Origin of the sequence: Chthoniobacter flavus Ellin428 (assembly GCF_000173075.1) — a bacterium.
Taxonomy (GTDB): domain Bacteria; phylum Verrucomicrobiota; class Verrucomicrobiia; order Chthoniobacterales; family Chthoniobacteraceae; genus Chthoniobacter; species Chthoniobacter flavus.
Genome location: NZ_ABVL01000011.1, coordinates 172,077 through 215,888, shown reverse-complemented (window position 1 = coordinate 215,888; position 43,812 = coordinate 172,077). Strand labels below are relative to the sequence as shown.

Genomic DNA, 43,812 nt, shown 5'->3' with positions numbered 1-43,812 from the left:
GCCTCCACCCACCCGCCAACCGCGGGACCGTGGGCCTCTGCTTCTGCAGCGCATTGCCTTCGCCACGCGCCTTGCGCCGCTTCTGCATCCAACTGGCAAAGGTCGGATACTTCACTCCGACATGGGCGGCAAACTGCGCCGCCGGTAACCCGCTCCTTTCAAACTCATCCAGCACCGCCTCCCGCCGCTCCGCTGGCGTCCACACACGCCCTCGGGCGTCCTGTTTCAATACTTGATCGGCCTGCTCCATAGATTGCATAGCGTAGCTCCTACCCAATCTACGAAACTACCCCGTTCCGATGGCGCTACGGATAACGCTTACGAAGGATCTCCGTTCCTGTCAATAAATGTCGCCTGACCCCTATTTCTGCTATGTGACCCCTATTTCTGCTATGACCCCATTTTCCACACGACCTTACGGAACGATCTCCGTTCCTGTCAATAAATGGCGCCTGACCCCATTTTCGACCCCATTTTCCCATTTTCCACCCACTGTCAAATTATGTCGCCTGCCCCCATTTTCACCCATTTTCACCTGACCCCATTTTCACCATTCTATTTCCCCCGCAGATTCGTCCTCCTAAGTTAGGTCAATCCCCCTCCTTTCTCTCTCCCATCTCTCCAAAGTTATTTTCGACTCGAAGGCGATCATGTCTTCTCCTTCAATTAATGTTTTTAACACTGCCTTTGACTCATCGGTTCGGAAGGGTATCAGAAAAGCGGCCGCCATTCCACGAACGTCACGACGTGGATCATGCAATAGCTGAGCCAAAGCATTTATACCGTCCTGTCCTTGCCGTATAAGCGTCTTGGCAGCGTTAATGTATTCCAAGGCAAATTGGTTACCCGAAACAGGATCATGCCGCTTGATCGAGTCATTTTGGGCCGCCAACGAATCGGCAAATTTCTCAGTTAGAATTTGTATTTCTTTTTTGTTCACTACCATTGCCCGGTTGAAACGAAGTGTAGAGCGGCTCGACCGAAGTCATAGTTCTGCTGCAATGATTTCGTTCTAAGCCAATCCCTAACCGTCAGGTTGATGCTTCCCGTAATTTGAGGTCTAATCGATGAATAAAGCGCATTCAGATCACTATTCAACTGAGCAGATATAGCTATTACATTATCTGTGTTATGGATGGCTGCTGCTCCAAATCGGCTCTCTTGAGCCTGTTCCACTATATGGTGCCAGACATTTCCTTCCCCAGGGGATCCCAAAGCCGTTTTTAAGGCAGCGAATGACTTGAAGCTCTGGCTCTCTGCCGAAGAAAAAACGTTTCCGCAGCCATTGTGACTTAGAATTTTCGCTTTACCAACGAAATATCGATGTTCCGCCTCGACCTCGATGTTGTAAACGCGATGGATGCCGAGTAGCTGCTCAATAGACGCAACACGAATGGTCCCAGCGTGGGTTTTCAGCATTTCGCCTGCGTTCAATTCACCGGCGCGAACCCACTCATGACGGGTGGCCGAGTACAACCGGTGCATCACTGTCGGCGAAATTGTTTCGTCCGTCCCATCGAAGTGTAGCCGCAGCACATAACCATTCAGGTGTGTCACCATCCCAGTCACCACACGTCCATCACCAGTTTGGATCGTGGGGCACGGCTCGATCGTCTCAACTTGCGCCCATCCAGCAATGCCAAGCTCGGACATCTGGAGCCAGATTCCCTTTCCAACCTCACACCCTTCGGATGACATCCACTCGTTCGATCGTAAAAACGCCATTTCCAATGTGTCTTTGCTCCGATCTGGATTTGGCATCCGCAAACGCACCAAGTGCCACGTGGTTGGGACGACCTCCGTCGAATTTTCCTGTGGCTGCGCATGGTCTGTGGTTACAACGCGATCTCCAAGTTGCACCTTTTCGATCGGTATTTCCCCCCGAGATTCATCAACCAATGTGCCAGGCAGGAAACACCATAAGCGTGAAGCTGCTCCCTCTGCGGCGCCCCCCCCTTCAGCGCCAACAAATCCGCCAATAGCCTCACCGGCGAGAGAGAACGCGCCAGCCAAAAGAGCGCCCCACGCTGCCGCCCTAAGTGCAGCCTTCCAGTCAATGCACCCCCAACCTTTGTCGTACCATTGCTCCGCCATGTTGCCGAGGAAACCCGATATAGCGCCGATCAGCATCGCCGCCAACAAACATTCCCCAAGAAGTGGCGCCAAGAGTAGGCCTGCCAAAACTCCAACGCCAACGCCCAAAAAGAACCCTCCCCAACTCTGCCCTGACGGATCGATGGCGTTCAGCGGATTACCACCAACGTATGCGTAGAGGTTCAATCCGCCATCTTCGCCAATCGGATCGCGGGCCAACCAGCGGGCGGTGGCAGGGTCGTAGAGTCGGGTGGGGGTAAGGTAGAGGCCGCTCAGTTGGTGCAGGTAGTGACCGGTAAAGCCTAAGTTGGTGTCCAGGTCCCCTGCCGTTTTGGTCCGTGTCCCGTAGGGGGTGTAGTCGTAATCCGCTCTGACTGCTCCGGTGGAGTCGGTCATCTCGGAGATGTTTCCGAGATGATCGGTCGCGTAATAGTAGCTGCCGGCACTGGGGCCGTTGGCTACTTGCTCTCCGCCGCCGAAGAAGCGCTTGTTCACCGTTGCCCCAGTAGCGTCACGCTCTTCGCACAAGGTCATGCCGTTCCACAGCAAACGCTTGCTGTCGGTCACCACGCCATTTTCCTTCTCGGTGATTTTCACCCGCTGCCCCTGGCCGTTGTAGCCGAATTCCGTGCGATGCGTTCCGGAATCGATGGCAATCAGGTTGTTGGCCGCATCCCATTCATAGCTCACGTTGTTCGTGCCGTCCGCTTTTGAGGTCAGGTTGCCAACCAGATCGTAGAACAGCGACTGGGTCGGCCACGCCGGAACATTGACCTGGTAGTTCTGCATTCCCAGGTTGCCATTGCCATCCGTCGCCTTGATCTGAAACTGGTTGTTGCCCGGCAGGACCGGCAAGGTCATTTCAAAGGTGTTGTTGCTTTCCAGCGCTACCGACGCGCCGTTGACGGTCACGGCCGCCGCTTTATCCACCGCCCCACGGACCTTGAGCGTCCCGCCTGCGGCGTGAGACCCCAACTGGTTCAGAAGATTCGATGCCTCGCTGGCCGCGTAATTATTATTCTGCTCACTGGTCCGATTATCGGCCGCATCGAAGTGGTAGACATAGCGGTTCAGTTCCGCGCCCGTCACCGTGTCGCTCACGCTGGCATCGCTCAAGCGATCGGCCGCATCGTAACGTGCCACCAGTTGGGTCGTATCCTGGCCACCCTTCTGTTTCGTCCAGTTCTGGATCAGTCCACCGGGGCCAGTATAGGTGTAGCTGCTGGCGGAAAGCACCGTCCCCCCGGATGTCGTGTTCGCTATGCTCTGTAAACGTCGATCGCCGCTATTGTCGAAATAGCCGTAGGCGGTGCGCTGCCCATTGGGCAGATCGGTGTAGGAAACTCGGTTGCTGGCCCCTTCGTAATGATGGGTGAATGTTCCCAACGGATTGGTTACCGTATCGACCCGCCCCAGAGAATCGTAATGGACCGACGACGCCACGCCACCGATGCTTTGTGACGTTGGCTGGCCCATCTCGTTGTAGGTATAGGCGATGGTATCGTTGGTTAACGGTCCATCGACACTCGCTATCTGGCCAGCGCCATTCGTCCCAGCGGGGACATAACTGTAACCCGTCACGCCATCCGAATCAGTCATGCCGGAGAGCCGCGAGTAGTCCGTGTCGTAGGTGTAGCTCACGCCGACACCGGGCCTGCCCAATGGACTGGTCGTGACCACGCTGGCGGTCGAGTTGTCCACGTTATAGATGTATTGGGTTTGTTGCCCCAGCGCATCGGTCACGCTACTCAGTCGACCGGAGAGAGGCTGATAAGCATACGTCTCACTGCTGCCGTCTGGAAACTCTTTGCTGGTTACGCGCCCCTGGGCATCGTGATGCCAGGTCGTCGAATGCTGCATGGGATCGTTGATGGTCTTTAGAGCACCACAAAGACACCAAACATACCCAGTATATTGGTTCGCAGGGTCTTCCACACCGACCAACTGCTTGAGCGCGTTGTGGAAACTGTGCGTCCAACGTCCAAGACGATCCCGAGTCCACTCCGCATCGAGCAAATTATACGTGATCTGCTCGTAGCTGCCGTCCGGATAGGTAGTTCGCGTGGGACGATTGAGATCATCATATTCCATCTGAACGGTGTAGCCATCGCTGTTCGTAATTTGCGAGATACGTCCGTAGCCATCGTGCCCCATCGCCGCACCGACCCCTTCCGGACCGATCAATGTCGTGCCGTAACCATCACCATCATAGTCAAATGTCGTGGTTCGCCCCAACGCGTCCTGCACAGAGGCGATTTGACCGTGGCCGTTATAGGTCATGGTCGTCGTTTGGCCGGCCGTATCGGTCGTCGTCAAAATCTGCCCTTGGGCATTGTAAGTCGCGCTCGAAAGGAGATCGCTGCCGCCGCCGGAGAGCTTCTGTTTGACATCTTTGACGTGGACGCCTGAATCGTCGTAGGTGAAATCGGTTTCGCGTCCCAAGGGATCAATCGCGGATGTCACCTTCCCGTGTTCATTGTACTGAAACTGGGAAAGTTGAGTCGACCCGTCATCGATCACACGGGCGACTACATCCGGGTGCATCATCATCGTGTCGTTGACGAAGCCAGGAGCGGTCTGGCCTTGGTAATGCATCCAAACCCGGTTTTCATACGCTTCCTTTGTCGTCTCGAGTGTCCCCGAGCAAACATTCACATCCTGGGAGTGCAGCCAGTGATACTGCCGAGCCCTGGTGTAGTCGTGCCCCCCATTGGCAAATGCCTCTTTATAGGCCGCCTTGTTCCAATAATAGGTGTCCCGATAGTTGAGATACTGATTGAAGACATTAATTCCTGCCGGCGTATTTGCCGCCGGTTCCGAGAACACCATACCTGGCGCTTGGTGGATGAATTCCGTTCTCTCTTTGTCTCCGTTCGGATCAGTTACCTCGACCCAGCGCGTGGTGCCACTTTCTCCTTCGGCAAAGGTGGTCGTCCCGTAACCCGTAGTCAGGGAATTGATGAAATCGCCAGTCCCATATGTGAATTCGCTGGTCATGCCAACAACGTCCGTGATTTTGGAAAGCTGGCCTTGAGCGTTGTAATCGAAATGGGCCGTCCGACCGAATGGATCTTCTACACTCGTCACCTTCAGTGGGTCGCTCGCATTCTCATAATAAAGTGTCGTGACTTGGCCGATGCCATCGGTTACCGCCCGCAACCGGTGGTCGCTGTCGTAGGTAAAGTCCATTTCGTTCCCCAGTGCATCCACGCGTTTAGTCAAGAACAACCGGCGCGGATACATGATGATGTCCTGCGTCGCGAGGTGATCGTAGGTCTCTACACTTCCGTCGAGATAGGTCTTGATGAAGGTGGTCCTACCCGTCTTCTGCAGAACTGCCATGGTCTCCTGTTGCGGCTGATAATTTGCCGTCTCCACGAAAGGCTGCGGAGGGTAATACGTCTGATCAGAGCCCCATGTCACCTGCGCCATCTGGACCGGACCGTTCGGCGTCTGGATCGTATCCAACGCCAGGTCGGGGTAGATCTCTGCCCCACCTCCCGGCAGATAGATCATCGGCGGGAGTGTCGGGTCAATGTCGCTATATTCGACGTAGGAGAACCAATCGCAGGTCCATTTGTTGCCAAAATTGGAATAGGTAAAGATCGCCGGCTGGTTTGCTTCTCTCTGGCTGTAGCGAACCGTGCACGACACCGGCAATCCTCTGGGCGGAGTATATCCACCGGGGGTATCAACGATGTTCAGACTCACCAGCATCGCGTGCACGTCATAATCCGCCATGCCATGTCCGTTCCCACAGCAACCACCGCGGACTTTGATGTCATTGCAACGCGTACGATTCGGGTCGCTCGCCCCCGTGTTCCCCTTGCCCCACACCTTTTGTCCTTCACTGGCCGAAACCAAATGCCAGCCGTCCGGCAAATTGCCGTTGGCCGGACGCGGCACCAAGAAGTAACCGCTGCCTTCCGCATCGATCGCCCTTTGGCTAACGGAGATCGCGCCGCCAAATGTCGGGTCTTCCACGCGGAAGCGGTTTCCGTTGGCAGCCGTCAACGCCGCGTAATGGCCGACTTTCCAGTGAATGACGGCCGGCACCATGCCCGCCAAACTCGCCCCCGGATCACGCCGTACCATCAGGTAATCCATTCCCAATTGTCCCGCGAGTTCCTGCACACTGGCCAGGTTCATCCCCTGGCGCGTCGACTGTGATTTCAGGATCTTCACATCGAAAGCTAGTTTTTGGTCCTGATGCGCCCGAATCCGATCCAGCGCCATCGGGCCGCAGCGAAACGCATCTGCCGGTCGATTCTCCATCAACCACAGACCTTGACGCGCCCCGGCGATTTTTTCCGTGGCTGATCCGCGGAAGTCGCGGCCTTCGATTTCCTTGAAAAACGGCGTGAGCCACTCGTAACGTCCAAGCCGGCCATTGAGTTCGGCCAATTCTCCGGCTGCCCGATCCATCAAGGCTTTTCCTTTCATGCCCTGCTCTCCCTTGCCGCGATTCCACGCTTCCTGCCAGGCGGTCAATGCCTGCGAGAAATAGCCGAGTTTTCGGCAGTACAGTCCCTTATTCAGCAAGAGTCCCGGTATCCACGGAGAATTTGGCTCGTGGCGGACGAAGGCGTCGATCAACGAGAAATCCTCCACATCCGTCCGCAATCTCCACTGCGCAATCAACCGCGCGACTTTCTGGTTATCGGCTTCCGAAGGCGTCCCTCCGACCGGCACGAGCGGTTCGAGGAAAGCCCCACAATCCGTGACCTCCTTCTCGCTCGGGTTGACGGAAAGCACGGCGTGTTTCTCCGGAGCGGTCGATATGACCGGAAGTGTACGGGTAGGCGGCCGCCCGGGTCCTTGCACCGGTCGCGGCGTGGGTGTTGTGGAATTGGGATTCGCTGGTCCGTCTACCGCGTTGGCGGCCCAAACCACCTCCGGCGTCGTCAGCAACAAAACCGGAATCAGGAAGAGCGCGACAATCCTCATTACACACCAATCATTCCAATTTTGAATAAGAGCAATGCGGCGACCTCTCCAGTGGTCGCGAATGTGAAAACAACGATCCAATCTAAACATAAAACGGGTCTCCTTACCTGTGAAAAGCGTCAGTAACCTGGGCCGGGGTGCTACGGAACTGGCACCGCGCCGATCGGTTCGAAAAGAGTGATTACCGGCGGCGTGGTATCTCCGGGAATGACGGGCAATTGCCATCGCGTCGGGTCGAGTGGGAATGCGTCCAACCCATCCGGCACGCCGTCGCCGTCGGTATCCGCCACAAACGGATTAATGCCCATGGCGAGCTCTTGCGCATTGGTCAATCCATCGCCGTCCAGATCCATGTTTTTCGGATCGTACCCGAGCAGGATGTCGGTCAAATCCGACAACCCGTCTCCGTTGGTATCCCAATTCAATGGATCCGTGCCCAGCGCCAGTTCCTGGGCGTTCGTCAGGCCGTCACCATCCGCGTCCAAGCCAGGAATAAGGTATTTCAGGGCAAAGTATTGCAATACGCTCCGTCGCTCCATCACGCTGAGAGGTCGATTGTAGATGATGATCTCCGCGATATCGCCTGAAAAGTAATTTCCGTGCGCGTTGTCACCGATGGTCGGATTGCTGGGAAACGCCACGGTGTTGCTCGTCGTCTTAAACAATTGGTTCCCATTAATCCAACTTTGCCATAGCCCCGATTGGCTGGTCGCTTCATAGACGTGGTAGTCGAGAATGCTTTGACTCGGCACACCTTCCCACAGGCCACCGGTAGTTCCGAAATCCGACTCGAGCCGGCCGTCCGTATAGGAATACCACGACCATCCATCGGAACCCAAATTCCATAACCCGGTCGCACTGGTGGTGGAAGCAGACCGCAGCACGGCGAATACTTCGCCGGCCGTGGCCCCGCTCATCAAGTTCGGCAACGTCAGGTATTGACTGGACGCGCCATTAAAATGGACTACCGGTTTGCCGTTCAGCGCGTTGGCCACCACGGTGGGGCGATTGGCACTCGTCGTCTGCTGGGCATCGTGGTCGTTGCCGCTGTAGTCTGGGAAAATGGCCAGCGGGCTGCTCAACAGACCGTCCGCCATCAACCAGAGCTTCATGCCACTGGTCGGAAGGGTGTTGACTTGCGGCAAATTGCGATTCAGTACAACTGCCGTCGTCAAGTTACTGGCCCCACTGCCGTTCACCGCCTGCACTGCGTAGGCATAAGTGCTGCCATACACAATCCCGGTGTCAAAATAGGTCGTGCGGTCCGGCACGGTCGCGATCTGAGTCCAGGCGCCGCCGTCCTGTTGCCGCCAGACGGCATAGCTCACAGCCGAATTGTTGACCGCGCCGTTCCATGTAATCAGCGCCGTGGTGGCATTGAGCCCGGCCGCTTGCAATCCCGTCGGCACCGGAGGGATGCTCAACAAAGCATATTTCTGGCAGAAATAAGTAATGATGCCCTGGCGCTCCGAGTCGCTCAACGGACGATTGTAGATGATGATTTCCGCGATATCTCCGGAAAAGTAATTCCCGTGGCCATTGACGCCGATCAGGGGAGCCGTCGTGAACGCGACGGTGTTACTGGTGGTTTCAAATATCGGTGCCCCGTTGATCCAGCTCTGGTAGAGACCGGTCTGGCTCGCAGCCTCGTAAATCTGATACTGCAGAATGCTTTGCGGAGGCACCCCTTCCCACAGGCCGGAAGTAGTTCCGAAATCCCCCTCGATCCGGCCGTCCGTATAGGAATACCACGACCATCCATCGGAGCCCAATTTCCATAACCCGGTCGCACCGGTGGTGGAAGCAGACCGCAGCACGGCAAACACTTCACCGGCCGTAGCCCCGCTCATCAGGTTCGGCAGCGTCAGGTACTGGCTGGATGCACCGCTGAAATGGACCACCGGTTTACCGTTCAACGCATTCGTAACCAGGGTTGGTCGATTCGCCCCTAGCGACTGCACCGCGTCATTTCCATTCCCGCTGTAGTCTGTAAGATCCGCGACCGGACTGCTCAAGGCTCCATCGGCCATGAGCCAGAGTTTCATTCCAGAAACCGAAACGCCGCCTCCTTCCGTCATCGGCATGGATACCCCGGTTTCCGTGGAATAACCGCTCACCCCTCCAATGTCGGTGGCATAGACGTGGTAAAAGTATTCCGCACCGGCCGTCACCGAGTCATCGAGATAAGTACTCGCTCCAGTCGTCGTTCCTACCTGGGCATACGTTCCCGCAGCGCCTTGTTTTCGCTCTACGACATAGGTAACAGTGGCGGTGGCTGATACCCAATCCCAAGTCACCAAATTTTGGGTCGGTGCGATCTGGGTAGCGGCAATTCCCGTCGGAGCCGAAGGAGCCGGGATGACCACATACTTTTGATTCAGATAAGCCAGAACCTGCCCTCTTTCCGCAGTACTCAACGCGCGATTGTAGATGATGATTTCCGCGATATCACCGGAAAAGTAATTCCCGTGGCCATTGACGCCGATCAGGGGAGCCGTCGTGAACGCCACGGTATTGCTCGTGGTCTTGAACAATGGCACTCCATTGATCCAACTCTGGTAGAGACCGGTCTGGCTCGCCGCTTCGTAGACGTGATAAGAAAGAATACTTTGACTCGGAACCCCTTCCCACAGGCCGCCGGTAGTTCCGAAATCCGCCTCGATCCGGCCGTCCGTATAGGAATACCACGACCATCCATCGGAACCCAAATTCCACAACCCGGTCGCACCGGTGGTGGAAGCAGACCGTAGCACGGCGAATACTTCGCCGGCCGTGGCCCCGCTCATCAAGTTCGGCAGCGTCAGGTATTGGCTGGACGCGCCACTGAAATGGACTACCGGTTTTCCATTGAGCGCATTGGCCGTCACCGTCGGTCGGTTGCCGGCAGTGGATTGCGTGGCATTATTCGCATTCCCGCTCTGATCAGCCCAAGCACTCACCCCGCCGGACCCGTCTAGTGTGACACTCGTGTCAGCGGCCAGCCACAGCTTCAAACCCGTCGTCGGCGGAGAGGTTTGCCCCATCGCTGTAAAAGCACCGACCAGGAAAACAAACACCATCACGAAAGCTGTTCTCCACACAACCTTGCTGAGACTCATTCGTTCCATCGTTTTTCTCTTTCGCATATCATCTCTCCTTGGGGTAAGTGCGGTTTACATTCGCGCCGACGGCCCAACAAACTTATTTTGGTGAAATTACTAATTTACATAGAACACCCTACGTAGAGTTACTTGTAGCCTTTAGTTTTCAATTAAAGACGTGGCCGAAGAGAAGGTGGTATAGGGGCGGTCCCATGGCGCGATCACCGGCCGCCACGGAGCGTGGGCGACTACATCACTGTCTACACGCAAACGGCTACAGTTCTATTTCGAATCCCCGAAAGGCCGGCACCCCTCAACGTGACCGGAAAATCGCGCTCGTCAGGCATTCGACGAGCAGCGTGTGCAGGCCGAGATTTTCCTTTTTCACTTTCTCGTGGATGTCGTCGATGACGAAGCTATCGGCCGGCTCCATCAACCGGCCGGTGCTGTAGCTCAGGACTTCGGTGATGAGGTGGCGGATGAAGAGATCTTCGCGGGTTGCGCAGATGACTTTCTTGAAGCCGGCAAAGTCCTCGTAGATTTCGCCGGAGGTAAACTCACCGGAGGCATCGACCTTGGGAGCGGGCACGTCCTTCTGCTTGGGCTTGGGATAGGCGGCGCGCCAGCGCCCGATGGGATCGAAGCTTTCCAGGCTGAAGCCGAGGGGATCGATTCGGTGATGACACTCCGCGCAGACCTTGTCGGCGCGGTGCCGGGCAAGACGTTCGCGAACGGTAGTGGCGCCGGAGACGTCGGCTTCGATGGCCGGCACATCATCCGGCGGCGGCGGCGGATGAATGCCGAGAATATTTTCGCTGACCCACACGCCGCGGGTGACCGGCGATGTCTCCACACCGTTCGCGCTCACGGTCAGCACGCCGGCCATGCCGAGCAGACCTCCGCGATGTTCGTTGCCGTTGAGGCTGACCTTTTTGAAGCCGTCGGCGAGGCGCAGGGTTTTCTGCTCGGGCAGGTCGTAAAGCTTGGCGAGTTTTTTGTCCACGAAGGCGTAGTCGGAATCGAGGAACTCCGCGGCGGAACCATTGTTTTTGAGCAGGTCCCGGAAGAAGAGACGCGCTTCCATCTTCATGGAGGTGGGCAGATCTTCGGCGTAATAAGCGCGGTTCGTCTCGCGAGGCGGCGGCTGGCTGCCGAGGTCGCGGAGATTCAGCCAGCTATCGAGAAAACCATGCACGAAGGCGGTGACGCGTTCATCGGCTAACATACGCTGCACCTGTTTCCTCAATTCGGCCTCCTGGGTCAGCTTGCCAGACCTGGCCGCGGCCAGCAGAGCATCGTCCGGCGGCGCCGCCCACAACGCGTAGGAGAGCCGCGAGGCGAGGTCGTAAGCCTTGAGCGCCTTCGCGGAGGCCTCGGTGGTCTCGCGGAGATAAAGGAAGGAGGGCGAACAAAGGATGAGCTTCAAGGCATCCAACGCGGCCTGCCGGGGAGTCGCTTTTTCTCCCAGCCGCTTTTCATACATGGCCCGGATGGGCTCGCGGTCGGCATCGGTCAGCGGCCGACGATAGGCTTTTTCGGCGAAGGCGAGAAGCTGATCCATCGCGCGATCGGCCTGAAAGCCGTCTTTGCCGAAGACGGCCACTTCCTCCACGCTGCCGCTATGCTCCGTCACCGGCCCTTGAATCTTGATGTCACTGATCCGGATGTGGGGCAGTTCCCCTTCTCGCAGGATGCGGGCGCGGCTGACCGAGGATCCAGTCATCTTCACTTTGAACTCGTTATTGTAACGCTGGTTGATCGTCACCACGGCGGCCCGCGACTCATAGGGCCCGTTCGGAAAGATAAACCGTGGGGTCTGCCCGGCTTCCAGCCAGACGCGAAATTCCAGCGGGGTAAGCTTCTCGTCCGGCACGGTCTTGCTGGCGAGCAAGGGCTCGATGGGCTGCGGATAGTGAATGTGGCCCTTGGTAATATCGCCGGGGACGATGCCGAGAATGAAAGGTTCCGAGAGGTCGATGCCAAAGATCGCCGGATCGTAATGCGTGTCGCGATGCATCGCCTGCGCCACCACTTCGATGTCGTAGAGACCGGAGACGGGCACGCCCTGCAGGAAGTCCTCGATATGGCCGTAACCACCCTGCCGCGTGTCGGTGTTCGGTTGTTCGTAGATGTTCAGGAAACCGTAGTTGAAGACGTCCTTGTGCGGGCCTTGCAGTTCCTCGTACTGGACGAAGTGGCCGTTGAAGTGCCACTGCTGCGGCTTCATGATCGGTTTCCCGAGCCGCGTTTCGACCAGGCGATTGGCCGACTGGAAATATTGATCCAGGAGAAAGCCGGAGGTGACCAACGACTGGCCGATGGTGTCGATGTGCTGGCTGGTCTTCTCCTTGGGAAAATCCGCGGTCAGCCCCAGGGTGTCCACGCGGCGACCGAAGAGCGTGGCCAGCGTGTTTTCATATTCGCGGCTAGTCAGGCGGCGCATCGCCGTGTGCGGGCCGGCACTTTCGATCACGCTCCGGGCTGCCGAGGTGCCCTCTCGTAGCGCGTGCAACACTGCGAGACGCTCCTCCGCCGTCGGTTGGTCGGACTTCTTCGGCGGCATCTCCTTCAGCGCGATCTCGTCGATGAGCTCCCGGGCCGAAATCAGATTCGGGACCGATTTCAGCGGCAACTGAAACGCCTCGAGATTGCGCTTCCCTTTCTTCGTCGTGGAATCGTGGCAATCCAAACAATACTGCTCCAGGAAAGCCCCCACGACCTTGGCCGGCGGCTGAGTTTCCCCGGCCCTGGCAATACCGACGCAGGCCGTCGCGGCAAGGGCGGCGGCCCGACACAACAGACGAATGACCCGCATTACGCGAAGCAACCGTTGCTGCTGCCGAAATGGTCGATCTCCACGCCCATCTTTTGCGCGATGTCCACGAAGAGATTGCACAGCGGCACCTTGTGGCTGACCTCGCGCGACACCTCGCGGAAATCGCCGTGCTTGTAACCGCCACCGGCGAGGATGATCGGCAGGTCGGAATTCTTGTGCGTATTCGCGTCGCCCATGCCGCTGCCAAACAACACGGTGGTGGAGTCGAGCAGCATCCGGTCGCCGTCGTTCATCTTCGAAAGGCGCGTGAGGAACTTGCCCAAGTGCATGATCTGATACGTCTCCAGCGTGATCAGGTTCGCGATGGCCTCGGGGTCGTTCCCGTGATGCGAAAGGGCGTGGTAATCCTTTTTGATGCCCAAGTGTTGCGGCATGAAGTCGCCGCCGATTTCGAGCGTGGCGATCCGGGTGGAGTCCGTCTGCAGAGCGAGCGCAATCAATTCATACATCAGCGGCAGATCCTCGACCGCGTTGTGGTTGGCCGGCTTCTCGAAGGGGGCTTGCGGCTTCGGCTGGCTGGCCCAGCGCTTGCGGAGTTCCAGGCGCTTTTCCACGTCGCGCACGGAGGTCAGATATTCGTCCAGCTTGTCCTTGTCCTCTTTGTTCACCTGGCGGGAAAGACGATTGGCCTGTTCCATGACCGAGTCGAGGATCGATCCCTGAACCTGCTGTTCCTCCGACCGCCGGGCCTGGCGTTCTTTCGAATCGCTGACGAAGAGCTTTTCAAACAACTCCGCAGGGCCGGTGACGGGAGGGACCCGCACGCCGGATTTGGTCCACGCGATCTGGCAGCCGCCGTGGATGCCGCCTTCCGAACCCACCGTCAGCGACGGAAACCGCGTCTGGTAGCCGACTTCATCCGCCAGATACTGGTCAATGGTCACGTTGCCGTCCGGGCGGTTTTGGGCCTCGGAATTCAGCACGCCGGAGAGGAACGAATGCACCGCAAAGTGCCCACCCTTCACGCCGTGATCCAGCCCACGATACACCGTCAGCTGGCTGCGATTTTCGGCCAGCGGATCCAGCAATGTGGTCTTTTCGTAGTCCATCCCCCCGGTCTTGGGGAAAAGCTGTTTCACCTGAAAGCCGAGCAAGTTTCCGATCGCGACAAACCGTCGAGCCTCAGCCCCGGCCCCCTTCACCGATTGGACGGCCGGATTACCCTCCACGGCAGCAGCCATCAGCGACGGCAGTTTCGGCAACGCAAGCGTCGCGCCAATGGATCGAAGAATGAAGCTGCGTCGGTTCATAGAATTAAGGCTCTGAGGGAGAATCACCCGTAGGGGGCTTTCTTTGGGGGAAAATAGGCTTTCTCGGTGTTCTCCCTTTGCTTGTCAAATGCCTGGCTCATCACGATTTCAAGCGGGGGCAGATCCAGGCGCGCCTCTTTGGAAAGCGCCCGGTTCCGGGCAAAATCTCAGATTCTTCTTTTCCGGACACGGCCCGCGGTCCCCTCTCCTGCGAATTCATCCGCGAAAAAGGTCAGCAGTTCGAAGTCGCCGACCTCTCCGCCGTGAACCTTTTCTGCGAAGAAAGGTGGAGGGGTTGGCTAACTATCGCGTGTTGCCTTTCCATTCCCTGGCCCTGATGAATACGGAGAGCATCCCCGAAACATACCTGACAGTGTGCACGGCGAAGTAAAATGACTTTCCTGACCGTTATCATTCGCGGACTATTCCGGCGCCCGGTTCGTACTGGACTCACGATCGTCGGCATCGCTGTGGGCATCGGCGCCGTTGTGGCGTTGGTTGGCATGTCGCGCGGGTTTGAGACGAGCTGGACTTCCGGCATGAAATCGCGCGGAACGGATATCGATGTCAGCAACATGGCGGGCAGTCTCACTCCGCAGCCTTTCAGCGAATCGGTCGTGCCAGGAATTCGGCAACTGCCTCACGTGGCGGAGACGTGCTCGCTGATGGTCGATTTCACCAGCATCGAGAAAGCGGACATGATGATCGTCTCCGCGCGCGAATGGGGTGGCTATACCTGGAAGAATCTCAAGCTCGTCTCCGGCCGTCTGCCGAAGGACGCGCATGAAAAGGTGGTCGTCCTCGGCACCCTCGCCGCGCAGATCCTGGGCAAAAAAGTCGGCGATACGCTCCAGCTCGAAACCGAAGAACTCCCGGTCGTCGGCGTGGTCGATGGCGGGGCCATGGTGGAAAACAACTCGGTCATCCTCTCGCTGCCGCTTTATCAGGAACTCACCGGCAACCAGGGAAAGATCAACGTCCTCAACATCCGCGCGACTCCGGGAACGACCAAAGAAGAGATTTCCGACCTGTGCCAACGCATCCAATCCCTTGTGCCGCAGCTTCACGCCATGCCGGCCGAGGAGGATGTCCGCAGCAGCCAGGCTTACCGCATCATTCACGGCATGAGTTGGGGCACGTCTCTTCTGGCCGTGCTGGTCGGCATCCTCGGTATCATGAACACGATGCTCATGACGGTGTTCGAGCGGACCCAGGAAATCTGCGTGCTCCTCGCCCTCGGCTGGAAGCGCTCGCGCATCATCCGCATGATTTTGTGCGAATCCGCTCTGCTCGGTTTTCTCGGCGGAGCGGGTGGCGTCATCCTTGGCTTCTTTGGCGTCAAACTGCTCGTCACCGCACCGATCATTCGCGGCCTGCTCGAGCCGGACGTGAATGCCGGGCTGCTAGCCGAGGGAGTTGCCATCGCCATCGTCGTCGGTGTCTTCAGCGGCCTCTATCCCGCCTGGCGCAGCTCGCGCCTCCTGCCCGCGCAGGCACTGCACGAATGACTTATCGCGGCGACGGCGCGCTTCCCTCCAGCCCCACTTCGGAAACGAAATCCCGATCGCCAGGCGCACTGAAATGGACGCCGCCCACCCCCCGGCGGGCGGCGTCCGTAGTGTCCAGGCGGGCTTGGGCTCCTATGTACAAAATCCCAAGCCAATCCTGTTTCTGCCGGTGAAGGCAGAAAGTGTTACGCCTTCCGCCGGCGGCGGAAAGCGTTGCAGGCCGAGGGCCATGCCCAGGCTGCCCGCCAGCATCGCCATCGAGTTCGGTTCCGGAATGGCCATGATCGCCACGTCGTTGCCCCCGGTGAGCGAATCGGTCGCGAAGTTCGCCGTGTAGCTGATGGCAAACTCCTGGCCGTCGGTGCCGTAGATCGTGGCAAAGGCCGGCGCGTTCGGATCCGATCCCACCGCGAACTGGTTGGCGAAGGTGCCCACCACATTCGACGCCCCGGTGATCAGGAAGAAGATGTGGCCGTCGAGGTTGAACTGCTGCGTGCTATTGTTGTAGCTCGGGCTGCTATAGGCGAAACCGTTGACCGGCGAGATATCGAGGTTGGCCTCGTTCAGCGTCAACGTGCTGCCCGACATGGCCACGCGGTCGTATTGCAGCGGGCCGGTGGTGTTGCCGCCGGTCGTGCCGTCGTTGGTCCCGCCGATCTCGATGGCGAGATGGGCGACGCCCGCCGTGCTGGCCGTGCCGAGGGTCACCGCGCCAGTCGCATTCAGCTGGCCGACGGTGCTCAGGTCGGCCACACCACCGGTGTTGCCGGGAGCCACGGTGCCGCCACCGAGCGCGTCGCTGGCGGCATTGAGTGCCGCCACTTGCGAGCTGATGTTGGCGCCGCTGGCCAGCGTAGCACCCGAGGCCACCGTCGTGTTGCCCTGGATGGAACCGCTGACCACCAGCGTGCCGGCGCTCACATTCGTGCCACCGCTGTAAGTGTTGGCGCCGCTCATCGTCACCGTGCCGGTGCCGACCTTGTTCACCGTCAGGGCGCCAGCCGTATTCTTTATGGTGCCGCCGAAGGTGCTGGTCTGGTTGTTCGCGCCCACGGACAGCGTTGGCGAAGTCGCCGCCGCGGTGTTGTCGATCGTGCCGGTGCCGCTCAGGCCGTTGATGGTCTGGTTGTGGCCGTTGACGTCGAGCGTGCCGTTTACGGTGACGTTGCCCTTGCCGGCGCCGGACGGGATCGCGTTATCCGCGCCCAGTTTCACCGTGCCCGCAGCGATGTTCGTCGTGCCCGCGTAGGTGTTCGAGCCGGAGCCGAGGGTCAGCATGCCCACGCCCGTCTTGTTGAGCCCGCCGTTGCCGGTCTGGATGGCGCCGTTGATGACGGTGTTGCCGCTGCCGGTGACGGTCAGGTTGGTATTCACACCAGTCACATTGCCGTTGAAGGTCAGGTCGCCCGTGCTGCTGTTCGACCAGGTCTGATCGTTACCGAGCACCACCGGCACGTTGACGGTGTGCGCCGCCGAAGTGCTCGCGTCGGTGACGCCGTTGTTGATCGTCAGCGTGTTCGAACCGGTGCCGTTATTGATCGTCACGTTTGTCGAATCCGCCGTGGTCCCAGCGCCGGTGAAGTTCAAGCTGTTGATCACGAAACTCTGATCAAGCGTGGTGGTAAGGTTCGTCGCCGAGTTGGCGGTGAAGAACACGTCGGAAACGCTGCCCGGGATCTGGTTGGTGTCCGTGCCGGTCGGGCCATTGACCCAGTTGGTCGAGTTACCCACCCCGGTGATCGAGGCCCAGCTACCGTCACCGAGGCCACCCTGCCAGTAAACCGGCGTCGGCGTCGTGACGCTGCCTACGACGAGTTGCAGGCTATTGGCGCCGGTCACCAGCGTATAGCTGCGGCCGCCCCCGATCTGCTGCGCCGTGCTGCCGCCAGCGAAGGTGAAGTCGAAGCCGTTCAGCGTCGAACCATTCGCGTAGTTGAGCAGCGTGTAGGTGCCGTTGGTCAGCGTGCCCGCCGAGAGGTTGTTCAGGCTGACGATCGAGTTGCCGCCCGTGAGGGTCAACGACTGGACCGTGGCGCTATCGACGGTGTTCAAGAAGCCGCTCGGACTCAGGTCGAGTTGCAGGCCGGCCCCGTTGCCCATGCTCAGCGAACCGCCGGTCGTGTTCAGCAAGGTCAGCGTATTGATGCTACCATCGAGCAGGCTGAAGTTGCCGCCCCCGGAGATCGAGAGGGTGCCCGCGCTGGTCGTGCCGATCGTGGTGTTACCGGAGACATTCAAGATCGTGCCGGTGGCAACCGAGATGTCTGTGGCTCCCAACGTCGGGCTGCCGCCGCCGACGAGGTTCAGCGTACCAGCATTGACATTCGTCGCGCCGGTCCAGGTATTGGTGCCCGCAATGTTCAGCGTGCCGGCCGTGGTCTTGTTGACCGCGGCGCCATTGTTGAACTGGCTGACATTCTTCAAGGTGCCGCTGGCCAGCGTCACGTTGGTGATCGTCGCCCCGGCGGCTCCGATGGCGTTGCCGCCCAAGTCCAGGGTGCCGCCGTTCAGGTTCAGGGTGCTGGTCGCCGTGCCCGTGCCCGCGCCTCCCGTGGTAACGCCGGCGCTGCTGCTCATCGTGACGGTGCCCCCAGTGATGTTGAGGGTGCCGACGGCATTAGCCGCACCACCCGACTTGTTGCCGAGGATGATACCGCCCGAGTCGACCGTCAGGCTGCCGCCTTCCACGTTCAAGGTACCGGTGCCGGTCGAGCCAGCAACCGAACTCGTGACCGCTGAACCGACGATCACTTTCGTCGCCGTCACCGTGCCCTGATCGAATTGCAGGGTGCCAGTGCCGGCGCCCGCAGTCGTGCCGTTCGAACCTTCACCAATCTTCAGCGTGGCGAGGTTGGCATTGAAGGCGCCATCGCTGCGGCCGGCGCCCGCATCGAGAAGCATGTTGCCAATAACGGAGGTTCCCGTGCTGACCAATTGCGTGCCGATGTTCAAATCGGCCAGGCTGCTGCCGCCCGCCGAGCCGGCGATGGTCAGGCTTGCACCGGTCAGGCCCGGGGCAAAGGTCACCGTGCCGTTGACCTTGTCCGTGCCAATAAGAATGCCCGTCGTCCCCGCCGTGCCGGCGTTGATCGTATTCGTCTGGCCTAGCTTGAGGGCCGCGCTACTTCCACCGGCGCCGCCCTGGCTGCGACCGACATAGAAGTTGCCAGAGGTGGTAAGCACGTTCGTGTTAGCCAGAAGCATCGTGGCATTGAGTCCCGCCGTCGCATTGCCCTGGCCGACCGCGAAGGTGGTCACCGTCGCGTTGAAGTTGGACAGACCGGAGAAATCCACCACATCGGTCGCCGGCGTGACCGCCGCCGCATCGATCAGGAAGGTGCCCGTGGGATTATTGACCGTCAGGGTTCCAGCGCCCGTGACCGCGAAATTCAAGGTCGCATTCGCCGCCGTCGCCTGGGCGTCGAAGTTACCATTCACCCGAAGGGTCTCGCCCGAGCCGATCAGGATCCTTGCGCCGCCGCTCGCATTCGCGCTCGTTGCCGACAGGTTCCCGATCGTCTGGCTGGCATTGGTGAGGTCCAACGTGGGCGTATTGGCTCCGGTGGCCGTCGTGCCAATCGTGACCGCACCGCTCGTCGGCAGCGCATTGTCTGCGCCGACCGCCAGAGTGCCGGAGACGACCTGAGTCGCACCGTAAGTATTGCCAGTCGTAGCAATCGTCAGCGTGCCCGCGCCCACCTTGGCGAGAGTGAGGTTGTTGCCGGCGAGAACGCCGGTGCTGATCACATTATCCTGGACGGTGGCGGTGTCGGTCGCGCTCGTGCCGCCGACGGACAGGGCTGCCACCGCTCCGGCGTTGGTGATGATGCCGTTGTTATTAAAGGGCTGCAGGATGGCTTCAGCGACACCGTTCAGGTCATACTCGGCCTGGGCGTTGATCGTCACCGGCGTGGTGTTGGGGATGGCGTTGGCGACGCCGTTTTTCAAGATGCCATCCGCCACCACGATGCCGGCGGTGCCAAAGTTATTCGCGTTGCTGGCCAGAACGAGCGAGCCCTTGCCGGCCTTGGTGAAGGCGGTGTCCGGAGACGTGCTGGTGATGGCGCCGCTGATTGTGCCAGTGACCGCCGGGCTGGTGACGGTGATGGTGTGGCCGACCGCGCCGAGATTCATTGCTCCGGATAGCGCGAGGTTATTGGTGGAGGTGACACCGCCGAAGGTGAAGTCGCCACTCACCGTCGTCGGGTTTCCGACCGAGCGGTTGGAATCGCTCAGAACCGTGGTGCCATCACCGATCGTCAATGTGCCGGTGCCGACCGGACCGGTGGTGACCACAGGCAGGGTGCCGGTGGTGCTGGCACCGAAAATCAATGTGCCCTGATCCAGATTGAAACCGGTGGTGAAGGTGTTGGCGCCGCTCAAGGTGAGCGAGCCCGTTCCAGCCTTCGAGATCGGCCCACCCGCGCTGGTGATGACAGCCGTGATGTTCAGGTCGTTCGGCGAGAGGCCGGTGGTAGCGATGACCGGCGCGGCATCCGAGAGGGCCAAAGCGGTGCCGGAGATGACCGGTGTCGTGGCGAAGGAATCGTTGTTCGCGGTGATGGCGTTCGTCGCCGTGAGGGTCAACGAAGTGGATCCCGCCAGAGTCGGGTTGCCGTTGCCGCCCTGGTTATCGAAGCTGACGCTTGCCAGGGAGTTGGTCCCGGTCAGGTTCAGGACACCGCTGCCATTGATCGCGATGTTCGACGTGCTGGCGATCTGGCCGGCGTTGGTGTTCATGTTCACCGTCGCGTTATTGATCGTCAGGTCGCCAGGAATGAGAGCAATCCCCGCGGCGCCCGCGCTGAGGTTCAGCGTGCCCGCCTGCACGTAAGTGCCGCCGGTGTAGTCGTTGCTTCCGACCGCCGCCGGGTTGTTCAAGGTCATCGTCGCGCCCCCGCTCTTCACGAGGTTCATGTTACCGGTGAGCCTCGCGCCAATCGCGGTCGTGCCCTGGTTGACGTAGACGTAGAGGTCCGACCCCGGAGCCGCGGCGGTAAGGGTCGATGTGCTGCTTGTGCCGGCGATCGTAATGGTCTGATTCGCGTTGGTAATGATGCCGACGCCGAGCGTGACACCCACTCCGCTGCCGAGCGTGACGGTCGTAGTCGCGCCGGGCACCAGGCGCCACGAATTGGCGGCCCTGTTGGCAGTAATCGTGCGCGTCGTGCCCGAGCCGCTGTCGCTGATGTTTTGCGTCGCCGTCGTGGCGCCGGTGATATCCGTGCCATCAAAGCCCGGCGTAGTGATGTTCTGCGTCGTCTGGCTCATCACCGAAACGCCGAAGCCCGTGACATAGGTCGCAAAGGTGTTTCCATCGGCCACCGCCCAGCCACCGATCAGGTTATTGGTCAGGTTTTTCGCGGTGAGCGTGGTGGACGCTTGCGCCGTCACGCCAGTGCCGGTGGTGATGGTGAAATGAGTCGCGTCGACGATACCGGTGATGAACTCATTCGCCGGGATGCCCGTGCCGGTGACCGCGGCGCCGACCACCAGTTGGGCGGTGGAAGCGACGGTGATCGTGCGGTTGCTGGCCGTCGTTACCGCACCGGTCATGGCCAGATTCAGCGGGGTCACACCATTGACGCTGTTGAGAATGATGTTGCCGTTGACGCTAAGACCCTGGCCACCGGTGGTGGAAGTGCCGCCGCTATTGTTGGTGGTGAAGCCATTGAAGTTAACCATGCTGTGGTTGCCCGGATCGCGAGTCAGGCTGCCGATGGTAATCTTCGCCGTACTGCCTTCGTTGACTTGCGGCAGGACGTTGATGTTATTGCCGCCGCCCGCGATCGTCAGCGAATTGATTATCGCCGTGGTGTCGATGGAGCCGCCGCCGTTGAGGGTCAAGGTGCCGCCCAGCATCGTCAGTGGTGCGGCCGCCGGAATGCGGGCAATGTTCAGGTTGGCCAGTGAGGACAGCCCCGAGTTGTCCAGGTTCAAGGTGCCGTAATCCAAGGTGATCGCGGAGGTATTGGTCAGCGCACCAGAATCACGCAACTGGAGGGTGCCACCGCGAACGGTGGTCGGGCCGGTGTAGGAATTCGTGTTGGTCAGCAGCGTGGTGTTGCTGCCGATACCGGATCTCGTGAAGGCGATGTTACCGGTGATCTGGCCGGCAAAGGTGGCGGTGGCATTCGAGGGCACCACCGAGGTGAGGGTGACCGTATGCGATCCACTGTTGGTGATGTTGCCGCCCTGACCGGGAATCGGATTGGTGGTGGTCAGCGCAGCAATCGCCTGGCTGTGATCCTTGAGATCAACCAAGGCGCCGACGCCGTTGATGGCCAATGGCGTGAGCGCCGGAGTGGTGGCGCCGGGCACGACGGCGAGGGTGTTGTCCTGGCCGGAATTGAGGTTCAGTGTGCCTCCGTTCACCGTGGTCGTGCTGCTGCTCCCAGTGGTGTAGAAGGCAGGGGCATTCAAGTTGAGCACGCCATCGTCCGCTTTCACCATGCCGACGGTGCCACCGATGCCGAAGTAGCCGTTGATATTCAGCACGCCGCTGCCGACCACGTGAAGATAAGGCGTGATGCCGCCACTCGCGGCCGCCAGGGCGGTGTCGATATCCAACGTGGCGCCGTCGAGCACGAGGAGCGTGGTGGCACCCGAGAGGTTCATGCTCAGGACACCCGTGGGGCCGAAGATGCCGTAGGTGCCGGAATCGAGTCCGGAGCTGATACTCGCGGTGCCGCTGACGGTGAGGCTGTTCACCGTGGTGTTCGCCGCGATGGTCTGGTCGCTGGAGAGGCCGGCGTTCTGGCCAGAGGCCCACGCCGTGACCGAGGTCTGCAGTTCATTGGCAGCGAGCGGACGCCAGAAGCCGCTGAGACTGTCCTTCACGAGATACCCGGTTCCGAGGCCCGTCTGGCTGGCGTCACCGAGGGTGTCCGCGCGGATCTGCATGTTGGTCGTGCCATTGGCTCCGTTCCCCTGGCTGCCGAGCAAGCTCGCATTGGTAATCGTCAAGGTCGCCAGTCCGGCTCCCGCAGTGGGTGAGAGCCCGCGAACGACCAGCGAGCCGGTGCTGTTGCCTCCGCTCAAGGTCGAGATGGTCATGTTGAGCTGGCTGGCCGGATCGGCCGTGAGCGTGAGGGTGCCGCCGCCGTTCTGGATGGCGACGCTGTTGACGGTCTCCTGCGTGTTCGCCCCGCTGTTCCCGAGGAGGACAAAATTACCGCCCTGGATGGCCAGCGTGCCCGCGCCGTTGTTCATCGCCAGGCGGTTGTTCAAGTTCCCGCCGGATTCATTGTCCAACGTGAGCGTGCCGCCGGGGTTGACGGCCACAGTCACGGCCGAGTTCGGAGCGGTCGCCGAAGGCACCGAGGGGAAGGCCGCACCCGCGCCGCTGTAAGTGAGGCCGCCACCATCGACCGTGATCGTGCCGGAAGAGCCTGTCCCGGCGACTTGCGCGGAGGTCAAGGTGAGCGTGCCGGTGCCAATCTTGGTCAGCAAAACCGCATTCGGCGCCGCATCGTTGAAGCGGCTGAAGGACCCGGAGAAGGTCGTATCGGTATTGTCGTAACCGACGGTGAGAGTCGGTGTGCCCGCGCTGCTGAAGACCGTGCCCGAGCCAGTGAGTGAGCCCAGTGTAGTGCTCGAACCGGCGAGGTCGAGGCGGGTATTGGCGTTCAAGGTGAGCGCGGAGAAGCGGGAACCGCCATTCGCGGCGCCGATGCGCACGCCACCGGCATTCACGGTCAACGGACCGGTGAAAATCTGCTGCGCATTCAAGCCGAGCACGCCGTTGCCGAGCTTGGTGATTCCACCGCTGGAATTGATCACGCCTTGCAGCGCCAACCCCGCTTGCAACGGAGCCACGTCGGTCACGCCGTTCACGTTGATGGTGTCGACACTCACGGTGTTGGCGCCGGTGCCAAAATCCACGCGACCAAAGAGGTTGCTGGTCGTGCCGACATTCGAGGAAGTCGCCACGATGCCGGAGTTGCCGATCGTCAGGACGCCCGCCGCGCCGGCATTGGGGCCGCCGTTCGAAGCAAAGATGGAGTAAGTCAGGACACTCGGGTTCCCCGTGCCGCCACTGTTATTGAACACGAGTCCGGCGACGGTGTTGTTGCCGAAGAGATTCAGGACGCCGCCCCCATTAACAGTGACGATGTTACCGGGATCGATGAGTCCCGCCGCGTTGAGCGTGACGGTCGCGTTGCTGATCACCAAGCCGTTGGCCGGATTCGCCGCGAGCGGGATATAACCCGTCGCCGCGACGTTCAGCGTGCCTTGATTGACGAAGGTGCCGCCATCGTAGGTGTTCGTGCCCGCGAGCGTCGCGGTATTGGCCCCGCTCTTCACCAGACTCATCCCGCTGCCCTCGATGACCGAATTGATCGTCGCAACACCGCTGCCCTGCGTGTAGATGAACAGCTCCGGACCGCCGCTGGTGAGGAAGCCTTGATTGACCGCAGTGCCGAAATTCCACGAGGTATTCGTGAAGCTGAGGAGACCGCCCGAGGCGATGGTCAGCGTCTTGCCCGCGGCGAGCGCAACACCCCCCAACGCCACGTTGTCGAACTTCACAGAGTTGATCGTCGTGTCGTCCGAGATCGTCGAGAGCGCGGTGTAGTTGACGCGGATGTTGTCCGTCGGCGTCGCCGAGGCGGAGAGGATTTTCGTGGAATACTGCGCGAAGCCCTGCTGGCCGAGCGCACCCACGCCCACTCCCGGGACATAGCTGGCGAAGTCACTGGTGTTGATGATCGCCCAACCGCCCAGGATATCGTTGGTCAGGACCGCGCCATACGTGTCGGTCGAGACTCCATTGATGGTGGGAATCAAGACGCGCGAACTGCTGCCGATCAAACCGTCCGTGGTCGCGCTGAAGTTCACCGTGCCGCCGCCGACCGAACGGGTGAGGCTGGTCAGGATGAGATCGGAAGAATTGATCCCCGTGCCCCCGATCGCGGAAGTAATGATCGAGTTACCCTCGGTGAGAGTCACAGCGCCCAAAGTTTCCAACGAGGCCGCCGCCGCACGACCCTGGAAGGTGATCGAACCACCACGGAGAGTGATCGGAGCCGCATCGTTGACCCGATCCGTCATGTCGATCGTCCCAGCGTTGTTATCGATCAGCAGCGTGGCGTAATTGATATCGATCGACGGAGTATTGCTCAGGGCGGCATTGTCGCGCAGCACCGTGGTGCCGCCATTGATCACCGTGGAGCCGGTGTAGGTCTGGTTGCTATAGAGCGTCCAGGTGTTTTGGCCGGAGCGGGTCAGCTTCACATTGCCGGTGATCGCGCCGGCGAAGTTACGGGTGGTATTGTCCTCGTTGACCACGAGGTTACCCGTGCCCGTGCTGCTGGTGACGGTTCCACCGGCGCCGGCCACCGCTCCGTCAGTGAAGAGGCTGAGGATTTGCTGGGAATTGCCATTCAGGTCAAGCGTGCCACCGTCGATGGCGACGAAGTTATTCGCCTGGACGGTATTCTTGCCGCCGTTGAGTTTCAGCGTGCCCTGGTTGATCACGAGTTGACCGGACATCGAATTCACGCCCATGCCGGTGAGACCGGTGATGGTGGAAGTCGGCTCACTCAGGGTGAGCGTGCCAGCGCCCGCCTTGACGAAACCGACGGCGCCATTGGCCGTGCCATTGCCGCCGTTGATCACGCTGCTGATGGTGAGGTCGCCGAGTGTCCAGATGTTCAGCGGCGAGAACCCGTTGGTCTGGTTGATGACACCACCGCTGATGGTCGAAGTGCTGCCGGTGCGCACGAGAATGCCGCCGCTGCTGATGCCCGCGAGCACGCCGTTCCCCAAGGTGAGATTGGCACTGGCGTCGATGGTGAAGGAGTTCACGCTCGTTCCGCTGGTCGCGATGTTCGTCGTCACCCCGCCATTGAGCAGGATATTATCGTTGCTCGTAATGGTGTTCGCCGTTTCGTATTCGTTGTCGGCGAGTTTGCGTACGTTGGCAATCGTGCCGGCATTCGTCGTGCCGCCGGAATCACCCGTGGCAAACGAAACACCACTGCCAGTCGCGGTGGTATCCACGAGCGCATAGGGCATGATGCCCTTGTTCTTGGTGCCGGTCGCACCGTTCTGGCCATTGAAGGCAAATCCGTTGGTGCTGCCCGTGTCCTTGATCGTGGCCACGCCGGCACCCGCGGTGTTGCCCAGATTGGTGCCGCGGAAGAGGATCGACGTACCACTCGGCGTGGTGCCGTTGTTTTGCGAATTGGCTGGCACGTTGGAGGAACCGGTGAACAGCAGGTTGGTTCCCGCACCGCTGTCCGTCACGGTGATGACCGTAAGGCCGCGCGCCAGCGTGGGCGCGGCAAAGGTCTCCGTCGTTGCCACCGTCTCGTTGCCGATGAGGTTGAAATTACCTCCGCGGAACGTGACGCCGCGCCCTGTGCCGAGGCGGTTGTTGACGTTGCCACCCGACGCGGTGCGATTGTCCAGGGTTAACGTGCTATCCACGTCCACGGTAACAGCGCCCGTCGAAGCCCCCACCGGTCCAAGCGTGCCCGCGCCGGACAAAACCAGCGTACCCGCGGTCGCATTGATGAGTTGTGTGACGGACAGATTTGGATTGGCGACCGAAATCGTGAGCGTGCCGGAGCCGAGCTTATTGAAGGTGCTACCCGCCGTCAGCCCGGTGGTGTTCACGTTGATATTGCCCGCACCGGTGAAGCTGATCGAATTTCCGCCCGCTGCACTGATGCCACCAGTGATATTCAGCGTGGACCCCGCATCCGCGCCGATGGTGATCGCCACGCCGGAGATCTCGGTGATCAAGCCCGAGTAGGTATTGACACCGGAGACGCTTTCGATCGCGCCGCCGCTATTGATACCCGTGCTGCTGGCCGGGCCGGCAGAGAGCGGATTCGAAATCGTCACGCCGCCGGTCAGTTGCAAGGCAGCGCCGACGCCGCTCCCAATGGTAATGGAGCCGGAACCGAGAGCGTTGTTATTCGAGACCAGGATCGCGCCGGCATTGATCGTGATCGCTCCCGTCCAACCCGGACCGGTCACGTTGTCCGCACTGAGCGCCAGCACGCCGTTGTCGTTCTTGGTCAAGGTATCCGTCGCGGCCGAGAGCGTGAACGGCGTGGTCAGGGTGAGGGTATTCCCCACCGTGACTTCAAAGGCGTTGTTATTCTGGTTGAGGAGGAAATTGCGGGCGGTGGAGAAGGTACCGGTCGCGCGGAAACCGACCCCCGTCGTACCGTCCACATCGAGCGTCACGGAGTTGTTCGCATTACCGAGCGCGCCGTCCGATCCCACGGAGAGAATACCGTTCAGCACGTCGATCGTCGCCCCAACGCCGCCGAAGGTGTTGCCCGAATTGCCCCAGCACCAGCGTGCCGGCGCCCGACTTGGTGATGCCGAAATCGGAGCCGCCATCGGAGACCACGCCGGAGAGCGTCAGTCCCTGCACTACATTCGAACCGGTCGCGACACCGGACGGCGAAATGGGCGGGGCCGGTCAGCGTCGTGGTGCCGGTAAACTCCAGCCCATAACCATTTTGGTTGGTGATGCTGAGAATGTTCCCCGGCATCGTCAGGTTATCCTTTTGCAAGGTCTTGTTGCCGAGCGTTCGGCGCCGAGCCTGAGTGGTTGATGGTGACCGCGGTATCGCCGGTGATGACAAGATCTCCACCGAGCGAAACACTTTCCGGCGTGCCGAAGCCGTTGCCATCGCCGGTGAAGACCAGGCCGCCGGTGGCCTGGATGGTGCCCGCGTAATTGCCGACCACCAGAGTGCCGAGGCCGGACTTATTGATGACATCGTCCGGTTGCGAAGGAGAGGCATCGCCGATGGTCACCGTCATTTGCGGGGCCGTGACCGTCGCATTCCAAATGGCAGGCAGGGTGGTGATGCCATTCAGCGTCAGGTTGTTGGTGCCATTGAAGGTCGCATCGCCGAGGAAGACGACGTTGTTGGCCACGGTGAACGCGCCCGTCGAAACCATGGTGGTATTCGCGCCCATGGTAAGCGTGCCGGTGCCGAGTGGACCGGCGGTCACGACATCGTCCAACGCACTGCCGGTGCTGTTCCCGGCGATGATCAAACCACCGGTGCTTACCGTCACGCCACCGGCGAACGTGCTCTGGCCGCTCAATTGCAACATGCCGTTGCCGTTCTTCACGATGCCACCGTTTTGGATGATCGAATTGATGATCAAACCCGCGCTCCAGGGCGCCACGTCCTGGCCATTGACCAGCGTCGGATTGACCGTGATGGCGAAGCTGTTGTTGCCATTCAGATCGACCGTGCCGGTGGTGATGGTCGACTGGGTGCCAACGTTGCTGGGATTCGAGGTGATGCTACCGGTCAAGGTCAACGTGCCGGTCGCGTTCAGGGTCGGCGCCGAACCACCGTTGTTGTTGAACGTGAGGCTCGTGAGGGTGTTTGCCTGGTTGGCAAGCGTCACCGTGGAGCTGCCATTCATCGTCAACGCCTGCGATGGGATCACGCCGCCAGCCGTCTGACTGAGCGTGGCCTGGCCGATGGTGATGCCGCCGGTGCCCAGCGCGCCGGTCGCGCCGATGACGAGTGTGCCCTGGTTGAGCACCGTGCCGCCGGTGTAGGTGTTGACGCCATTCAACGTCAGCACGCTCACGCCGGTATCACCGGAGGACTTGATGAGTCGCAACGGACCGCCGTTGTCCTCGATGACCGCATCGATCGAAGCCGTCCGATTCGTGCCGCTGTAGTTGGCGTGGGTGAGGTAGAGATCGGTCGCACCGCCGGAACCCGCGGTGATGAAGCCATCGGTAATGCCAACGTTCACGTTATCGGTGTTTTCACCGATGAGCAGACCGCCGCCCTGCAAGTTCAGCGTGTGGCCGCCGAGATCGAGCGTGGTCGCCGCGGTGGGACTCGTGAAAGTCAGCGTGTTAATGGTGACATCGCCGCCCAGGACCGTGGTGCCGGTGGTCCCAAAACGCACGTTATAGCTGGAAGCCAGCGCACCGGTGAAATTCACCGCGTCGCCGGTCGGGAAACCGACGGCATTCAGACCGCCGATGCCGAGGCCGGGCACATAGGAGGCGTATTCTCGATCCACGATCGCCCACGGCCCGATGATGTTATTGGTCAGGCCGCCACCGAGGGTCGCGGTGGAGACACCATTGATCTGGGTAAAGGTGGTTTGCACCCCGTTGATCAGGCCATGCGCGCCCAGGTTATTGAACCGCAGCGTCGCCGCGGAACCCGCGGGACGGATCAGCGCGCCGAAATTCAAGGTCGCCGTGTTGACACCTGTGCCCCCCGCCGTGTTGAAAATGCTGTTGTTACCCTCCACGAGCGTCACATTGCCCATCGTTTCCGAAGACGCCGTTTGGGCCCGGCCCTGGAAGGTGATGTTGCCACCGCGCATGGTGATCGGAGCCGCGTCATTCACCCGGTCGGCGTTAGCGTAGAGTCTCGAGTCGTCGAGCGTCAGAGACCCGTAGTTCAGATCGATCGATGCCGTATTGCTGATCGTGCCGCTGTCCGAGAGGTTAAGCGTGCCCCCGGTGACGAGCGTGCCACCGGTGTAGGTATTGACGTTCAGCAGGTTGAGTGTGCCGCCCGCCTTCGCCAAGTAGATGCTGCCGGTGATCTGTCCTCCAAAGCTGCTGTTCGTATTCGTGGCGAGGGTCGCTCCGGGCACGGACGAGGTGATGATGCCACCGCCCACACCGGCGCCGACCGCCGCATCCTGACTGGCCAGGGTGCCGATGTATTGCGCATTGCCATTGAGATCCACAGTCCCGCCGGAATTCACGACGAGTCCCGCCCCCGGGAGGAGGGTATTGGTGCCCCCGAGAAGATTGAGCGTGCCGGCATTGACCGTCGTATTACCGCTGACGAACTGCTGGCTGTTCAGATTGAGCACGCCCGGCAAGGCCTTCGTCATGCCCGCGGTGCCGGTGAAGGCGCTGGAGACATTCAGGGTTTGCCCGGCAGCGACATGGAGGATCGCCTCCACACCACCCACGGCCACGACAGGAACCGAGAGAGTGGAGCCCGATCCGGTGCCGTTGGCCAGGACGGCGCCGCTGGTCAGGGTCAGCGTCGTCGGAGTCAATCCCGACAAGCCGCCCACATTCACACTGCCGGTGCCGCTGGTGAGAGTCAGCGCGTTGAGCGTCTGATTGCCGGTCAGTGAATTCGCCGTGGTGCTGGTCGCCTTGAAAGTCTGGGTCGAGCCCGCGCTGAGGATGTTCGTCGCCGCCGCGTAACCCGAGAAGGCGGTAAGGCCCGTGGTCGCGTTATAAGTGGCGAACTCGTTTCCATTCACCGTCGCCCGCGGCAGAATGCCTGTGCCGGCCGGGGTCAAGGCTGGCGCTGTCGAGGCGATGATCTTGTTCGTGCTCGTGCCAATCGCCCCGGTGAAATTCACCGTGCCACCCGCCCCGAAAGCCAGGGTGGAGAAAGTAATGGTGCTATTCTGGGTGCCATTCTGGACGACATTGAAAGTGCTGCCACCCGAATTGAAGGTGGTCGTGCCAAACGCTTCCGAGTTGGCGGACGTCGTATTGAGCGTGTAGTTGAACGAACCGCCGGCCATGGTGAGAATACGATCGCCGAGGCGGTTGGTGATCGCGGTGCCGCTGTTGTCCACGTCCAGCGTGGCGCCCTGCTCCACGATGTTACCGAGCGTCGACCCCGTGAAGGTGCCCGCGCCGGAAAGCACGACTGTGCCCGCACGGATCTTGAATAGGTCCCCCGTCAATGTCACCGAGTTCGCATTGGTGATGGTCAGCGTGCCATTGCCAATTTTCTCGATGCGATGCCACGAGGCGCCCACACCGCCCGTCAGCGACGTCCCGCTGATCGTGATATTGCCATCGCCGAGGAAAAACAGCGCGCGGGCCGTGGTGGTGGCCATGCTGATGCCACCGGTGATGTTCAACGTGCCGGAGCTGGAACCGATGCTCGCGTCGGCGCTCAAGGTGATAGCGCCGGAGTAGGTGTTCGTGCCGGAGAAATTTTGCAGCTGGCCCTGGGAATTGACGCCGCCGGTGGTCAGGTTGGTCGCGCTGTTGTTGAGATTGATCGGGTTCGCCACGGTGACCCCGCCGGAGAGCTGCAGGGCAGCGTCGAACACGCCAGTCAACAGCACCTGGGTTGCCCCCGTACCGAGGGCGCCATTGGCCGAAACACGGACCGCGCCGCCGAGGATGGAGAGCTGGCCGGCCCACGTGGGATTGGCCGCGTTGAGGACGAGCACGCCCTGGTCGTTCTTGGCCAGCGAGGCGGATATCCCACCCGAGCCATTGAGATCAAACGCCGTATTCAATTGCAGCGTCTTGCCGCCGACCACTTCGATGGAGCGGACGTTGGCCGTGTTCGCCAGCGAGATGACCCGGCTGGTGGTGATGTCATCCGTGGCGCGGAGGGTCGCCGCGCCGGTACTCGGACTCAGCACCACCTCGTTGGCCGCATTGCCCAATTCGAGATCGCTAGCGACGGAGAGCACGCCCTGGTTGACCTGGATATTCCCGGTGAAGGTGTTGTGGGACGGGACGGGATTGCCCAGGACCAAAGTGCCGTTGCCGCTCTTGGTGAAGCCAGTGCCGGTGAGATTCCCGGTGAGGTAGAGACCCTGCGTCACATTCGAGTTGGTTGCGTTCGCAACGGTAAAAGTCGGGTTGGCGAGCACACCGTCTTGCGAAACCTGCAGCCCGTAGCCGTTATTGTTCGTCACCGTCAGGCCCGTTTCGATATTCGAGACGCTCGCCGGTGCGATGATTTTGTTCTGCGCCTGCGTGTACGGCGCCGTGCCGCCCGCGCGGCCGACGACGACGGTGCCGACGATGCCCGGATCGAAGATGGCATTCCCGAGGCTGATGGTCTCCACAGAACCGGTCCCGTCCCCGTCGTTCAGAAGTTGAATCTGGTTCGGATTGCCGAGAGCGGTGGCATTGAAGTCGCCGGTGTACCCGGTCGAATTGAAGACCAATGTTCCCAAGCCCGTCTTATTGAATGAGGTAATCGTCCCGATGTTCGGGATTTTGCCAAGAAGCGCGACGGTGAGGAATGGGTTGTTGATCTGGACGGTGGGGGTCGGTGTCAGCCACGCGCCGCTGAGGGCGCCATTGAGCGTCAGCGTCCAGGCGGTGTTCGCCGTGCTGTCAAACGTCGGCGTGCCGGCGAAGTTGACATCATTGCCAATCGTGCGGCTCCCATCCACCAGTAGCGTCGTCCCCGCGGCCATGGAAACCGAACCAGCGCCCAGAGGGCCGCTGACAAGTCCGCCTCCGCCTTGGACAGGCGTGCTGTTACCGCTGATCAAAATGCCGCCGTCGCTCACCGTCAGGCCGACGAAAGTGTTCTGGCCGCTGAGCTGCAGGACGCCGGTCCCGGTCTTGTTTATGCTCGTGCCCGGGCCGGTGATGACCGACGTAATGTTTAGCGAAGGACTGATTTTTGTGTAAAGGACCCCGCCCACGGTAGGACCCTGTACGCTAATCGTATTGAGGCCGGCGGGCAGAGCCAGGGTGCCGGCGCTGATCGTGGGCACCGTTAGCGCATCCGCATTGGTGACCGTCAAGGGCGCGGAATTCGTCAGCGTCAGCGTGTTGCCTCCGCCGATATTCACCGTCGGGTTACCGGTGCCGCCATTATTGTCGAAAATGAGGCTATCGAGCGTGTTATTACCGGCGAGGGTCAGCGTGGAACTGCGCCGGATGGTCACGACGTTGCTCGGGTCGATTTGGCCACCGTTGGTATTTTCCACCAGCGTCGCGCCGCCAATGAGGAGGCCGCCCGCCGGGATGACCACCCCGCTGCCGATCAGATTGACGGTGCCCTGGTCGATGACTGTGCCGCCCGTGTAGAGATTATTCGCGGAGAGGTTGAGGACACCGGCGCCGGACTTGACCAGCCGTACCTGGTTACCGAAACCATTGTCCTCAATGACCGAATTAATGATCATGTTACTCACCCCGAGAGTAAATGTCAGGGCGCTGCCGTTCGCCGTGGCATTCTGGCTCAGGGTAAGTCCGGTGGCGCTGTCCACCGAGATCACATAAGTTCCCGCTGGAATGCCGGTGCCCGTGATCGTCATCCCCGGAGCAATGCCCGTCGTGGAGTTCATCGTCACGGAAGGCGAACCCAGAGCGGTGGCGCCGAGCACGAACGCGCCGCCGGTGAAGGTCTGGCTGGTCGCCGTCGCCGTCGCATTTTGACTCACCGTGGCCTGCGTAAGACTATCCACCGACACGATAGTCGTTCCCGCCGGGAGGCCACCATTCGTGATCGTCATGCCGGGCTGAAGTCCCTGGGTGGAACTCATGGTGATCACACTCGTCCCGCTCGTAGTAGCCCCGCCGCCGAAGGTCGGGTTGCCAGTAGCGTTGTTATAAATGACCAGATCGCGTGTGCCGCTGATTTCGTTGCCACCAGCGGTGATCACGCCGCGCCTGGCTGCGGTGCCGATACTGGTGTCGAAGACATTGTTGCTGCGCAGGATACCGCCGAGTTCCAGGTTCAGCACCTCGGAGCCGGTAGCAAAGGCAATGTTATTCGTGAAGTTACCGCTCAATTTCAACAGCGCGCTGGTCGTGTTGGTTGAGACTGTGGTCGTCAGCGGGGCGAGTTCGAGCGTACCCAGGTTGGTAATTTTTCCGCTGCCGAAGGTGTTATCGTAGCCGGCGAAACCGCCATTGCCGACCACACCGACGCCATCGGTCGTGTTATAGGCTGCGTAATCCGTCGAATTGGCGATCGCCCATCCACCGAGCACTCCGCCCGCATAAGTCGTCAGCGGCGTGGTAAAGTAAATGCGCGCGTTGTTGCCTTCGCTCCCGAGATTCGAGCCGGTAAAGTTAACCGTGGTTCCGGCCAGCCGGGTGAGGCTGGCAAAAGTCACGTCGGCGGAAGTAAAGGCGCCGGCGGTGCCGGTGCCACCGGTATTGACCGAAATGGTGTTGGCGCCCTGGGCCGAAGTGACGGCGCCCATCGTCTCGGTGGAAGGATCGGACACCTTGCCGTTGAATTGAATCGTGCCGTCGCGAAGCGTGATGGGCGTCGCGTCTCCAACCCGATCGTAAACGGCCCGCTGAAGGCTGCTGTTGTTGTTCAGGAGCAGGGTCGCGGCATTCAAATCGATGCTCGAGGTATTGAGAATGGTCGCGTCATCCTGGAGCTGAAGGGTTCCACCCATCATCGTGGTGGCCCCGGTATAGGTGTTGACGCTCTCGAGGGTCAGGGTATTGCCACCCACCCGCGCCAGGTTCACGCTGCCATCGATCGTCGTGGCAAACGTGGTGCTGGCGGCCATATTGGTGACAATCGTGCCCGTGCCGGTGCTGGTCGTAATCGAGCCGCCGGCGGCCGGCAGAATGCCGGGATCCGAAAGCTGTGCCACATACTGCGTGCCGCCATTGAGATCCAGCACCGCGCCATTATTGATGTTCAGGAGTTGGTTGGGGAAGAAGGTGTTCAAGCCGCCCGCTGCCAACTGCGTTGTGCCATTGAGCAGATTGTACGTGCCGGTCACGAAGCTCGGTGCGTTGAAGACCAGCGTGCCGGGCAGGGACTTGATGAAATTCGTGCTTCCCAGCAAGGCGCTATTCACCGTCAAGGTCGTGCCAGCCTGGATCTGGAAGATGGGCGTGTTTGTGAAAATCGCGGACTGCGCATCGAGGCTGTTGTCGCCGCCCGTATTGATGAGGCCGCCCGAGGTGATCGTCAGCCGGGCACCGGTACTGCCTCCCACGCTCAACCCATTGCCATCCAATTTCAACGCATTGATGGTGCGATTCGAGGTGATGCTGCTGCTCGCCGTCAAATCGAGCGTGTCCGTGGCCGCCGCGGTATTCAGGTTATTGCCCAGGTTGTAGTCGCCCGGGACCAGCGCTACCACGCCGTTGGTCGCGTCATACTTCGCAAAATCGGTGCCGCCGAGAAAGATGCGCGGAATGACACCGTTGAAGACGAACGCAGCGCCACTGGGAGCGGTGGTGAACTTCACCTGGTTGTCCACGCCGAGATTCGAGATGCCGCTGAGGTTCAGGGAAGATCCGGGGTTCGCGAAACTCACCGAAGCGAAAGTGAGCGCGACGTTCCCGCCTGAGGTGGTGATGTAGGTCTGCACGCTGTTCAGCGTCAATGCCCCCGCGGTTTCAGCAGAGCCTCCCGCGGCGCCGATGATATTCAAGGTGCCGCCCTGGCCGAAGACGGTCCCGGTGTCGCTCAAGCGCTCCAGGTTGGTGCCGCTGTTATCCAGCGTCACGGTGCCAATCGGATTCAGCGTAACGGAGCCACTCCATGTGCCATTTCCACTCAAGACGATCTCGTTTCGATTGACGGTCAACGCGCCGGTGGCGGTGTTTGCGTTGGTCAAGGCCAGGGTGCTGAGACCGGAATAGGCGAGGCCGCCTGAGGTTGCTGCACCATTAGCCACTACGCCGGAGACCACGATGTCGCTTGCGCCACGCAGCGTCAGAGTGCGCGCGTTCGTATCGGAGCTCAGGTTGATCGTCCCCGAAAGCGTCAACGTGGCGCCACTGGTCAACTCGTTGCGGAGAAACCGGTTACCGTTCTCGTCCACGATACCGGCAAACTCGATGCTCTGGCTGCCGTTGATAGTAACCTGGTCGCCTTGGAGGGAAACCTTGTTCTGAACCGCGTTTGTTCCGGTCAAGTCGACTGTCGAGGTGAAGGCGCCGCCTTCCAATTGGATAACATTGGCGACCGGCCCGAGGCCTCCGGTGTGGCCAACAATTAATGTGCCTTGCCCGAGCAAAATACCGCCGGTGAAGCCCAGAGCGGCGCCTTTATTGTCGCCGGCGAGCGTAACCGACCCGTCGTCCGAAAGCCGAATATCGAGCTTGAGCTTGTTAGTCGTACCCGACGTCGAATTGTTTTGGACGATCCCATTAAAGACCGTCGATCCATATCCCCGTATATTGACCACGCGGGTGGTGCTGGCCCCGGTTTCCGCATCGATGAAATTGCCGTTAATCGTCAAAACGGCGCCATTCTCGAGGTTATTACTAAAAGTCTGGTCGTTCGCCCCGCCAGCTTTGGTAAGTGTACCGTTCAGCGTGATGTTATTGCTGCCGGCAAACACGGCCGTCGAGTTGTTCGCAAGAACGAAGTTTGTGCTCGTCGTGAGGTCTCCGCCGTAGGCGAAAATACCGCCGTTACTGATCGTCACATTACCCGCCGCGCCGATACCGTTGGCCGTCAAGCCCAGCAAGCCACCATTGGCATTGATGTTACCGGTAAAAGTATTCGCGCTCGTTGGGTTCAAAATCCAGATGCCACCGTCCGCCTTTGTCACCGTCAGCGCTCCGGCGTTATCCATGAGCACCGAGGTGATCATGTTGTAGTCGGTATTTGTGCCGTGGAGTTCCAGAGTTTTGGCGCCTCCGGTGGTGTTGACCGAGTTGGCCGTGGTGTTTTGCAGGTTGGTCAGGATCAGCGGGCCGCTGCCGCTGGAATCGATGCGCCGGGTGCCGGTCGTGCCGGTCAAATCGATCTCGCGCGTCGTCGTTTCGCCGGGCCCCACATACAGCAGGTTCACCGTGGTGGTGCTGCCCGGGTTGCCGAGTTCGACTATACCGCCGGCGACATTGGTCCCGAAGCTCGATGACGTGGCGCCCGCGGCGCCGATGGAGGTGACAAAGACCGACTCCTGGCGGATGACCGTCTTGCCGCTGTAGGTATTGGCATCGCCAAGGATCAGGGGACCCGCGCCGATCTTGCTGAGGCCGCCCGTGCCACTGATCACGCCGGAAACCGTCGCAAAATCGAGGCCGGTGCTGCTGTTGTCATCCACCTGAATTTGGCGATAACCGCCAGCCACGATCGTGGCGGCGATGCCCGTGCCGCTCGCGGACGCGTTCTGACTGATCGTGATGCTGTTCAAACCGTTAATGGCATTGATGTACGATCCGGCAGGAATGTTTGTGCCGGTGATCGCCTGCCCTACAGTCAGGCCATTGGTGTTGCCGCTGGTGATCGTGATCGTCGCGTTGCCACTCGCCGTGCTGATCGTTGGGGTCGCAGCAGCTCCCGGCACGAGACCGAAATCCCCCTTCACCTCGACATCTGCGAGAGAGCTTTGATTGTTCAGGATGAGCGAACCGGCGCCAAGGAAGTTGGTTGTGGAACCCCACACCGGCGTCCCCAAGCCGCTGAAATCGACGGTCAATTTGGACGTGCTCGAAGAAAAGCCACCATTGCCGTTGGCCACGAAACGAAATTGTCCGGCACCGGTGCCCAAGCCGCGGTTGAAAGTGCCCGCAGTCTGGAATACACCGCCGCTCAGCAATAGGTTACTGCCTACCGGCAGGCCAGCTCCCTCCGTCGCCTGCAACGCGCCGCCGCTGATCGTCGTGACTCCCGAATAGGTGTTGGGCGTCAGCGGGTTCAAAATCCACAGACCGGTGCTCGTTTTATTGAGCGAAAGCGCTTCACCTGCATTCGGGTTGTCCGTGAGGTGGATGCGGATTTCATTATCGCCCGAGGAGTCGCCATCGAGGGTGAGACTCCGCGTGCCGGCGCCGCTAAAGGCCACGTCGGCGGTGTTGTTGAAAATAAGCGCGGCATTGTTGGCGCCGCGCGATGCCGTGACATTTCCGTAACTGCCAAAGGAGGATATGGTGCCATTGCCAGCCAGCGTGAAGAGGCGATTGATGCTGACGGACGGCGTCTGGGTTGCGGTGACCGCGCCGCCGGAATTCGTGCCCACGTAGCGCAACGCGCCACCGTTCAAGATGAGGCTGGCGGCGTTGGTAGCATTATTGGTCGCGTCACCCGTGCCAATCCCGCTCGCCACGCCGATGTCGGCGATGTTGGGAATATCGAGATTGCCTCCAAGAATCGTCACCGGGCCGGTGAAGGTATTCGCTCCGGTGAGCGCTACTGTGCCCGTGCCGGCTTTCACCAGCGCCACCTGCGCCGTGGCACCGTCCTGAATCGAGCCGGTGAAAACGCCGCCCGCATTATTATTGCCGAATCGCAGGGTGGCAGTCCCGCTCGCCGCACTATTTGTGATTACGCCGGAGCCGTTCAGCGCGTTCACCGAGCTCGTCCCCGAAGCCGCAGTGCCGACATTGACGCCATTGAGATCAAAGGTGCCGTCCTGACGGATGGTGAGGTTGACATTGGTCGTTCCGACCGTGCCGCTGCCCGAAAGTCGCAGGATGCCCTCATTGACGGTGGTCGTGCCTCCTTGAGCGTTGGATCCGCCCAAGACCAAGGTGCCCGCGCCATTTTTCGTAATGCCGAAGGTGGTGCTGCTGGTGATCGGTGTCGAAAGCGTCAGCACATCACTGGCCGAATCGGTCCGGAAGACGAGATCGTTGCCGAGCGTAAAGGTGATGCTGGAAGTGGTAGCCGTCGCGCTCTGGTTCAGCACCAAGTGAGTCCCGTCCAACACGGACATCACGACGGTGTTCGCCGGAATGTTGGTGCCGCTAATCGCCATGCCGGCTAACAGGGCCGCGGTGCTGGTCACCGTCACGGTAGCGCTGCCACTGGTGGTGGCGCCGCCACCTGCTGTCACCGATCCCGCCGTCAGACCCGTCCCACCAGTAATACTGACCGCATTACCCCCCGAAACCAGGATGCCGCTGGATACGCCGACGCCACTGTTCAACGTCAAAGTTTGCCCCGCGCTCAGCGAGAGCGCGGTCCCGGCGCCAGTCAGTTTAAGGCTTTTCAACGTCATCGAGGAAGGCAGCGCCTGGCTGGTCGAAAGCGCCACATGGGTGTTGGTCGCAATGGTATCGACCGCGCTAAAACCGGAGTCCGTGCCATAGACCGGCGCGCGCAAGGTGCCGCCTGCGTCGGCATATGCAAAATCACCCCCATTGAAGTAGGTATGGCCATTGAGGAAACCGGACGCGCCGGTCACATTCACCGTTCCGGTACTGAGGATATTGGCGCCCGTTCCGGGGACCACCGCGCCCGTCGAACTGAAGATCAAAGCAGCCGTGCCACCCGCGCCGGGCGTGACCTTGATCGTACCCGCACCTGCGGTGAGAGTTAGCGCGCCAAGGCTTTCGGTCGACGCTACGCCACTGAAACCTTGATATTCAAAAGTCCCGCCCGCCACCTGATTGGTATTCAGCGTATCGACATTGAAGATTAGCGCCGAGGTGTTGTTGATAACATCCGAGCCATTACCACTGCCAGCGGTGGCTTTGACCTGAAGGGTGCCGCCCGACACGGTCACACTGCCAGTGAAGTTATTGATCGTGCCGAAGGTCAGCGCGGTACCGCTGGCCACGGCCGTGGTGCCGATCGCGTTATTAATCGTGACCGTCGAGCCGTTGATGGCTGTGATGATCGAAGCGCCCGGGACGTTGGAACCCGTCACCGTTTCGCCCACCACCAAACCTGTCGTGGAGGAGACCGTGAAACTATTGGACTGCGCCGCACCACCACCCGTGGTGGTGACACCGGTCGCAGCCGTGGTCACATAACTGGATGCGGCTGGATCATAGAGCCATGTGCCGGAGCCAATCTTGACGAGGGACGTCTTGTTGGTGCCGGTGTTGTCCTGAATGACGCCCTGAATCTCATTGGCTAGCGTGCTGCTGCCGCCAAGGAACAAGCTTTTGACTCCCGCTCCGGTGGCCGCGACGCCATTGGCGATGATCAGCGCCGAAGGACTGGTGCCCGTTTGGTTCGCGAGAATAATGCCCGAGCCAGTGGTGCCAGTCAGGTTGATGGATTTCGCGGTGGTCTCGCCCGCGCCTGTGCCATCCGTCCCAATGTAATTCAAAGCTCCGCCATTGAGCTGCAAGGCGCCACTCGCGCCGTTGTTGATCGCTCCGAAGGAATTGATCGTCGTGGTGCCGCCATTGGCGTTGAAGCTGCCGATGAAGGTACTGGCGGTTCCTTGAATGGTGAAAGTCCCCGACCCCGCCTTGGTAACGATATGAGCGCCACCTCCCGTGCGAGTGATATTGCCAGTGAGGAGGGTGTCGCCATTTCCTTGAATGGTCAACGTGCGAGCCGTGCCATCGCCTTGGTTCCAGAGGCTGGATGTCGCGAGGGTCAGCAAACCGCTCGAGTTGTTTTCAATCAGCGCACTGTTCGAACCACCCTGCCCCATAATACCAGTCGCAGAGCTATTCAGCCCCGTGAGAGTCACATTGAATCCGTCCCGTCCGGTGATCCGGAAATTGGTATTTGTGCCGGTCGCACGCGTTTCACCAAACGTCACCGTCTGATTGATCGCGCTTCCGTTAATATCACGGCTGACAAAGATGCCAGTGTTGGTGTTGTCGCGATTGAAGACTTTTCTGGCCGAAAAGTCGGCATCTCCCACTCCGGGAGTATCGGTCCGGACTTCCAGGATGCCATTGTTGAGATCGACCGCCTGCGTGCTGGTATTGTTGCCGAGGGCGCTATTGGTGGAGACGCGCACCGTGCCACTGTCGATGCGGACGGATTCCGCAAAGTTGTTGGCCGTATTTTGCAGCCACAGGGTGGTCGACACGACGGTCCCCGACTTGGCAAAACGATCGTTGGCAACCTCGAAGCCGGTGACCTGCCCGGAAATGATAAAGTTGCCGTTGCCGAAGAAGGTCTGGGTGGTGCTGTTGCCGAGTTGGACGTTTCCGGTGATGGTGGTGATACCGTGCGTGGCCACGATATTGCCCTGCGAAGCAGGCCCGCCGACGGTGATGTGACCGCTAATGGTATTGTTGCCGATGCTGATCAGGCCGCCGCTGTTGTTTGCAGCACCTGGACCGCGGCCAGAAACACTGATGTCGCGGCTGAGTATCATCCCTGCGCCGGCTCCCTGTAGCACAAGTTGGCCGCCGCTGAAGCCTGGGTTCCCCGTATTGGCGATACCGCCGATCGAAATCGTCGTGGTGCCGGTGCCGAGCTGGCTGGGGCCCGTAATTACGACGCTGCCACCGTTGATCACCACGTCGCCCGAAAAGCTATTTGCATTATTCGTCAGCACCAGCGTGCCATCGCCCGTCTTGGTCAAGCCATCGGTCCCCGCGATGACTGAGCTGATTGTCTCCCGGTCTCCAAGATTCGCCACATCGATCACCGAGTCCCCACCCAGCGTCAACGTATTCCCCGCGATCGTGTATCCACTCACGTTGAAAGTCAGTGCGCCCGCGGCGATCGGGTTGTTGAGCGTCACCGTGCCGGGAGTGCCGGTGAAAACGGCGGTGTTGGCGAAGGAATTCGTCCAGGCCACGTCCGAAGCACCCGCACCGTCCCACCAATTCAGGAGCGGTGTAGTGGTATCCCAGACAAACGGGTTAGTGGTATCACCCAAGCCGGCGCCAGTAATGGCATTGCCCGCGGCGTTGCCGTCCGAATCCCAATAATAGCTCGCTGCCTTGGCCGTGGCGGAAGCGGCGAGGGTCAGTCCCGTGGAGAGAACGAGCCAGGAGGACAGCCTTCTGATGAACTGGGGCGAGATGCGCCGCCTCGTGGAAGTGCGTAATTTCTGGGACATAGTGGTGCCGGGGAGGTTGGGTGGGGGGGGGAAACGGGGGTAAGGGTTTCGCCTACGCGAAATCCCGCGCATTTGAGCGGATACGTGGTTTCCCTACAAAAGACTTGGCGAGTGGTAGAAACCGCCATGCTGGCAATATTAACTAATACAGGAAGTGTAGTGTTAATCCTGATAATGATGCGCAACACCCTCACACCGGCGCGGGCTGGCGTGGCGATATCAGTGGCCCGGCGTGGGTCTGATCGCTTCACCTCCCAGTGCTCTTAATCCTCTCGCGCGGGAACTGCCGGGACTGCTATACAGACGACGGTTGTTTCCCGTTATGAAAAACGTCCGGTTTGGTTTCCTCGCCACGGCGATATTCGCCATCGGTATTGCGTTCACGTCCCCGAGCCACGCGGCGGCGCCTCCGCCGGATAATGGCGGCCAAATTCCCGACGCCCTCAAGCCGTGGGAAGATTGGGCGCTGTGGGACGTCGCCACTCGCGCCTGTCCCACCCCCTTTTCCGATGCGCACAAGCACCTGTGCTTCTGGCCATCGCGCATCGGCCTGCAGGCCACGCAGACCGGTGCGCAATTCGACATGGTCGTGACCGTCTACAGCGAGACGTGGGTGCCGCTCCCCGGCGGGACCGGCACGTGGCCTGTCGGCGTGAAAGTGAATGACGCTCCGGTGGTTGTCATCGAACACAATTCCAATCCCGCCGTACATTTGAACGCGGGCACTTTTCATCTGGTCGGCGAGTATCATTGGAAGTCGATGCCGCAACGGATCTGCATTCCGCGGGAGATCGGCATCCTCGCCCTGATCATCGATGGCCAGCCGGTGGAATCGCCCTCGTGGGATGAGAACGGCTATCTCCGCCTCCAGGCCAAAGTCGTCACCGAAGAACCGGAGAAATCTTTCCTCTCAATGAAGCTCTACTCGATGGTCGAGGACGGCATTCCGCTGTGGTTGCACACGGAGGTGGAACTCCTCGTCTCGGGCAAAAGCCGCGAAGAAGATCTGGGCATCGTCCTGCCCGAGGGCTGGCGGCTCGGCTCCGTCGAGGGACAGGTCCCAGTGATGGTCGATGAAAAAGGGCGCATGAAGGCCCAGGTGCGGACTGGCAAATGGCTGATCCACGTGGACGCTTTCCGTTTCGATAACCCGCAGGAATTTCATTTCGCCGCGGGAGCCAAACCGGCCGTGGCCGATGAACTGGTCGGCTTCCAGGCGAAACGCGATTTCCGCACGGTGGAAATTACGGGCCTGGCGCTGGTCGATGTTTCGCAAACGACTTTCCCGGAGGCGTGGCGCTCGCTTCCCGTCTATCGCTGGAACACGAGCACACCTTTCCGCATCGAGGAACGCATGCGCGGCATGGGACAGCAGAAACCGGAGCCGCTGCACATCAGTCGCGAATGGTGGCTCGACGACAGCGGACGCGAACTGACCTTCCGCGATGTCATCGACGGCCGACGGCAACAAATCTGGCGCCTCGATGCCGCGCAAGAGGCGGAGCTCGGCTCGGTGAGGAACAGCGGGCAAGGCCAACTCATCACCCGCAATCCGGACAATGGCGCCACCGGCGTGGAAATCCGCACGCGCGATGTTTCTCTCGAAGCCACCGGCCGCATGGCGCGCACCAGTTTGATTCCCGCCTCCGGCTGGCGCGCCGATGCGGATGGCTTGCGCGTCACGCTTCACCTGCCACCGGGATGGCGCCTCTTCGCGCTCTTCGGCGCCGACTGGGTGCGCGGCGACTGGCTCACCGCCTGGTCACTGCTCGATCTGTTTCTTCTGCTCGTCTTCACGCTCGCCGTCTTTCGCTTGTGGGGCCTCGGCGCAGCGGTGCTGGCCTTCGTGGCCCTCGGTCTCTCGTATCATGAGGCCGGCGCACCGCGATATCTGTGGCTCATTCTCCTCGTGCCGCTCGCGCTTCAGCGCGTGGTGCCGGAAGGTTGGGGGCGGCGAATCGTTGGCTGTGGAAAATGGATCATCATCGTCACTTTCCTCCTCGTCTTCGTGCCCTTCCTCGCCCGCCAGGTCGAGCAAGCTCTGTATCCACAGCTCGAGGCCGTCGCGGAATTCCGCGGCACGAGTTGGGGGCATTTCGGCACGTCCCATGACTACGAACAACCCGTCCCAGCCGCTGCGCCCGAGGCAGCCCCAAGCCCGCAAGGAAGCACGGAAGCCATCCGCCATAAGCTGGAGCAGATCGTCATTCCGAAACTCGAATTTCGCGAAGCTTCGATCCGCGAAGCCGTCGATTTCCTCAAACAGAAAAGCGTGGAGCTGGATCAGAGCTCATCGGGCGAACGCGGCGTCAATATCGTCCTGAAACTCGAACCGCCGTATGACAATATGCCCAATGCACCAGCGATTCCGGGCGTGCCTGGCTTGGACGTGCCCGGCCTTCCACCATCACAGATGGGCAATCCGGCAGACGCCCGCATCACTGTCTCGCTGTCGAACATCCCATTTATCGAAGCGCTGAAGTACGTCACCGGGTTGGCCAACTTGAAATACAAAATCGAGCCTAATGGCATCTCGATCACGCCCATGACGGAGAACACCGATGTGCTGATCACGAAAGAGTGGATCGTTCCCCCGGATCTCATTCCAGTTACCTCCTCGATTGTCTCGAAAGGCGCTTATTCGCAGGATGCGACCCGGGGAGGCAAGGGTGTCGCCGACCGTGAGTCGTCGAAGAATT

9 protein-coding genes and 1 pseudogene (1 of these 10 cut by a window edge) are annotated in these 43,812 nt (G+C 60.4%); 2 read left to right on the top strand and 8 right to left on the bottom strand.

What is annotated here, in order from left to right:
• The 6 genes and pseudogenes from CFE428DRAFT_RS18550 to CFE428DRAFT_RS18525 form a co-directional block, all read right to left on the bottom strand.
• A pseudogene (locus CFE428DRAFT_RS18550) lies at positions 1-259 on the bottom strand (IS66 family insertion sequence element accessory protein TnpA); the annotation flags it as partial.
• Between the two features lie 321 nt (positions 260-580).
• Complete coding sequence (locus CFE428DRAFT_RS18545; RefSeq protein ID WP_131990199.1) at positions 581-940, bottom strand: hypothetical protein; 360 nt, start codon at positions 938-940, stop codon at positions 581-583.
• Positions 940-6,849, bottom strand: coding sequence for an RHS repeat-associated core domain-containing protein (locus CFE428DRAFT_RS33980; RefSeq protein ID WP_162145285.1), 5,910 nt, complete (start codon positions 6,847-6,849; stop codon positions 940-942). Before CFE428DRAFT_RS33980 ends, CFE428DRAFT_RS18545 begins: the two co-directional genes overlap by 1 nt.
• Positions 6,850-7,181: 332 nt before the next feature.
• Entirely contained in the window at positions 7,182-10,064 is a 2,883-nt protein-coding gene (locus CFE428DRAFT_RS18535; RefSeq protein ID WP_157447570.1) for a fibronectin type III domain-containing protein, read from the bottom strand.
• A 370-nt stretch (positions 10,065-10,434) separates the two neighbouring features.
• Complete coding sequence (locus tag CFE428DRAFT_RS18530) at positions 10,435-12,936, bottom strand: DUF1592 domain-containing protein (RefSeq protein WP_006981151.1); 2,502 nt, start codon at positions 12,934-12,936, stop codon at positions 10,435-10,437.
• On the bottom strand, positions 12,936-14,207 hold the full coding sequence (locus CFE428DRAFT_RS18525) for a DUF1552 domain-containing protein (RefSeq protein WP_006981150.1): 1,272 nt from the start codon (positions 14,205-14,207) through the stop codon (positions 12,936-12,938). Before CFE428DRAFT_RS18525 ends, CFE428DRAFT_RS18530 begins: the two co-directional genes overlap by 1 nt.
• A gap of 392 nt (positions 14,208-14,599) precedes the next feature.
• Between CFE428DRAFT_RS18525 and CFE428DRAFT_RS18515 the strand changes: the two genes are divergently transcribed.
• Positions 14,600-15,715: an ABC transporter permease gene (locus CFE428DRAFT_RS18515; protein WP_006981149.1), complete on the top strand. Its 1,116-nt coding sequence runs from the start codon at positions 14,600-14,602 to the stop codon at positions 15,713-15,715.
• Between the two features lie 132 nt (positions 15,716-15,847).
• Here CFE428DRAFT_RS18515 and CFE428DRAFT_RS18510 read toward each other — a convergent pair whose 3' ends face one another.
• Positions 15,848-27,076, bottom strand: a complete 11,229-nt coding sequence (locus tag CFE428DRAFT_RS18510; protein ID WP_006981148.1) for a beta strand repeat-containing protein — start codon at positions 27,074-27,076, stop codon at positions 15,848-15,850.
• Positions 27,077-27,238: 162 nt separating this feature from the next.
• The gene (locus CFE428DRAFT_RS18500) at positions 27,239-41,113 is read right to left on the bottom strand and encodes a beta strand repeat-containing protein (protein WP_006981147.1); all 13,875 of its coding nucleotides are present in this window, start codon (positions 41,111-41,113) and stop codon (positions 27,239-27,241) included.
• A gap of 322 nt (positions 41,114-41,435) precedes the next feature.
• Between CFE428DRAFT_RS18500 and CFE428DRAFT_RS38460 the strand changes: the two genes are divergently transcribed.
• Positions 41,436-43,812 carry the 5' portion of a hypothetical protein gene (locus CFE428DRAFT_RS38460; RefSeq protein WP_006981146.1) on the top strand. Its footprint extends 2,357 nt past the window's final position, so 2,377 of the gene's 4,734 nt are visible here — the first part of the coding sequence; its start codon is at positions 41,436-41,438; its stop codon lies off the right edge, out of view.

Coding starts and splice junctions, on each gene's coding strand:
- CFE428DRAFT_RS18510 (WP_006981148.1), bottom strand. CDS start 27,076: ATGGCGGCTCCGATTTCGGCATCACCAAGTCGGGCGCCGGCACGCTGG.
- CFE428DRAFT_RS18535 (WP_157447570.1), bottom strand. CDS start 10,064: ATGGGGCAAACCTCTCCGCCGACGACGGGTTTGAAGCTGTGGCTGGCC.
- CFE428DRAFT_RS18530 (WP_006981151.1), bottom strand. CDS start 12,936: ATGCGGGTCATTCGTCTGTTGTGTCGGGCCGCCGCCCTTGCCGCGACG.
- CFE428DRAFT_RS18525 (WP_006981150.1), bottom strand. CDS start 14,207: ATGAACCGACGCAGCTTCATTCTTCGATCCATTGGCGCGACGCTTGCG.
- CFE428DRAFT_RS18500 (WP_006981147.1), bottom strand. CDS start 41,113: ATGTCCCAGAAATTACGCACTTCCACGAGGCGGCGCATCTCGCCCCAG.
- CFE428DRAFT_RS18515 (WP_006981149.1), top strand. CDS start 14,600: ATGACTTTCCTGACCGTTATCATTCGCGGACTATTCCGGCGCCCGGTT.